Source organism: Ornithinibacillus scapharcae TW25, from assembly GCF_000190475.1.
Lineage (GTDB): Bacteria > Bacillota > Bacilli > Bacillales > Amphibacillaceae > Ornithinibacillus > Ornithinibacillus scapharcae.
This window is the reverse complement of sequence record NZ_AEWH01000003.1, coordinates 1-57,671: the sequence shown is the minus strand read 5'-3', so window position 1 is coordinate 57,671 and position 57,671 is coordinate 1. Positions and strand designations below refer to the sequence as shown.

At 36.1% G+C, this 57,671-nt stretch carries 59 protein-coding genes and 4 pseudogenes (1 of these 63 running past the window's edge); 53 read left to right on the top strand and 10 right to left on the bottom strand.

All coding sequences use genetic code 11. The features are described 5' to 3' along the window. Positions 1-126, bottom strand: partial view of a YesK family protein gene (locus G5W_RS20130; protein ID WP_010093230.1) — the start only. 537 nt of this gene lie to the left of the window's left edge; only the first 126 of its 663 coding nucleotides appear in the window; its start codon is at positions 124-126; its stop codon lies beyond the left edge, outside the window. Between the two features lie 397 nt (positions 127-523). On the opposite strand from G5W_RS20130, the gene G5W_RS0100360 reads away from it, so the two are divergent. The 4 genes from G5W_RS0100360 (at position 524) to G5W_RS0100345 (ending at position 2,923) form a co-directional block, all read left to right on the top strand. Continuing rightward, complete coding sequence (locus tag G5W_RS0100360) at positions 524-814, top strand: hypothetical protein (protein WP_010093228.1); 291 nt, start codon at positions 524-526, stop codon at positions 812-814. Positions 815-1,030: 216 nt separating this feature from the next. Continuing rightward, the gene (locus G5W_RS0100355) at positions 1,031-1,411 is read left to right on the top strand and encodes a DUF4257 domain-containing protein (RefSeq protein WP_010093227.1); all 381 of its coding nucleotides are present in this window, start codon (positions 1,031-1,033) and stop codon (positions 1,409-1,411) included. A 38-nt stretch (positions 1,412-1,449) separates the two neighbouring features. Further along, entirely contained in the window at positions 1,450-1,623 is a 174-nt protein-coding gene (locus tag G5W_RS23905; RefSeq protein ID WP_010093225.1) for a hypothetical protein, read from the top strand. A 715-nt stretch (positions 1,624-2,338) separates the two neighbouring features. Further along, complete coding sequence (locus tag G5W_RS0100345) at positions 2,339-2,923, top strand: class I SAM-dependent methyltransferase (protein WP_010093224.1); 585 nt, start codon at positions 2,339-2,341, stop codon at positions 2,921-2,923. Positions 2,924-3,033: 110 nt separating this feature from the next. Here the strand turns inward: G5W_RS0100345 and G5W_RS0100340 are convergent, their stop codons facing one another. Continuing rightward, on the bottom strand, positions 3,034-3,342 hold the full coding sequence (locus tag G5W_RS0100340; protein WP_010093223.1) for a hypothetical protein: 309 nt from the start codon (positions 3,340-3,342) through the stop codon (positions 3,034-3,036). A gap of 1,162 nt (positions 3,343-4,504) precedes the next feature. Here G5W_RS0100340 and G5W_RS0100325 point away from each other — a divergent pair. Then, complete coding sequence (locus G5W_RS0100325) at positions 4,505-5,749, top strand: MDR family MFS transporter (RefSeq protein WP_010093220.1); 1,245 nt, start codon at positions 4,505-4,507, stop codon at positions 5,747-5,749. A 180-nt stretch (positions 5,750-5,929) separates the two neighbouring features. Here G5W_RS0100325 and G5W_RS0100320 read toward each other — a convergent pair whose 3' ends face one another. Next, positions 5,930-6,292 (bottom strand): SA1362 family protein, encoded by a 363-nt coding sequence (locus G5W_RS0100320; RefSeq protein WP_010093219.1) that lies wholly within the window; start codon positions 6,290-6,292, stop codon positions 5,930-5,932. Positions 6,293-6,491: 199 nt separating this feature from the next. Between G5W_RS0100320 and G5W_RS0100315 the strand changes: the two genes are divergently transcribed. The 27 genes and pseudogenes from G5W_RS0100315 (at position 6,492) to map (ending at position 30,571) form a co-directional block, all read left to right on the top strand. Then, positions 6,492-7,010 (top strand): YqhR family membrane protein, encoded by a 519-nt coding sequence (locus G5W_RS0100315; protein ID WP_010093217.1) that lies wholly within the window; start codon positions 6,492-6,494, stop codon positions 7,008-7,010. A gap of 128 nt (positions 7,011-7,138) precedes the next feature. Continuing rightward, positions 7,139-8,200: a M24 family metallopeptidase gene (locus tag G5W_RS0100310; RefSeq protein WP_010093216.1), complete on the top strand. Its 1,062-nt coding sequence runs from the start codon at positions 7,139-7,141 to the stop codon at positions 8,198-8,200. 29 nt (positions 8,201-8,229) lie between these two features. Further along, positions 8,230-8,787 (top strand): elongation factor P, encoded by a 558-nt coding sequence (efp, locus tag G5W_RS0100305; RefSeq protein ID WP_010093215.1) that lies wholly within the window; start codon positions 8,230-8,232, stop codon positions 8,785-8,787. Positions 8,788-8,886: 99 nt separating this feature from the next. Beyond that, entirely contained in the window at positions 8,887-9,819 is a 933-nt protein-coding gene (locus G5W_RS0100300; protein ID WP_010093214.1) for a prenyltransferase/squalene oxidase repeat-containing protein, read from the top strand. A gap of 220 nt (positions 9,820-10,039) precedes the next feature. Then, the gene (spoIIIAA, locus tag G5W_RS0100295) at positions 10,040-11,026 is read left to right on the top strand and encodes a stage III sporulation protein AA (RefSeq protein ID WP_010093213.1); all 987 of its coding nucleotides are present in this window, start codon (positions 10,040-10,042) and stop codon (positions 11,024-11,026) included. Next, complete coding sequence (gene spoIIIAB, locus G5W_RS0100290) at positions 10,962-11,474, top strand: stage III sporulation protein SpoIIIAB (RefSeq protein ID WP_010093211.1); 513 nt, start codon at positions 10,962-10,964, stop codon at positions 11,472-11,474. Before spoIIIAA ends, spoIIIAB begins: the two co-directional genes overlap by 65 nt. A gap of 18 nt (positions 11,475-11,492) precedes the next feature. Next, on the top strand, positions 11,493-11,699 hold the full coding sequence (gene spoIIIAC / locus G5W_RS0100285) for a stage III sporulation protein AC (RefSeq protein ID WP_010093209.1): 207 nt from the start codon (positions 11,493-11,495) through the stop codon (positions 11,697-11,699). A 6-nt stretch (positions 11,700-11,705) separates the two neighbouring features. Beyond that, complete coding sequence (gene spoIIIAD, locus G5W_RS0100280; RefSeq protein WP_010093207.1) at positions 11,706-12,098, top strand: stage III sporulation protein AD; 393 nt, start codon at positions 11,706-11,708, stop codon at positions 12,096-12,098. Between the two features lie 15 nt (positions 12,099-12,113). Then, positions 12,114-13,255 (top strand): annotated as a pseudogene (gene spoIIIAE, locus G5W_RS24780) (stage III sporulation protein AE). A gap of 60 nt (positions 13,256-13,315) precedes the next feature. Further along, positions 13,316-13,942 (top strand): stage III sporulation protein AF, encoded by a 627-nt coding sequence (gene spoIIIAF / locus G5W_RS0100270; protein WP_010093205.1) that lies wholly within the window; start codon positions 13,316-13,318, stop codon positions 13,940-13,942. Then, on the top strand, positions 13,939-14,562 hold the full coding sequence (gene spoIIIAG / locus G5W_RS0100265; protein ID WP_010093203.1) for a stage III sporulation protein AG: 624 nt from the start codon (positions 13,939-13,941) through the stop codon (positions 14,560-14,562). The genes spoIIIAF and spoIIIAG overlap by 4 nt, the downstream gene beginning before the upstream one ends. 13 nt (positions 14,563-14,575) lie before the next feature. Beyond that, complete coding sequence (locus G5W_RS0100260; protein WP_010093201.1) at positions 14,576-15,118, top strand: SpoIIIAH-like family protein; 543 nt, start codon at positions 14,576-14,578, stop codon at positions 15,116-15,118. Positions 15,119-15,395: 277 nt separating this feature from the next. Next, positions 15,396-15,893 carry an acetyl-CoA carboxylase biotin carboxyl carrier protein gene (gene accB / locus G5W_RS0100255; RefSeq protein WP_010093199.1) on the top strand — a complete coding sequence of 166 codons (498 nt, stop codon included), beginning with the start codon at positions 15,396-15,398 and terminating at the stop codon, positions 15,891-15,893. 14 nt (positions 15,894-15,907) lie between these two features. Then, a complete protein-coding gene (accC, locus tag G5W_RS0100250) occupies positions 15,908-17,272 on the top strand; it encodes an acetyl-CoA carboxylase biotin carboxylase subunit (protein WP_010093197.1) in 1,365 nt (454 codons plus the stop codon). Between the two features lie 33 nt (positions 17,273-17,305). Beyond that, positions 17,306-17,701, top strand: a complete 396-nt coding sequence (locus G5W_RS0100245; protein ID WP_010093195.1) for an Asp23/Gls24 family envelope stress response protein — start codon at positions 17,306-17,308, stop codon at positions 17,699-17,701. A gap of 545 nt (positions 17,702-18,246) precedes the next feature. After that, a complete protein-coding gene (locus G5W_RS0100240) occupies positions 18,247-19,902 on the top strand; it encodes an alkaline phosphatase (protein WP_010093193.1) in 1,656 nt (551 codons plus the stop codon). 235 nt (positions 19,903-20,137) lie between these two features. After that, the gene (nusB, locus tag G5W_RS0100235; RefSeq protein ID WP_010093192.1) at positions 20,138-20,521 is read left to right on the top strand and encodes a transcription antitermination factor NusB; all 384 of its coding nucleotides are present in this window, start codon (positions 20,138-20,140) and stop codon (positions 20,519-20,521) included. A 15-nt stretch (positions 20,522-20,536) separates the two neighbouring features. Then, on the top strand, positions 20,537-21,388 hold the full coding sequence (folD, locus tag G5W_RS0100230; RefSeq protein ID WP_010093190.1) for a bifunctional methylenetetrahydrofolate dehydrogenase/methenyltetrahydrofolate cyclohydrolase FolD: 852 nt from the start codon (positions 20,537-20,539) through the stop codon (positions 21,386-21,388). After that, positions 21,385-22,733 (top strand): annotated as a pseudogene (gene xseA, locus G5W_RS21815) (exodeoxyribonuclease VII large subunit). The gene folD and the pseudogene xseA overlap by 4 nt, the downstream one beginning before the upstream one ends. Continuing rightward, positions 22,726-22,962: an exodeoxyribonuclease VII small subunit gene (locus tag G5W_RS0100220; RefSeq protein WP_010093186.1), complete on the top strand. Its 237-nt coding sequence runs from the start codon at positions 22,726-22,728 to the stop codon at positions 22,960-22,962. The pseudogene xseA and the gene G5W_RS0100220 overlap by 8 nt, the downstream one beginning before the upstream one ends. Beyond that, a pseudogene (locus G5W_RS24775) lies at positions 22,962-23,845 on the top strand (polyprenyl synthetase family protein). The gene G5W_RS0100220 and the pseudogene G5W_RS24775 overlap by 1 nt, the downstream one beginning before the upstream one ends. 27 nt (positions 23,846-23,872) lie before the next feature. Then, positions 23,873-24,700, top strand: coding sequence for a TlyA family RNA methyltransferase (locus tag G5W_RS0100210; protein WP_010093181.1), 828 nt, complete (start codon positions 23,873-23,875; stop codon positions 24,698-24,700). A gap of 83 nt (positions 24,701-24,783) precedes the next feature. Then, positions 24,784-25,233, top strand: a complete 450-nt coding sequence (ahrC, locus tag G5W_RS0100205) for a transcriptional regulator AhrC/ArgR (RefSeq protein WP_010093180.1) — start codon at positions 24,784-24,786, stop codon at positions 25,231-25,233. A gap of 21 nt (positions 25,234-25,254) precedes the next feature. After that, positions 25,255-27,012: a DNA repair protein RecN gene (recN, locus tag G5W_RS0100200; RefSeq protein WP_010093178.1), complete on the top strand. Its 1,758-nt coding sequence runs from the start codon at positions 25,255-25,257 to the stop codon at positions 27,010-27,012. A gap of 152 nt (positions 27,013-27,164) precedes the next feature. Next, positions 27,165-28,456: pseudogene (spoIVB, locus tag G5W_RS21805) on the top strand (SpoIVB peptidase). Between the two features lie 248 nt (positions 28,457-28,704). Continuing rightward, a complete protein-coding gene (spo0A, locus tag G5W_RS0100190; protein ID WP_010093176.1) occupies positions 28,705-29,487 on the top strand; it encodes a sporulation transcription factor Spo0A in 783 nt (260 codons plus the stop codon). 343 nt (positions 29,488-29,830) lie between these two features. Continuing rightward, positions 29,831-30,571: a type I methionyl aminopeptidase gene (map, locus tag G5W_RS0100185; RefSeq protein WP_010093175.1), complete on the top strand. Its 741-nt coding sequence runs from the start codon at positions 29,831-29,833 to the stop codon at positions 30,569-30,571. A 403-nt stretch (positions 30,572-30,974) separates the two neighbouring features. Here the strand turns inward: map and G5W_RS0100180 are convergent, their stop codons facing one another. Continuing rightward, a complete protein-coding gene (locus tag G5W_RS0100180; protein ID WP_010093174.1) occupies positions 30,975-31,205 on the bottom strand; it encodes a DUF2627 family protein in 231 nt (76 codons plus the stop codon). 378 nt (positions 31,206-31,583) lie between these two features. Here G5W_RS0100180 and bcd point away from each other — a divergent pair, with 378 nt between their 5' ends. The 6 genes from bcd to G5W_RS0100150 all read left to right on the top strand — a co-directional run bounded on the left by bcd (position 31,584) and on the right by G5W_RS0100150 (position 37,966). Next, positions 31,584-32,678, top strand: coding sequence for a branched-chain amino acid dehydrogenase (bcd, locus tag G5W_RS0100175; protein ID WP_010093173.1), 1,095 nt, complete (start codon positions 31,584-31,586; stop codon positions 32,676-32,678). Positions 32,679-32,692: 14 nt separating this feature from the next. Beyond that, entirely contained in the window at positions 32,693-34,114 is a 1,422-nt protein-coding gene (lpdA, locus tag G5W_RS0100170; protein ID WP_010093172.1) for a dihydrolipoyl dehydrogenase, read from the top strand. Between the two features lie 39 nt (positions 34,115-34,153). After that, positions 34,154-35,146, top strand: a complete 993-nt coding sequence (locus tag G5W_RS0100165) for a thiamine pyrophosphate-dependent dehydrogenase E1 component subunit alpha (protein WP_010093170.1) — start codon at positions 34,154-34,156, stop codon at positions 35,144-35,146. Positions 35,147-35,158: 12 nt separating this feature from the next. Continuing rightward, positions 35,159-36,142 (top strand): alpha-ketoacid dehydrogenase subunit beta, encoded by a 984-nt coding sequence (locus G5W_RS0100160; RefSeq protein WP_010093168.1) that lies wholly within the window; start codon positions 35,159-35,161, stop codon positions 36,140-36,142. A 19-nt stretch (positions 36,143-36,161) separates the two neighbouring features. Next, entirely contained in the window at positions 36,162-37,448 is a 1,287-nt protein-coding gene (locus tag G5W_RS0100155) for a dihydrolipoamide acetyltransferase family protein (protein ID WP_010093165.1), read from the top strand. Positions 37,449-37,534: 86 nt separating this feature from the next. Further along, complete coding sequence (locus tag G5W_RS0100150; protein ID WP_010093164.1) at positions 37,535-37,966, top strand: BrxA/BrxB family bacilliredoxin; 432 nt, start codon at positions 37,535-37,537, stop codon at positions 37,964-37,966. Between the two features lie 122 nt (positions 37,967-38,088). On the opposite strand, the gene G5W_RS23900 is transcribed toward G5W_RS0100150, so the two are convergent. Then, positions 38,089-38,232 carry a hypothetical protein gene (locus G5W_RS23900; RefSeq protein WP_010093163.1) on the bottom strand — a complete coding sequence of 48 codons (144 nt, stop codon included), beginning with the start codon at positions 38,230-38,232 and terminating at the stop codon, positions 38,089-38,091. Between the two features lie 165 nt (positions 38,233-38,397). On the opposite strand from G5W_RS23900, the gene G5W_RS0100140 reads away from it, so the two are divergent. The 6 genes from G5W_RS0100140 to G5W_RS0100115 all read left to right on the top strand — a co-directional run bounded on the left by G5W_RS0100140 (position 38,398) and on the right by G5W_RS0100115 (position 45,587). Further along, positions 38,398-40,044: an acyl-CoA mutase large subunit family protein gene (locus G5W_RS0100140; protein WP_010093162.1), complete on the top strand. Its 1,647-nt coding sequence runs from the start codon at positions 38,398-38,400 to the stop codon at positions 40,042-40,044. Between the two features lie 16 nt (positions 40,045-40,060). Beyond that, positions 40,061-40,879, top strand: coding sequence for a methylmalonyl-CoA epimerase (gene mce / locus G5W_RS0100135; protein WP_029190950.1), 819 nt, complete (start codon positions 40,061-40,063; stop codon positions 40,877-40,879). Continuing rightward, the gene (locus G5W_RS0100130) at positions 40,876-42,432 is read left to right on the top strand and encodes an acyl-CoA carboxylase subunit beta (protein WP_029190949.1); all 1,557 of its coding nucleotides are present in this window, start codon (positions 40,876-40,878) and stop codon (positions 42,430-42,432) included. Before mce ends, G5W_RS0100130 begins: the two co-directional genes overlap by 4 nt. A 16-nt stretch (positions 42,433-42,448) precedes the next feature. Next, positions 42,449-43,567 carry a M20/M25/M40 family metallo-hydrolase gene (locus G5W_RS0100125; protein ID WP_010093159.1) on the top strand — a complete coding sequence of 373 codons (1,119 nt, stop codon included), beginning with the start codon at positions 42,449-42,451 and terminating at the stop codon, positions 43,565-43,567. 150 nt (positions 43,568-43,717) lie between these two features. Further along, positions 43,718-44,224, top strand: a complete 507-nt coding sequence (locus tag G5W_RS0100120) for a DNA topology modulation protein (RefSeq protein WP_010093158.1) — start codon at positions 43,718-43,720, stop codon at positions 44,222-44,224. Positions 44,225-44,351: 127 nt separating this feature from the next. Beyond that, positions 44,352-45,587: a DNA polymerase IV gene (locus tag G5W_RS0100115; protein ID WP_010093157.1), complete on the top strand. Its 1,236-nt coding sequence runs from the start codon at positions 44,352-44,354 to the stop codon at positions 45,585-45,587. A gap of 33 nt (positions 45,588-45,620) precedes the next feature. Here the strand turns inward: G5W_RS0100115 and G5W_RS0100110 are convergent, their stop codons facing one another. The 4 genes from G5W_RS0100110 to G5W_RS0100095 are packed head-to-tail and all read right to left on the bottom strand — an operon-like array spanning position 45,621 to position 49,717. Then, a complete protein-coding gene (locus G5W_RS0100110) occupies positions 45,621-46,991 on the bottom strand; it encodes an aldehyde dehydrogenase (RefSeq protein ID WP_010093155.1) in 1,371 nt (456 codons plus the stop codon). A 14-nt stretch (positions 46,992-47,005) separates the two neighbouring features. Then, positions 47,006-47,929: a ribonuclease Z gene (gene rnz / locus G5W_RS0100105; protein WP_010093153.1), complete on the bottom strand. Its 924-nt coding sequence runs from the start codon at positions 47,927-47,929 to the stop codon at positions 47,006-47,008. 10 nt (positions 47,930-47,939) lie between these two features. Beyond that, positions 47,940-48,956, bottom strand: coding sequence for an NADPH dehydrogenase NamA (gene namA, locus G5W_RS0100100; RefSeq protein ID WP_010093151.1), 1,017 nt, complete (start codon positions 48,954-48,956; stop codon positions 47,940-47,942). A 14-nt stretch (positions 48,957-48,970) separates the two neighbouring features. Further along, on the bottom strand, positions 48,971-49,717 hold the full coding sequence (locus G5W_RS0100095; protein ID WP_010093148.1) for a glycerophosphodiester phosphodiesterase: 747 nt from the start codon (positions 49,715-49,717) through the stop codon (positions 48,971-48,973). 185 nt (positions 49,718-49,902) lie between these two features. Here G5W_RS0100095 and G5W_RS0100090 point away from each other — a divergent pair, with 185 nt between their 5' ends. The 5 genes from G5W_RS0100090 to G5W_RS0100070 all read left to right on the top strand — a co-directional run bounded on the left by G5W_RS0100090 (position 49,903) and on the right by G5W_RS0100070 (position 53,335). Continuing rightward, the gene (locus G5W_RS0100090) at positions 49,903-50,862 is read left to right on the top strand and encodes an MBL fold metallo-hydrolase (protein ID WP_010093146.1); all 960 of its coding nucleotides are present in this window, start codon (positions 49,903-49,905) and stop codon (positions 50,860-50,862) included. Continuing rightward, complete coding sequence (locus G5W_RS0100085; protein ID WP_010093144.1) at positions 50,852-51,646, top strand: SDR family NAD(P)-dependent oxidoreductase; 795 nt, start codon at positions 50,852-50,854, stop codon at positions 51,644-51,646. The genes G5W_RS0100090 and G5W_RS0100085 overlap by 11 nt, the downstream gene beginning before the upstream one ends. A 9-nt stretch (positions 51,647-51,655) precedes the next feature. After that, entirely contained in the window at positions 51,656-51,976 is a 321-nt protein-coding gene (locus tag G5W_RS0100080; protein ID WP_010093142.1) for an iron-sulfur cluster biosynthesis family protein, read from the top strand. Between the two features lie 113 nt (positions 51,977-52,089). Continuing rightward, a complete protein-coding gene (locus G5W_RS0100075) occupies positions 52,090-52,551 on the top strand; it encodes a GNAT family N-acetyltransferase (protein ID WP_010093141.1) in 462 nt (153 codons plus the stop codon). A 25-nt stretch (positions 52,552-52,576) separates the two neighbouring features. Further along, complete coding sequence (locus G5W_RS0100070; RefSeq protein WP_010093140.1) at positions 52,577-53,335, top strand: GNAT family N-acetyltransferase; 759 nt, start codon at positions 52,577-52,579, stop codon at positions 53,333-53,335. A 66-nt stretch (positions 53,336-53,401) separates the two neighbouring features. Here the strand turns inward: G5W_RS0100070 and G5W_RS0100065 are convergent, their stop codons facing one another. Then, positions 53,402-54,313, bottom strand: a complete 912-nt coding sequence (locus tag G5W_RS0100065; RefSeq protein WP_010093139.1) for an aldo/keto reductase — start codon at positions 54,311-54,313, stop codon at positions 53,402-53,404. 117 nt (positions 54,314-54,430) lie between these two features. Between G5W_RS0100065 and G5W_RS0100060 the strand changes: the two genes are divergently transcribed. From G5W_RS0100060 to fur, 4 genes are all read left to right on the top strand, one after another. Continuing rightward, positions 54,431-54,976 (top strand): NUDIX hydrolase, encoded by a 546-nt coding sequence (locus tag G5W_RS0100060; RefSeq protein ID WP_010093138.1) that lies wholly within the window; start codon positions 54,431-54,433, stop codon positions 54,974-54,976. Then, entirely contained in the window at positions 54,977-56,146 is a 1,170-nt protein-coding gene (locus tag G5W_RS0100055) for an endonuclease Q family protein (RefSeq protein ID WP_010093137.1), read from the top strand. Positions 56,147-56,239: 93 nt separating this feature from the next. Next, on the top strand, positions 56,240-56,887 hold the full coding sequence (gene spoIIM / locus G5W_RS0100050; RefSeq protein WP_010093136.1) for a stage II sporulation protein M: 648 nt from the start codon (positions 56,240-56,242) through the stop codon (positions 56,885-56,887). A 182-nt stretch (positions 56,888-57,069) separates the two neighbouring features. Further along, positions 57,070-57,528 carry a ferric iron uptake transcriptional regulator gene (gene fur, locus G5W_RS0100045; RefSeq protein WP_010093134.1) on the top strand — a complete coding sequence of 153 codons (459 nt, stop codon included), beginning with the start codon at positions 57,070-57,072 and terminating at the stop codon, positions 57,526-57,528. The last annotated feature ends 143 nt before the right edge of the window (positions 57,529-57,671 follow it).

The window sequence follows — 57,671 nt, the reverse complement described above, 5'->3', positions numbered from 1 at the left end:
TCCAACTGTAAATAAAAATATGGACCTCTTTTTTTCCTTCATCTCTTTTGAAAAAAGGTATGTAAGAGTATAAAATCCTATACCTATTAATAGTCCTAAAAGATACAAAACCATAAACAGATGCATTGAATAATCCTCCTTTTCATAAAAAAGCTTTTTGCGAGCACCTTTCTTCCTCTTAAAAAGTTCAACAAGAAAGGGCTGTTATCCATCTTTAATGATAGCTCCCTATATTATACTCCATAGAAGGGACCACTCATATAAGGAAAAAGTTGTAGTTTTTTTATGTATTTATAGGAAAGCTGCTTACTTACATAAATTCTTTTGTATTGAACTACTATTCCCATTTTACTAATAGATACATTTCTAATACAATACTTACTATTAACGAATCATTCATTAAATAAGTATTTAGCAGGAAGATATAAAATACTCTTTAAATAACTTTTAAATTAGATATAAAGTGAACGTGTTAATTGCATTAGATTATGTTAATATTATAGTAATAAAAGGAGGGATTTTGATGATTTCTTTTACTGAAGAACAAAGGAATGAATATAGTCTTATAAGGGATCTTTTGAATAATGCGAATTCATTAGAAGAGGCTCAATATTATTCAAATCGACTCAATACTTTAATCGATTTAGCGAGAACACAAAATCCTACGGCAACGAGTTCCTTTACTAAAGAACAACTCGATTTATTTCTAGATTATAAAGAGAAACTTAATAATGCAAAATATCCAAGGCGTGTACGTTTCTACAAAGACAAAATAAAGGCATTATTAGCTGAAGTCGAGAACACAGTAATTTGATGTTTTCTTTTGATTAACATTTATATATAATAGAATTATAATCTTTTCTTTTCTACTTAATTAGCAACCTTCTTCGGGGTTAGCTGCAGCATCTAATAAACTATAAACATAGAGTCCTTTGGGATGATTAATTATCATACAATAAGTATGGTTGTTAATCCCCCTGGGGCTCTTTTTGTTTTCCTAAATTTAAAAGATAGGGGGGATGATACTATTATGATCATTATTGGCAAACTGTTATTATCAGTTTTTCTTGGTGGACTAATCGGTTTCATAGTTAGTTTAATGAACAGCAGGAGAGAGTTGGATAAACCTTATAAAGTTGATGGAAAAATCTATTTTGGTTTTATCTATGATGTATTTGTAGGTGCTATTGCCGCATTGTTAGCCATAACTATTTTAGTGCCTGGTGCTCTAGATTTGGAATATCCGTCTATTATTGGTATTTCTACCATTGCTGGTTTAAGTGGAGAATCTATCCTGTTAAGTCAGCAGTTACATGCGAGTGAAGAAAAGCGAAAAATGTTGGAAGCAGCAGAGGAAAAACTAATTGCCGAAATTAAAAGGCAAATTGACAATGAAAAGAGTAAAGAGTGAATTTCAGAGGAGTAATAGATAAAATAGGAGGAATTAACATGTCAACATTAATACAAAATTTGACTAGGGATGAGAAAGAGAAGATTACAAAAATCAAAACTAAACTGGTTAGAGCGAAGTATCCGCGGCAAGTTCGATATTATGGCAAAATGCTACATAATACGATAGCAAAGGCGGAGAAACGTGTGCTGTCAAGTATTAATGAGAAGTAAGAAGAATTAAAAGGTGGACAGGATTTATCCTAGTCTGCCTTTATAACTTTTATATATTAAATATTAATATGACAGGTAGAAATTATATACTCCTATTAATTTGCAGCCTCCAAACTCCTCTTATATTTTTCCAAACGAAGGGGATGAATAATATATCTCTCTTATCAAAATACTCCTTAACTTTTAAAAGTTATCTTATTCCTTTAACCCATAAGTCCCCATGAGTACATAAATGCATTGCAATATAAAGAGTAAATTAAGGTTATAAATGAGTTGTATTTATACAAATCTGGTGTTATCATGAGCTTGAAAATCAATAATTTTGAATTTTTTTAATGAATGTCTATTTATTTTTTTGATTATCTAGAGTAAATACAATGAGGGGGCCGTTATTTTGAAATTAGCAGTAAATTATTCATCTGAAGCTTATTAATTAGTAAATGAAGGTAAAGTTCATGTCGATGTGTTTAAATGTCCAGACTTTGACAATGAATTGATTAATAAAGCTCAAACTAGTAGACCGGCTTATGTTCATTTTAATTTGAATGCTGGTTCAGGTGTAATTGATAAAACGAATTGGATATTGCTCGAGGACCTACTATCAAAAAACTGAAACTCCTTTTATTAATCTCCATTTGGTTGCATTTTCAAAAACTGTATCCATCATACGATATAAATACTACTAAAGATGAAGAAATAGAAACTATCATAAACAATGTTGTTAATGATATTATGCGGTTCAAATGGTCGAAAAGCTGTCCCCATTTCATTATTAGGTGCAGAAGTAACAGTTTTTGATTTATCAGAGGAAAATAAAAGATACGCATTAGAATTAGCTAATCATGCAAATACCTCAATTAGTTATATAGTAGGAGATGGTTACGATATTGATTTGGAAAGATATAAAAGATCCTTTGATATTCTTTATTTAGAAGGAGGAATATTACACTACTTTAGTGATATTGATAAATTTATGGCTATTCTTTTTTCAATGCTTAAAAATGGTGGGAGAATGGTCTTAAGTGACTACCATCCAATAAAAAGATGTATAGGCTCCGACTTCAAATATACCCCTACTTATTTTGATAATGAATTACATAAAGGAGAAGTAGCTTATAAAGAGTATTTTGAGGAATCGGAACAGCAAAAATTCCCTGATGTATATATAAGGCACTATACTTTAAGTGAAATAATCAATTCAGTTATCAAAAGTGGCTTTACATTAAATAGCTTTGAAGAACACCGTGGATGGAATAATGAAAATATACCCTGGGAATTTACAATTTTGGCAATGAAATAACATATAGACCTTTTAATCATAACCCTTTTTACTGTGCTAACGGGTACAAGAGTTTAGTATATTTTTTAAATCTTAAAGTGGCTTAAAAGAACATGTATATAATTACAGTTCTAAATTACTTTTTCTTTTTCCATATTTACTATTTCCCAACCTTTTTCCGTTTTTCCTAATACGACTTTCATGTTTGTTCCATCTGGTATTCTATAGAATAGATAACCACCAAGCTCATGTTTATCTTCTAGTTCCTTAGGTTGCATTTTGGGCGCTATATAAAGTCTCTTCTTACCTTGATAACTATGAATGGACCAAATATCGTGTAAAGAATTAATATCGTTTGTTTGTTTGCTTATCAATGTTGCTTTAAGCAAATCTTCATAATTGATTACAAATAGAGTAGTTTCTTTTTCAAGTTCTATCAATATAGGAAAGCTTAACTTAATATCTTCATGAATAAGTTTTTCTATTTCTTCTTGCTGTTTTTTCGCAGGAATATCTGCATTGGTATTTGATGGGTTATTAAAAGAGGTTAAGCCTAAGAAAAATATCAGAATAACTGCTTTTTTAACATCTAATCTAATCCTTCTTCATACAAATTTATTCTTAGTTTCCGTTTGTATAATTTTTATATTCCTATTAAAAAGATTCTTACTTCGACTAATGGGTACAAGAATTAAACAAGGTAATCCTAGTAGTGTAGCCTTTTTCTTATGGTTAAACTTTAGACTTAATTATCGGAATACTATGATAGTATTTAAAAAGTAGCTATTAAGCTAACGGGGCAGGTTACTTGTTGAATATAGACATTAGGAACAAAATAGTTTAGGTGATAAGCTAAAAAGCCTTTATAAATAAGATTGATGGTATTCATAGTAAGGAGGGTATCAAATTAGAAGTATAGCGGATTATAAAAAACTGGAATTAAGGGTTGCAATAATTTACGCCGTTACAGTATTAGGCATTAGTACCTTTTCATTTAACTTTTTTCCTGCTGTTTGGATGAAAATAGGAGTTGTAATGGTTTTAGCTGTTTGTTCTTGGTGGATTGGACACTTTTTAAGAAAAAAGAAAAAAGAAGCTGTATCCGTGGAATTAGGTGATAATAATAAATAACTGTTTATATTTCTTCTTTAACAAACGGGTGCATTAGGTAAGAAGGTGTTCAAAAATAAGAATGCTTTTTTAATTTAGTTAAAAATTTTCCAAATATATTCGGAATAAATTTTGGTATTACGTTCGAAATTGTTATGCTAACGGGGAAGATTTTAAATAAGAGATTCTGCATTATTGGCAAATGATGACAAACTGGGTATTAAATATAATTTAAGATAGATTCCTAAAATGTACATACTAAAACAAAAAGCTCCTCTACCATTAGTGTAGGGGAGCTTTTTGTTGTATAAATTAATTCCATTGAGATCATACGTTCTGTTTGTGTGACATTTAAATTAAAGGTGCCTCTTAGCTAACTTTTATAATAATAGTATAACTGAGTTTTAAATATAAGTCTATATTTTCCAAAAAATTTATTTTATTGTTAATTATACCTTGACAGGATTCCCAAGTAAGAGGAGTGAAATTAATTTGAAATGGTTTTCGTGGGATATAAATTTAAAAACTAGGCTTATTGGAGAAACGTTATTTAACATGTTATTTTGGATGTATTTCCCATTTCTTACTATTTATTTTAGTGAGGAATTGGGAGTGATTGAGGCAGGAATTATGATGACTGCACCATCTATAATAAGCATTTTTGGGGGCATGATTGGAGGGTATATAACTGACCAATTCGGAAGACGTAAAATCATGTTAATTGGTGCATTTATGCAAGCAACATTCTTTGCCCTATTTGCACTTTCTTTTTCACCTTGGTTTGATTATGCTGCTTTCATCGGAATTAGCCTTGGGAAATCATTCTATAGACCAGCTAGTTCTGCGATGGTAGCCGATCTTGTACCAGATGAAGAAAGGCGTAGTGTGTTTGCAACCTTTGCATCAGCTAATAATCTAGGGGCAGTAGTTGGTCCAATCATAGGTGCGGTTTTATTTTTCCAATATCGTAGTGAGCTTTTATGGGCTTGTACAGTAGTTACGTTATTTTATTCTCTTGCAATTTTGTTCATTATTAGGGAAACAATGCCGGAGCACGAGGAAGAGGTGGCAGATAGCAATAAGTTGTTATTGGTTGTAAAACAGCAATTGGTAAATTATTTCGTAATTTTTAAAGATAAAGTGTTCTTCTTTTTTATACTTGGTGGTACCTTCATAACAGTTTCGATTATGCAATTGGATTTATATTTAGCTGTATATGTTAGAAACTTTGTACCAGCTCAAGAGCTGTTTTCAATTGGAGAATGGTCAATCACGCTAAGTAGCGAGGAAGTCTTTGGGTGGATGATAGGGTTGAATGGGCTTTTGTTTGTTCTATTTGTAATTCCAGTAACTAAAATGCTGAATGGCTGGAAGGATCGAAATTCACTTATACTTGCAGCTTGTTTATCTGGATTTGGCATGTTTTTAGTTGGATTTACAACAAGTGCTTGGTTACTATTTGGAATTACAGTAATATTAACAATTGGGGAGATAATACATGGTCCAGTCGTGCAGAATTTTGTCAGTAAATATGCACCTGAAAATGCTAGAGGGCAGTATATGGCGGCGTCTGATCTTCAGTATTCCTTAGGGAGATTAATTGCCCCTATAACCGTTATTCTCTCTGTTTCTTTATCGCCCGTTTTTATATTTGGAATTATAATAGTATGTGCTTTGATTAGTGCTTTTATTTATGTTTTTATGTTTAAGAATTTGCCAGTGAACTATGAAAAATAAGGATTTTTAAATGAAGAACTGTACCTTATTAGAAGCTTAATGGATTAAAAAATAGAAAGATTTAAGTAACACTTGGAATTGTACTACCCCCCAATTGTTGTATTTCCAACAATTGGGATGTAGTGTAATTTTATAAAAGCCTATTTGTGTGGTTCTGGGTGAAAAATTGTTTACAGAATATCAAGCTCGATTTTTACTCTTCGTTTTATTTCCGTCAATCACTCGTAAATGATTAGGTCTTTTTTTCTTCTTAATCGGGCTAATCTTAGTTTGGCTTCTACTCTTAGTAGTGCTCTTATGAGTAGCGTATTTCGAATGGGACTGTTTCACAGCCTGCTTATATTTTTTATCGTCCGATGATTTATTCCTTCTACCTAATACAAAGTAATATAGTAGGCCGAAAATGACCAAACCAAAAAGTATAGAGGTTAATGTACTCAACAGAAAATTGGATGTATTATTAACTAATTGCATAATTAACCCCAAAGCGGCTAATCCTATAATTCCATATATGAAAAATCGAACGTATGAATTTTTCTTCATATGAATCTTCCTTTCCATAACGCTTATTATTAAGTCCAATACTAGAAAAACATCTTCTAAATAATCTTCTAATTACTAGTATAATTGTTTCCTTCCAAACTTAAAATATTCAACTCTTTTTAAAACGATTAATGATTATCACTGATTTTCTGTAATTCATTTTTATCAATGGGTAATACTAACATTGGAGGTGGACATTATGGAAGAAAAAAAGCTTGAACAAAATAAACAGGAAGACTCGTCTACTTTTCTGGGACGTTCTATGTTGACTGGGTTTATTGGTGGAATTCTAGCCAGTTTACTAGGCCTATTCATGTATTATTTTAATTTTATAGAGGTTTCTCCAAAGTCCTATGTGATTAGATCATGGACTACGGCACCCTGGACTGATACATGGTTAGGGAATGTTGTAACAATTTTATTCATTGGATTGTTATCTATTGGAGTAGCATTACTCTATTATGGAATCTTCAAGAAAATATACTCACTGTGGATGGGAGTGGCTTATGGAATATTACTATGGGCTATTGTCTTTTTTGTATTACAACCCATCTTTTCCAATGTACCAAGTGTTCCAGAAATGGAGATTAATTCCATTGTATCATCTATCTGCCTTTATATCTTATATGGTACATTTATCGGTTATTCAATTTCCTTTGATTATTATGACCGGAAACTTAGTTCATCGAATAAAGAGTCAAAAAGCCAGTCCAGTTAGGCACTACAAACCAACTAAATCAATATTCAAACTTCTCTATTTATGGTAAACTGAAAAAGGCATAAGGATTCAATTAGTCGTGAGATTTATAAATCCATTAGCAAGTTAAGTAGGGAAGGGATGACGAGATGGAAAAGTTAGCTAAAATTAGAAAGTCATTGCAAGAATTGAATTTGGACGCTTTATTGGTAGCTAGTCCGATAAATCGTAGATATGTTACTGGTTTTACTGGAACGGCAGGAATTGCTATTATTAGTGCTGATGAAGCAGTATTTATCACTGATTTCAGGTATACTGAACAAGCTGCTAACCAAGCAAAAGGTTTTACTGTTATCGAGCATAAGCAACTAATCGAAGAAGAAGTAAAAGCACAATTGGATCGCCTAAAGGTAAAAAGACTAGGCTTTGAAAAAAATCATATTACCTACGCTACATATGATAAATATAATGAATTATTTGATGCAGAACTAGTACCTACTAGTGAAATTGTAGAAAAAATTCGTTTAATCAAAACTCCGGATGAATTAGCCATCCTTAAAAAAGCTGCTCAAATCGCGGATGCTGCTTTTGAACATATATTGGGCTATATTAAACCAGGAATAAAAGAAATAGAAGTATCGAATGAACTAGAATTCTTCATGCGAAAGCAAGGCGCAACCCAGTCTAGCTTCGATACAATTGTTGCTTCGGGTTTTCGTTCTGCAATGCCTCATGGCGTCGCTTCAACGAAGGAAATTCAAGCAGGAGAATTAGTTACTCTTGATTATGGTGCATTGTATGAAGGGTATGTTTCTGATATTACTCGTACAGTAGCTGTTGGTGACATTAGCGATGAACTGAAGAAAATCTATGATACAGTACTAGAAGCACAGCTAAAAGGTGTAAATGGTATTAAACCAGGTATGACTGGTATTGAAGCTGATGCTCTAACTAGAGATTACATTACAGAACAAGGTTACGGAGAATATTTCGGTCATTCAACTGGACATGGAATTGGTCTAGAGGTACATGAAGGTCCTGGACTATCTTTCCGTAGTGATATAAAATTAGAACCTGGAATGGTTGTAACAGTAGAACCAGGTATCTACATTCCGAATGTCGGTGGTTGCCGTATTGAAGATGATATTGTAATTACTGAAACTGGAAATGAACGTTTAACAACATCCAGAAAAGAACTTATTCAGTTATAAGCTTGATTGCTTGAACAAGGAGGAAAACTATGATTTCGGTAAATGATTTTAAAACAGGTTTAACAATTGAGATGGATAATGACGTATGGCAAGTTGTCGACTTCCAACACGTAAAACCAGGTAAGGGTGCGGCTTTTGTTCGTTCGAAACTCCGTAACCTTAAAAATGGTAATATCCAAGAAAAAACTTTCCGTGCTGGTGAAAAAGTAGAAAAAGCCCATGTAGAACATAGAAAAATGCAATATTTATATGCTTCTGGTGATGCACATGCCTTTATGGATACTGCGTCTTATGAGCAAATTGAGCTTAGCTCAGCACAAATTGAACATGAGTTAAAATTCATCAAAGAAAATATGGAAGTTTCCATCATTACATATCAAGGTCAAATGTTAGGTATTGATTTACCAAACAGTGTAGAACTTGAAGTAGTGGAAACAGAACCAGGTATTAAAGGGGATACAGCAAGTGGTGGTTCAAAACCGGCTACTGTAGAAACTGGACTAGTTGTGCAAGTACCGTTCTTCGTGAATCCTGGTGATCGATTAATCATCAATACATCTGACGGAAAATATGTATCAAGAGCATAAAACTTTATCAGAACAACAAAGAGACCATCAAATAAATCAGTTGATGGTCTCTTTCATTTTGAATTGGATGCCATATTCAATAACAAGGGGGATTATGATATGAGTACAGTGAATCATTTGGAAAACGCAAGAGAGTACCTACACCAAAACTGTCGTGATTTAGAAATTGCTAGATTTGATTATTTTTTTGGCAATGGAACGAAACAACAAGTTCTGGAATGCCTTAAAGCTTATCAGAATGAAGATGGTGGCTTTGGGCATGGTATAGAACCCGACTTTTGGCTTCCCACATCCTCACCAATGGCTACATGGGCAGCAGCACAAAAATTAGTTGAATTGGATGCAAATAGACAGGAACCTATCGTTAAAAAAATGGTGAATTATCTAGTAAATCATTATCAATCAGATAAAGGAATGTGGGCTTCTGTATTACCAGAGAACAATGACTTTCCACATGCGCCATGGTGGCATTGGACGGAGGGAGCGGAGGAGAAATGGTCATATAATCCGACTGTTGAACTTGCTGCCTATTTGATTCATTGGTCAGATATGGAAAGTCTAGCCTCAGAGATTGGTTGGAATACGATAAATCGGGCTGTAAACTATTTGATGGATCAGGAAAATATGGATAGACATGAACTTAACAATTTTCAACAGATGATCAAGATAATAGAGACTTATCGCACTACATTTCAATACAAGATTAATGTCCCATTTGCTCGACTGCGTGAAAAAGTGGAACAATTAGCTTATGAATGCATCAATAAGGACGTTTCAACATGGAATAGTGGCTATGAACCACTACCTCTAGACTTTATTGATAATCCAAATGAAACACTTTGTAAAAGGTTAGGTGAATTAATAGAAACGAATTTACAATTCTATATCGATAATATGATAGAAAATGGTATATGGGATATTTCGTGGGAATGGGGATCCTATCCGGAAGAATTTGAAAAAGCAAGAACCTATTGGAAGGGTATTCTTGCTGTTAATCGGTATAAGCAACTAAGGGCTTTTGGACGGTTATAAAATTTGTAAGGTATAAAAAGGGAGTTTTATAAACCAAAATAATCCTATCTGTTTAACAGTTTGTATTTTACAGACTGTTTTTTTATTGCTCTTTTACAGATCTCTATCAATTACCTCAACTCTATTATTTATACTCTATCAGTCATAAAATCCTCATTCCATCATACATTTACTTATAGAAAATGAAATTAACTATTGAAAAACAAAGTGGGGATAGGCCATGGAGGAAATATTACGGTTATTTCCAGCGGAAATCCAACAACGACTAAATCATCAAGTAGCGAAAAGATGGGACATGCTTCAAGAAATTAGAGTTCGATTGCATCAACCGATTGAGCTGATTTTTGATCGTGGACTTGAATGGATAACAAACGCAATACCGGATAGACGCGATAATAGTTTTATAATTAATCAATTAAGTGAGTTTTCCCTCTATAGAATGGAAGATGAACTTAGGGAAGGGTATATCACAATTGAAGGTGGTCATCGGGTAGGTTTAGCGGGAAAAGTCAATACATTTAACGGCTCCGTTAAAGCGATACAATACATTACATTTCTAAATATTCGTATTGCAAAGGAAAAAATTGGAGTTGGGATGGAAGTGATTCCATATTTGTATGATAACAAATTTCTGAATACGTTGATAGTAGGCTCCCCGCAATCTGGTAAAACAACTCTTATTCGAGATATTATTCGCATTATTTCTTCTGGGTGGAAGACCATCCCGCCTAAGAAGGTTGGGGTTGTGGATGAACGATCTGAAATCGCCGCGTGCCTAAAAGGTATACCACAGCATAATTTAGGAAGGCGAACAGATGTATTAGATGCTTGTCCAAAGGCTGAGGGAATGATGATGATGATTCGTTCCATGTCTCCTGAAATACTCGTTGTAGATGAAATAGGTAGTGATAAAGATGTACAAGCATTAATGAATGCCATCAATGCTGGCGTTACGGTGATCTGTACAATCCATGGACAAACTCTGGATGAATTAAAGAAGAGACCATCCATTATACCATTACTGGATAAGAAAGTATTTCAACGGATCCTTATTCTTGAAGGACAAGCTTCACCAGGTTCTATCAGGTCTATTTACAATGATGAGGATAAAAATATCTATCAGAAATCGAGGTGCCTGCCAAATGAAGTGGATAGGAGCACTTCTCTTTATAGGAGCAACGACGTGGCTCGGATTCGAGTGGAGTAATAAGCTAGCAAAACGACCTAAACATATCAGGCAGTTAATAAATGGACTACAGGTATTAGAGGCTGAAATATTATACAGTCAGCTTCCTCTTCACGAAGCATTTACCTCTATAGCGAAACAAATACCAGATCCATGTGCAACATTTTTTCGAATGGTCTCCATGAAGATAGTTGAAAAGAACAGCTATTTTGAAGTCATCTGGGAGGAGCAGGTAAGAGATTATATTAATCAATCTAGTTTAGGGCTGAATGAGCAAGAGATACTTTTACAATTTGGTCGAACATTAGGGCAACATGATTTTACACAACAACAAAAACATATCCAACTAACCATTAAACATTTGGAAAGAGAATTAGAGGACGCAAGAGATGACCAGGATAAATACGGAAAGATGGCAAAGAATCTTGGTTTCTTAACTGGTCTATTCATTGTGTTATTGCTCATATAGGGAGGAAGGGGCGACGTTATGCTATCTGATGCATCTATATTATTTCAAATTGCTGGGATTGGAATTATTGTAGCGTTAATTCATACCATTTTAAAGCAAATGGGAAAGGAAGAAATCGCGCAATTTGTTACGTTGGTAGGCTTTATAATCGTACTCGTTGTGGTGATCAACGGACTGTCTGATTTATTCCAACAAATAAGGTCCGTATTTTTGTTTCAAGGGTAGAACTGTATGGATATCATACAAATTGTCACACTCGGGATCATAGCTAGTTTACTATACATTATTCTCAAAGATATGCGCGGCCCTTTTGCTTTCATCATTATATTAATTACTGGAATTGCCTTATTCTTAGCTGTCATCAGTCAGATAGGCTCCATTATACGTCTAATAGAATCTCTAGGACAGAAGGCATCAATCGACGGAATGTATATTGAAACGATATTGAAGATTATTGGTATCGCTTATATTACAGAACTAGGTGCTAGCATTACAAAAGATGCTGGTCTTGGTGCCGTAGCTTCCAAGATAGAATTAGCAGGGAAAATATTTATTTTATTACTCGCTATACCAATTATTTCTGCAGTAGTAGAGGCAATTTTAAATTTCCTACCTCAGGCTTAAGTCAGAAATTTAGGAATGAGGAAGCAGGTGATAGTGTTGAAGCAGATTTATCGTATTGGATGTATCCTAGTAATTTTTATAATAGTTGGACAAACAGTTGCTTTTGCGGAGGAACAGGTTGAAGCTCCTATGGAAGAAGTGCTGATGGAAGATATCTCATTCGACGGTATGCAGGAATATTGGAATCTAGTTGTAGATGAATATGGTGGATATATCCCAGAACTCGAGAAAACGAGCCTATATGACTTTATTAAGGGTACGGATGAGTTTTCCATCAAGAGTTTAGTAGGTGGTGGATTAGAATATCTGCTTCATGAAGTAATTTTAAATGGAAAACTCCTAGGATCATTACTTCTGTTAACACTATTTTCTGTACTACTACAAACGATGCATACAGCTTTTGAAAAAACATCTGTAAGTAAAATTGCTTACTTTGTAGTTTATATAGTCCTAATCTTCCTTGCGTTAAACAGTTTTTATTTGGCCGTTACCTACGCAAAGGATGCAATTGGAGTTATGAGTAGCTTCATGATTGCATTAATTCCATTAGTCTTAGGATTAATGGCATCATTCGGTAGTATGATCTCTGTTTCTTTTTTCACCCAATTATTATTTTCTTAATCAACCTAAGTGGAGTTCTAGTTTCAAATGTTATATTGCCACTCTTATTTCTATCAGCATTGTTAATTATAGTCAGTAGTTTAAGTGAAAATCATAAAGTAACGCATTTAGCCGACTTGTTTCGTTCCGTCGGTATGGGGATGTTAGGTGTTTTTCTAACGATATTTTTAGGGGTGCTATCTGTTCAAGGTGCTGCAAGTGCCATACAAGACGGGGTCGCGATGAAGACAGCAAAATTTGTGACTGGGAATTTCATACCGGTAGTTGGTAGAACTTTTACAGATGCTGCAGACACCGTTTTAAGTGCTTCATTACTTCTGAAGAATGCAGTGGGAATTGTAGGGGTGGCTATTATAATATTCATCGCCATTTTCCCAGCAATTAAAATTTTCGTGATTGCTCTAATTTATAAGGTTGTTGCCGCAGTCCTACAACCAATTGCTGATGGGCCTATTATCACCAGCTTAAATACAATTAGTAAGTATATCGTATACATTCTAGCTTGTTTATTAGCAGTAACATTAATGTTTTTTTAGCAATCGTAATTATTGTAACAGCAAGTAATATTACACTATTACTTCGTTAGGGTGATGGAAATGGATCTACTAATTAATTGGGTTTCCCAAATTATTATTTTTATTTTACTTGCGACGATAATTGATCTACTTGTTCCAGCTGGTGGTATGAAGAAATATATAAAATTTGTCATCGGTTTGATATTAATATTGATATTTTTACAACCTATCTTCCAACTTTTTAAAATAGATATAAAACAGGCTGTAAATAGCTCTATATTTGCTCTTATGGAGGATGAATCGAACAATAAAGAAGTAGAAAATTTAATCGATTTGCAAAAAAGTGAAATAGAATCGTCTGCAAGCGCATATATTTTAGAACAAATGGCTGTCCAATTAAAAGAAATAGCTCAAGCTCCTCTTTTGGATAACTATCAAGCAGAAATTAAAGATTTTCAGTTTAAGTTTCAGGAAGGACAAGCTTATTCGTATGAGGAGTTAGAAGAAGTCATTGTATATCTAGAAGAATCAGAAGCAGGGGAGGGAGCAGTAAATGCAGTAGAGGATGTTGTCATTGATGCTGGGAATCAAAAGAAGGAGACTAGTGAGAACGAAGTGGATCTTCAAGGAATTGAAACCTTGCTACGAGATACATGGGAATTAAACGATAAGAAACTAACTGTTATTTGGGAGGGAGGGGCATCTTGATAAATAAATTACAAGAATTTATTAAAGAAAAGTTAAATGGGTCAAAAAAAACAGGATATGTCATCATAGTCGGACTAGTTGCTTTAGTTGTAATTATAGTGGGTAACATATTTACTACCTCATCCCAGCAAGATACTGGACAAGAAATACCAAGAATGGATTTAGAATCCGAGTCCCAGACAGAGGAAGTCAGTTCCCATGAATCAAGTGTCACATCCGATGTGGGTGAATTGGAGGAAAATTATAAGAAGCAATTAGAAATCATGCTTGAAAAAATCGATGGCGTCTCTGAAGTAGAAGTGATGGTGAATCTAGACTCTACTAATGTGAAAGTGTATGAAAAAAATCTAATAAAAGGACAGCAGCATACTGAAGAAAATGATCAAAATGGAGGAACGAGGCAAATTGAAGAAACAACAGAAGAAACCCAAACTGTCTTAGTACGTCAGGGGGATCAAGAAACACCAATACTAATTGAAACAAAGAAACCTAGAGTAAGAGGTGTGTTTGTTGTAGCAAATGGTGTTGAAAAGGCAACTGTAAAACAGTGGGTAGTAGAAGCAATTTCAAGAGTACTTGATGTTCCAACACATAGAGTATCCGTTATGCCTAAAAATTAAGGAGGATGAAAAAATGTTGAAAAAACAAACAGTTTGGTTATTAACAATGCTTAGTTTAATGATAGTGTTGAGCGTATATTACATGACGGCTGATGAAGGTGATTTTGCTTACTTGAATAATGGTAAAGATTCTAAGACGGAAGAGACTTCTTCTGAAACAACAGGAAAAGATGCAGATGTTTCCGTATCACCTGGTGGAAATGAACTATTTGCTTCTTTACGACTAAAAGTAACAGATGAAAGAAGTATGAAAAGAGATAGATTGGAAGATATATTAGCCGATAGCAATGCATCAGTCGAAGAAAAGAAAAAGGCAACGGAAGAAATAGATGCTATTGACCAAGTAGATACAAAAGAAATGATCTTAGAAGATTCGATTGCAGCAAGTGCAGAATATCAAGATGTACTAGTTCGCTCAGATGATAATGTTGTTCACGTACATGTACAAGCAGATGAACTTACGAAAACCGAAGTAGTCAACATTATGCAAATGGTTCGTGATGAATTCGGTGAGATAACTGTAGATGTAATCCATGAACCATATACAGAAAGTTAAATTACACTATCATACATAAAAACATCAAGTCTAGCAGACTTGATGTTTTTATCCTTAAGAGATTGATAATGACATTAGATGGAACTCTCGAAAGCTTTTAGTTTGTAGGTATATCATGTTCGCTTAATAACTCCAAGCTTGTTATAATTAAGCAAATGTAAACGCTTTAAAATACTAAATGTATATTAATTCTTGATGTAGTACTATCTTTTATCGTAAAATATTAAGAGGAGTTATTAGTACCTAATTCTAAAAATGGTAAGGGAGTGCCTAATCTATGTTAAAAGTTCAAGAAATACGTGAAATAATTAAACTAGTAGATCAATCGTCTTTACAAGAATTCACTTATGAAACAAATGGAACAAAGGTATCCATGAAGAAATTATCAGATAATGTTATAGTCCAAACAGCTCCAAAGGTACAGTTAGAGAAAGAAGTAGCTTCCATTCCAGTACAACAAACAATTGCTACACCTAATAAACAAGAAGTAGTGGAAACGAAGGAAGCTGCAGCAAATGCAAGCGGTGTGGATTTCGATCATGAGATCACCTCCCCAATGGTGGGAACATTCTATAGTGCTCCAAATCCAGAAAGTGATTCGTTCGTAAAAGTTGGAAGTTCAGTCTCCCATGATACAGTTGTCTGTATTGTAGAAGCGATGAAATTATTTAATGAGATTGAGGCAGAAGTAAAGGGAGAAATCGTAGAAGTATTAGTTGAAAATGGAGAACTAGTTGAATACGGTCAACCATTATTTAGAGTGAAAACGAAATAAGGGGACGTGCTAATATGATAAAAAAATTGCTTGTTGCCAACCGTGGTGAAATAGCTGTCCGGATTATTCGTGCCTGTAAAGAAATGGGAATCCAAACAGTTGCAGTCTATTCGGAGGCAGATAAAGAGTCATTACATGTCCAATTAGCAGATGAGGCCTATTGTATTGGTCCTAAATCAAGCAAGGACAGTTATTTGAACATCACAAGTATACTTAGTGTAGCTACAATGACAAAGGTAGATGCAATACACCCTGGTTATGGCTTTCTAGCTGAGAATGCAGACTTTGCTGAAGTATGTAAGGCATGTAATATTATTTTTGTCGGTCCGACACCTGAGGCGATACAAAAAATGGGAATTAAAGATGTAGCACGTGAAACGATGCGTGAAGCGAATGTTCCAATTGTTCCAGGATCGGATGGAATCATCGAGAGTGAAGAGGAAGCAATTCAAGTAGCAGAGTCAATCGGCTATCCAGTTATTATCAAAGCAACCGCTGGTGGTGGTGGTAAAGGGATAAGAGTGGCTCGTACAGAAGAAGATCTAATTAAAGGAATCCGAATAACCCAAAAGGAAGCAGAAACTGCATTTGGAAATCCTGGTGTATATATTGAAAAATTTATTGAAGACTTCCGTCATGTGGAAATTCAAGTGCTTGCAGATACGCATGGGAATGTCGTTCACTTAGGAGAAAGAGATTGTAGTATTCAACGTAGATTGCAAAAATTAATAGAAGAAACACCTTCTCCCGCGCTAAATGAAGAAATTCGTGCTAAAATGGGGGGAGCAGCAGTAAAAGCTGCAAAAGCAGTTGATTATGTTGGAGCTGGAACAATCGAGTTCATCTTTGATCGTAAATCGAAGGAATTCTATTTTATGGAAATGAATACTAGAATTCAGGTTGAACATCCTGTTACCGAAATGGTCACTGGTATCGATTTAATTAAAGAGCAGATTAAAATCGCTAACGGTGAGGTTCTAAGTTTTAAACAGGAAGACGTAACCTTTAATGGTTGGTCAATTGAATGTCGTATTAATGCAGAGCATCCATTTAAGAATTTTATGCCATCTCCTGGGAAGATTAATATGTACCTACCACCAGGTGGGTTGGGGGTACGAGTAGACTCGGCTGCATATCCTAGTTACTCCATACCACCTTATTATGATTCCATGATCGCTAAACTTATCACCTATGGCTCGACAAGGGAAGAAGCTATCTCGCGCATGAAACGTGCACTTGATGAATTCCTGGTAGAAGGGGTACATACGACTATACCTTTCCATCGTTTAATTATGGATCATGAAGTATTCATAGATGGTGATTTTAATACGAACTTTTTAGAAGAAAACCCTATTTTGGAACCTAGCGAAGATAAATGATATGGTCAACTAATAGAATGAAGGAGTGAGAGTATGGCTGAGCAGTCTTTAGTCAACATGAGTGAGAATACAGGTCTTGGTAAGGTAGAAATTGCTCCAGAGGTTATCGAGGTAATTGCTGGAATCGCTGCATCCGAAGTAAAGGGTCTAGCAAATATGCGAGGCAACTTTGCTACCGGCGTTGTAGAGAAATTCGGTAAAAAGTCTCATAGTAAAGGTGTTAAAGTAGAGTTAACAGATAACGGAATTCTAATCGATTTATATGTTGTTTTGGAATATGGTGTTTCTATTCCAGGTGTGGCTCAGAAAATACAAGCTAACATTAGACAGACTCTTATGAACATGACTTCTCTTGAAATTTCTGAAGTTAATATTCATGTTGTTGGGGTTCAGATGGAAAAGGATCCTACTGAGGAAGCATCTGAATAACTTTGTAATCTACAATTAGGTTACTGATTCATGATTACAAAGTAATGAAAGAATTTCTTTGCTGATTTTCTTTACGGAAATATACAGGCTACCTATTATAAGAAACAAAAGTGTCGAAGGATATGTTTTATATCTTTCGACCTTTTTGAATTAGAAACAGTAGTTCTTTATAGCTATGCTTAGTAAGAGAGGGTACGTTCAACTGCTGTTTTATTATAAGCTTATTAAATAATCCATGAAGGCATCCTAAAGGATGCTTTTTCTTTTGCCCAAAGACAAATATATCATTAATATCAAAAAGATATGTAACATTCGGACGAGATGGTTGCATAGCTAATTACAATTGTTTTAGATGCTTTGAAGTGGAAAAACAATAGATCTTTTTACATGAATAGAAGTTATATCAACTAGGTATTCTTAATCATTATGAGTAATAAGTATTAAATAAATTTTCAAATAATTAACGTTGAAATCTGCTTATCTTAATATTTTCTCTCTATAATAAAGGTGAATTTAAAACTATCACTGGGAGAGGGGATTGAAATATGAAGCAATTCTGGAGTAAGAAGGTAGCAGTAATCACGATAGCGGCAGTTGTAGCCTTATCTTCTTTAAGTTTTGCAGGGTACAATGGTTTAACAGAAGCAAAGACCAAGAAGAAGGAACCAACTAATGTCATTATGATGGTAATGGATGGAACGAGTACAGGTGCTACATCTCTAGCAAGGTGGTATAAAGGAGAGAATCTTGCTATGGATGAAATCGTTACTGGGGCAGTTCGCACACATTCGGCAGAATCAGCGATTACTGATTCCGCACCAGCTGCAACTGCTTTGGCAACCGGTCATAAAAGTAATGATAAGGTTATTGGGCTTCTTCCTGAAGTAGTCAATACTCCAGGTGTTGAAGCTGTTGATCCTCAGGATGCTTATAAACCAGTTGCAAACGTGTTAGAAGGTGCAAAACTTCAAGGAAAGGCAACAGGAATCATTTCCACTTCCGAAATTCAACATGCAACACCAGCGGGCTTTTCCTCTCATGCAGTTCACCGCAGCAATTACCAAGATATTGCCGAGCAACAGGTGTATCAGGAAATTGATGTTGTTCTTGGTGGAGGAAAAGAATCCCTATTACCTGGCGAATCCAGAAATTCCAGGGTAGACGAGGAAAACCTAGTACAGGTTCTCGATGATAAAGGGTATGACTTTGTTGAAAATCGTGAAGATCTTTTAAATTCAAATTCAGATAAAATTTGGGGAGCATTTGCCTCTTCCTCATTAGCTTATGACTTTGACCGTCAAGCTACAAACAATCTTGAACCATCACTTGCTGAAATGACAAAAAAAAGTATTGATACGCTTTCTAAAAATGAAAAAGGCTTCTTCCTATTTGTAGAGGGTAGTAAGGTGGACTGGGCAGCACATACAAACGATACAATCGGTATCATTAGTGATGTACTCGCTTTTGATGATGCCGTACATGAAGCATTAGAGTTTGCCAAAAAAGATGGTAATACAATGGTAATTGTTGTTAGTGACCACGGAAACAGTGGGATTACAATGGGGAATCTAAATACGAACTCCAATTACTCTGAAATTCCAGTATCCGATTATATTGATCCATTAAAGAAAGCAACAATGACACTTGAGGGTGCTTTGAATCAATTGAATGACGACCGCTCTAATATGAAAGAAGTGGCAGAATTATACGGTTTAGACAATCTATCAAACGGAGAAATTAATGCATTAAAATCATCGGATTCTTTAGCGGCAGATATGGTTAACATGTTAGCAGAACGGGCGAACATTGGCTTTACTACTGGTGGTCATACCGGGGAGGATGTCTTCCTTTACGCTTATGGTCCATCCAAGCCGGTTGGGCTAGTAGACAACACCGAATTAGCGGAAGTGATGGCAAAATTCTTAGGTTTTAATTTAGATAAAACTACGGATAAGCTTTTTGTTAATGCAAGAGAGTCTTTTGAGCGAAAGGGGTACAAAACTCGTATCGATGTTACAGACGAGAATAATCCAGTATTTATTGCTGAAAAGAAAAAAATCCGAATCGAACTTCCTGTTAATAAGAACATTGCGAATGTTACACGAAATAATAAAACGTTTACGAAGACACTTGATGGTGTAACGGTATATAACTCGAAGGATTTTTATGTGTCGAAAGAAGCATTGAATCTATCTAAATAGATTGGTGAGCTAAATAGTTAACTCTATCGAATGAATAATAAAATATCAAATTTATTAAAAAAGAAGATGAATAACGACTGCTATAAGCGGATTATTCATCTTTTTTCTTTTGGAGACTTCTTTATCATGTAAATGTCTATCACTAGATATTTTTTTGTCCAAAGAACCAGTGTTTGTGGCGTCTACTTGATAATCATGGTATGATTTGTAAGAGATTATTAAAGGAGTAATGCAGATGAAACGTCACATAGCAAGAGAAAAAGCATTTCAAATATTATTTCAGTTAGACATGATAGATGAGGATATGGAACAAACGATACAAGAGCAGTTAGAGGAAGTAGAGGAGGATGAATTTCTTCATAACCTTGTCAAAGGTGTAGCAAGAGAAAGAAGTACAATTGATGAGAAAATCTCATCTAACCTGGAGAAATGGTCTTTTAATCGTATACCATCAGTTGAAAAGACCGTATTGCGAATCGCTACATATGAAATCAACTATCTATCGGACATCCCAGAGAATGTTTCTATTAATGAAGCGGTGGAATTAGCTAAACGATATGGTGATGAAAAATCAGGAAAGTTTGTGAACGGCGTTCTATCAAAAATTATTAAGAAATAAAAGGGGAAGGTATTTATGGTTGCTGAGGTAATAAGCGGTAGAGACTTGTCCATGAAATTAAAGGCTGAGATGAAACAGGAAATAGACACCTTAAAAGAACGAGGTATTATACCTCATTTAACAGTAGTATTAGTAGGCGATGATCCTGCATCAAGGTCTTATGTAAGTGGCAAGAAAAAAGCTTCTAATGAAATAGGGATGAGTTCTGAAATTATTGAACTTCCTGAATCGGTGTCTGAAGTAGAATTGCTTAAAGTGATCAATCGTTTAAATCAAGATTCTACGGTACATGGTATTCTCGTTCAACTTCCACTTCCTGTACAGATAAACGTACAGCACATTATTGAGTCGATTGATCCCAAGAAAGATGTTGATGGATTCCATCCAATTAATATTGGAAAAATGATGACAGGGGAAGATACCTTTTTACCTTGTACACCATATGGAATCATGACTATGCTCCATTCCAAGAATATCAGTATAGAGGGAAAACATGCTGTGGTGATAGGAAGGAGTAATATAGTTGGGAAACCAGTCGGACAGCTATTACTGAATGAAAATGCTACCGTAACCTACTGTCATTCTAAAACGAAGGACCTTAAAGCTTTTACGAAACTTGCGGATATACTCGTTGTTGCAATTGGTAAACCCAATGTAATTACGAAGGATTATTTAAAAGAAGGTGCAGTAGTAATTGATGTGGGAATTAATCGTTTATCCGATGGTACATTGACAGGTGATGTTGACTTTAAAAGTGCAAGTGAGGTAGCTTCCTATATAACACCTGTACCGAGGGGTGTAGGCCCAATGACGATCACGATGTTATTACATAATACAATTAAGGCAGCAAAAGGTTTGGTAAAATGACGAATAAGTATTTAACCGTAACAGCATTAAATCGTTATATTAAACGTAAAATGGATACAGACCCTCATTTGAGAACGGTATGGCTAAAGGGTGAGATATCTAATTTTAAACTACACTCGAGGGGTCACATGTATCTGACGATTAAGGACGATCAGTCAAAGATTAATGCAGTCATGTTTGCAGGTAGTAATCGGTACTTAAAATTTAAACCAGAAAATGGCATGAAGGTACTTGTTCAAGGAGAAATCAGTGTTTTCGAAGCAACTGGACAGTACCAGATTTACATACAGCAAATGGAACCGGATGGTATTGGCTCCTTACATCTAGCTTTTGAACAATTAAAAGAAAAACTACATCGTCAAGGTTATTTTGACCAGAAATATAAAAAAAGATACCCGAATTTCCTGAGCATATAGCAATAATTACCTCCCCAACAGGTGCCGCAGTTAGGGATATTATAACTACTATAAAAAGACGTTATCCCGTTGTACAAACAACGATATTGCCTGTTCTCGTTCAAGGGGTTAATGCTACCCAATCCATAACAAACGCAATAAATAAAGCAAATGAAATGAACATCTTCGACTTGATTATTGTCGGAAGAGGTGGCGGTTCAATCGAGGAGCTATGGAGTTTTAACGAAGAAGCTGTTGCTGATGCGATATTTAATTCCAAAACGCCGGTCATATCTGCTGTGGGTCATGAAACAGATATCACAATAAGTGACTACGTTTCAGATTTAAGGGCCCCTACACCTACTGGTGCAGCTGAACTTGCTGTACCTTCACAATATGAATTATTGGATAGAATCTCGAAACTGAAACAGTCCTTAAATTCTTTGGTAGCAATGATGGTGAAGCATCAACAAGCTAATTTAGAGCGTATGAAACAGTCTTATGCATTTCGATACCCTGAACAATTAGTAAGGCAAAAGGAATTAGCTTTGGATAAGGATAGAGAACAATTGGACAGAGCTTTTCAACGAATTGTAACTAACAAATCCAACCGGTACATGAGCTTACGGACTAGGCTGTTTACTCAGCATCCGAAAAAACAACTGGATCAAGCGAACAAGGAATTAGTACTATTAGTCAAGAAGAATAACCAAGTGATGAATCAATATATTGAAAAGCATTCGAATCAATTGAACCGTTCATTAGATAAATTAACATTGCTAAATCCGCTTGAAATTATGAAAAGAGGGTTTGCTGTACCATATTCTACAAGTGGGGAAATCATTCGTTCGAGAGATCAAGTAAAACCGAGTGACAGAATCACTGTCAATTTAAATGACGGTATTCTTGATTGTGTAGTGTTGGATATAAAGGAGAATACAAATGGATAAATATAACGATTTAACATTTGAGGAAGCAATGGAGAAATTAGAAGTAATCATTGAGAAGTTAGAGGAAGGGGATGTTCCCCTTGAGAAAGCAATCTCATATTATCAAGATGGGATGGTTCTTTCAAAAATTTGTAGTGATAAATTAAATCATATACAAGAAAAAATGGTGCAAATTATGAATGAACAGGGAGAACTCGTTCCTTTTGATTTACAGGAGGATGAAAAGTAGTGGAGGCCATATTAAAATCATATGTTGAAACGAACCAAAAAGTATTTCAAAAAGCGGTGAAAAAGTACTTTGAGAATGTTGATATTCCTGAGAACTTAAAGAAGTCAATGCTTTACTCATTAGAAGCAGGTGGTAAAAAACTTCGTCCCATTTTATTATTTGCAAGCATAGAAGCTTATTCGGCTAATATAGAAAAAGCTATGAGTTCTGCTGTAGCATTAGAAATGATTCATACGTATTCTTTAATACATGATGATCTACCAGCCATGGATGATGATGACTACCGTCGTGGTTTATTAACAAATCACAAAGTGTACGGCGAAGCGACTGCTATTCTTGCTGGTGATGCATTGCTAACCTATAGTTTTGAGATTATAGCCAACGATCCCCTACTTTCCGAAAAAGAAAAATAAAAATCATTCAATTATTATCTCGTGCAAGCGGACCAAGAGGTATGGTTGCCGGACAAATCTTAGACATGGAATCAGAAAACCATAAGGTCAATATAGAAACTTTAGAAAGAATTCATGCTCTAAAAACAGGGGAATTATTAAAGTTTGCCGTTACTGCAGGTGCATATCTAGGAGATGCAACAGAAGAACAAATTTCGTACCTTCAAGATTTTGCATATTATCTAGGATTAATATTCCAAGTGCAGGATGATATTTTAGATGTGATTGGTGATGAGGAGAAGTTAGGAAAGGCAGTAGGCAGTGATGTATCTAATAATAAGAGTACCTATCCAAGCTTACTGGGAATAGATGGTGCAATGGAAATGAAAAAACGTTACACCGATAGAGCGAAAGAATTATTAATGAAAGCAAACGCGGATACGTCTCGATTAATTGAATTAACAGACTACTTCAGTGAACGTGACCACTAATATAAGATGTAAAGGATCTATGCTACTATGAGTAAAAAACGGTTAGATATTCTCCTTGTCGAGCGTAATTTGATTGAAACAAGGGAAAAAGCAAAACGAGCAGTAATGGCTGGTTTGGTATACTCTGAACAAGAGCGCTTAGATAAACCAGGAATGAAAGTTGACGATGATATACCTTTAACCATTAAAGGTAAATTAATTCCTTATGTTGGTAGGGGAGGGCTCAAACTAGAGAAAGCTTTGAAAGTCTTTTCGGTTGATGTCCGAGATAAAATTATGATGGATATAGGTTCCTCTACTGGTGGCTTTACTGATTGTGCACTGCAATCTGGTGCGAAGCTATGCTACGCCATTGACGTAGGCTATAACCAATTAGACTGGAAGTTACGAAACGATTCACGTGTTGAAGTAATGGAAAGAACGAACTTCCGTTATGTAACCGAAGGTATGTTAAAACATGGTTTGCCAAACTTTGCAACAATAGATGTTTCATTTATATCACTAAAGATAATATTACCTGTACTTAAAAAGCTACTATTAGAAAACAGTGATGTTATCACACTAATTAAACCTCAATTTGAAGCGGGACGTGAACAGGTCGGTAAAAAAGGAATTGTACGCGATAAAAAAGTTCATATGGATGTATTAGAGAAGATACTTTCATTCGCCCAGAATGAAGGCTTTGAATTGTACGGATTAACATATTCTCCAATAACTGGAGGAGATGGTAATGTCGAATTTCTAGCTCATCTAGGGTGGAAAAAAGATGTAGCAGGAGTATCTATCGAAGAACTTAATCCTGAACTAGTTGCCAGTAATGCTCATACAGAATTAAAAACATCTCAGAATACATGAGACAGTGGACTACTTTATGTAGTCCTTTTTGCACGGATAATATATAATATTCTACATATGTACGTACTTTGGGGGGGTGCAATATGAGTAAGGTTCAAAGACATATTAAAATACGAGAATTAATTACCGAATATGATATTGATACACAAGATGAACTGGTTGACCGCCTAAAAAATCTAGGATATAACGTTACACAAGCAACCGTTTCTAGAGATATTAAGGAATTACACCTTGTCAAAGTACCGACAAAAGGTGGTAAGTATAAATACAGTTTGCCAGCAGATCAACGTTTCAATCCACATGATAAATTAAAGCGATTAATCATGGATGCGTTCGTTAAAATTGATCATACTAGTCACTTTATTGTACTAAAAACATTACCAGGAAATGCACATGCAGTAGGTGTACTAATTGATAATCTGGACTGGGATGAGATTATGGGGACAATATGTGGAGATGATACTTGTCTAATTATTTGTCGGACAGAAGAAGATACCGAGACAATCAAAGACCGATTTATTAGTATGCTGTAACAAAAGTGGGGTGAAGACTTTATGCTAACCGAGTTATCCATACGGAATTTTGCTATTATTGACCAAATCAGAATTACTTTGAAGGAAGGACTTACTGTCTTATCTGGGGAAACTGGTGCCGGAAAATCCATTATTATTGATGCCATTCAACTACTTGCAGGTGGACGAGCATCAGTAGATTTTGTAAGGCATGGTGAAAGCAAAGCTGAAATTGAAGGATTGTTTTTTCTAGATTCGAAAGAACATCCTATATTTGAAATTGGTAAACACTATGGCGTAGAGATACAAGATAATGAAGTTGTCCTACAACGGGTTATCACAACTTCGGGTAAGAGTATATGTAGGGTAAATGGTAAATTAGTTACATTAGCAATTTTAAAGGAATTTGGTAGAACGTTAATCGATATACATAGCCAACATGAAACACAGTCTTTAATGATTCCTGAGAACCATATAGAATTATTAGACTTGTATCATCGTGAGGAGATGGAGAATGCGAAAGCTGAGTATTTAACTCATTTTCATAAACTGCAATCCCTTAAGCACCGTTTTACAGAATTAAATGAGAATGAGAAGGAAATGGCACAACGGCTTGATTTACTGGAATTTCAATTGAATGAACTGGAAAAAGCAAATTTAGTACCAAATGAAGATATAGAATTAGAACAAGAGCGTAATCAATTAGTGAACTTTGAAAAAATCTACAAGGGTGTTCTAGACGCTTATAATGCTTTATATGGTGAGCAGAAAGGTCTAGAATGGTTAAGCATTGCACAAAAATCTCTAGAAGATATTAGCAATTATGATAAACAAATTTCGGAAAAATCTGAGTCACTGTCGAACCACTTCTATATGGTAGAAGATTTAACATTCGAATTGAGTAATTTTCTAGAGAGTCTGGAATATGATCCCAACCGCCTAAATGAAGTAGAAGCACGTCTATCGGAGCTTTCTAGGTTGAAGAAGAAATATGGCTCAACTGTCAGTGAAATGATTGATTATATGGGAGCTATTGAGGAAGAAATAGAACAAATTCGAAATAAGGATTCTCATTTGCAAAAATTAGCATTTGAAATCGAAGAAGTAAGTGAAGATGCATTCTTGGAAGCCAAGCAACTACACGATTTGCGAAAAAAAGCTGCAAAAGAATTGATAAAAGAGGTTCAAGAAGAGCTAAAAGATTTATATCTGGAGAAAGCTTCATTTTCCATTGATTTTTCACCAGAACATCCAGATCAAACTACGCTACTTCATAAAAATGGATTTGACCAAATTCGTTTTCTTATTTCCACTAATAAGGGTGAGCCTTTAAAAGAAATAAGTAAAGTCGCTTCTGGAGGCGAACTTTCCAGAATTATGTTAGTTTTAAAGAAATTATTTGCAAAGCATCAAGGAGTAACTAGTGTTATCTTTGATGAGGTCGATACTGGTGTAAGTGGTCGAGTAGCGCAAGCTATTGCTGAAAAGATATTCGAAATATCTAACCAATCCCAAGTGCTATGTATTACCCATTTACCGCAAGTTGCTGCAATGGCTGACACCCATCTACTTATTGAAAAACATGAAATGAAAAATCGTACACGTACACAGGTTATTGATTTAGATGAAGAGGAACAGATAAATGAATTAACAAGAATGATAACGGGTACTAAAGTAACCGATACAGCAAGAGAGCATGCCAAAGAATTACATGATTTAGCCCAAACTTTCAAAAAAATATTCTTGTCCATCAGATATAAAAGTAAAAGCTGCTCTGTTAGGTTATCATACCTTATCTAGAGCAGTTTTAAGGGTTATTCACAATTAGTAATAGGAAATGTTACACAGCTTTTCTTAACTTTTCCCAGTTTAAAAAGTACCATTAAAGGTCAAATTAGAAGTACAGATATAAAAACATGGTATGGGTTTAGGAACAAGGAGAGTGGACATTCGTGAAACATTTAAACAACATTCGTATTATAACAGGAGTAATTCTGTTAACAGCATTGCTAATTGTTCCTTTTACAACCCCTATACAAAAATATTTTACCATTCCCAATAAAATTATTACGTTTCAAAACCAAATCCCCGTTAATGTTCCTAACCTAGGAGAAGCCGTTCAAGTCCATGCCTCAGTGAATGAGAGTGACAATACTGAAGTTATCAATGCTTCGAACTTCCAATTTGACGAACCGGGTGACAGTGAGTTGTTTTATTCGGTAGCTGGTCTTCCGATTAAAAAGGTTGATGTATCTGTATTAAAGGATGTCAAAGTAATCCCCGGTGGGCAATCCATAGGAGTACAACTACAAACACTGGGTGTCTTAGTAGTTGGGCATCACCTTGTCAATGGAAAGGCTGGTCAAATGTCACCAGGGGAGGATGCTGACATAAAAGTCGGTGATGTCATTATGGAGATGAATGGAAAAGAGATTCAGGAAATGAAGGATGTTAAACCGATTGTAGAAGAAGCAGGAAAAAAATCAGAATCATTGTCTGTAAAAGTGAAAAGAGGAAAAGAAACTTTCACAACAGAATTAATGCCAGTTCTGGATAAAAAGAAAATGAGTTTCGAATTGGGTTGTATATTCGTGACTCAGCAGCTGGAATTGGTACCATGACATTTTTTGAACCTGAATCTAAGAGATACGGAGCCTTAGGACATGTTATCTCGGATATGGATACGAAAAAGCCAATCGAGATTAACAACGGAACAATAGTAAGATCCACTGTTACCGCTATACAAAAAGGTAATAATGGTACCCCAGGAGAAAAACAAGCTAAATTTTCAATTAAGGAAAACAAAATTGGATCGATAACTAAAAATAGTCCGTTTGGGATTTTTGGGAAGTTGGATAAATCCATTGAAAATGGACAATACGATAAACCAATGCCTATAGCGCTTTCGCATGAAGTGAAAGAAGGACCTGCTAAAATCTTAACGGTTATTGATGGTGAAAAGGTTGAGGAATTCGATGTAGAGATTGTTAGTAGTGTACCTCAAAAATCTCCTGCAACTAAAGGAATGGTAATTCAAATTACAGATCCAAGATTATTAGAAGCAACAGGTGGAATCGTGCAAGGGATGAGTGGAAGTCCAATAATTCAAAATGGGAAGGTTATTGGAGCTGTTACTCATGTATTTGTCAATGACCCAACAAGTGGTTATGGAGTTCATATTGAGTGGATGCTTCAGGATGCTGGTGTAGATATTTATAAAAAGGAAAAACAAAAAGCAAGCTAATTCAAAATGATGTTCCAAATAAGGACGTCCTTACTTGGAACATCATTTTTACGTTCTAAATATTTTTCGACAAATAACCATTTTGAATGTCGTTATCAATCGAATAATAACGAAAACTAAAGCAAAATAAAGATATTGAAAGAAAATATATAAAAAACAAAGTTTTTTTAAAAAATAGAAGGATATCTTTAACTTTTGTCGAATACCTATAGTGGACATTACCCCGAATACTTAAAGGAGGAACATTTGTGGATAAGATATCAGTATGCTTGGTTGACGATAACCGAGATTTAGTTAATTTAATGGAGGATTTTTTTGAAGATCAATCCGATATTGAGATAGTTGGTACAGCATATAATGGAAAAGATTGTTTAACTTTAGTAGAGGAAAAGAAGCCGGACGTTTTAGTTTTGGATATCATCATGCCTCATGTAGATGGTCTAGCGGTACTTAACATGTTACGTGAAAAAGGCCGCGCGAATAATGACCCACATGTTATTATGTTGACTGCCTTCGGTCAAGAAGAAGTGATGAAAAAGGCGGTTGACTTAGGGGCATCCTATTTCATATTAAAACCTTTTGATTTAGAAAATCTGGCTGATCAAATCCGCCAAGTGCATGGTAGAACTGTACTATCTAACCGAACAAATGCGGGAATGAAAAAGGAAAGAAAGAAAAAGGATTTAGAAGCAAGCATTACAAACATTATTCACGAGATTGGTGTGCCTGCACATATAAAAGGGTACATGTATTTAAGGGAAGCTATCACAATGGTGTATAATGATATCGAATTATTAGGATCGATTACAAAGGTGTTATATCCAGATATTGCGAAGAAATTCAATACTACTTCTTCACGAGTAGAACGTGCTATCCGCCATGCAATTGAGGTTGCTTGGAGCCGAGGGAATATTGATTCGATTTCTGCACTATTTGGATATACCGTTAGTATTTCGAAAGCAAAACCAACCAATTCAGAATTTATTGCAATGGTTGCAGATCGTTTGCGTTTAGAGCATAAAGCTAGTTAAATGTAATCGTTTTATTTTACATATGTAATTAGCGAAAAAACATTTATGGTTAATAAAATAAAAGAAAGGTCTTTAGCGTTCTTCCATTTCGGAGTATTATAATCTGCTACGGAGGAGCGCTTTTCTTGTTGTAAAAATTCTCAAATACTCTAGATTTATCCATGGACAAAAAGCTTCTATGAAGATATTTCCATCCCACAGATATTGTATTTAACGGACTAAAGTTTGGTTGGATTGTTACAAAATTGCCGCTAAGTGGTTCCAACTTGTTGAAAGATAAAGCTTTTCCCATTATGATAGAACTTTAGTAGAACTACATACAATGAAAAAGTGAGGAAATAAGATGATTGCAAAGACTGTAGATGATTTTAATGGATTAAAAGAGATTGGTCGAATCTGTGCTTCCATTCGAAATGAGTTAGTCCAATGCACGAAACCTGGAATTACTACGAAAGAACTCGATGATATAGCAAAGGAAATGTTTCAAAAAGAAGGAGCTCAATCTGCACCAAAGGGTGAATATGATTTTCCTGGATATACGTGTATTAGCATAAATGAAGAAGTAGCACATGGTATCCCAAGTGAACGTATCATTCAAGAAGGGGACCTTGTTAACATTGATGTTTCAGGATCTAAAAACGGGTATTTTGCAGATACTGGAATTTCATTTGTAGTCGGCAAAGGAGAGAATATATTACAGAAAATATGTGACGTTGCTAAAGAAGCATTCTATGCGGGCCTTAAGGAGGTAAAGCCCGGTGTGAAAACGAATGCTCTTGGTAAAGCTGCACACAATGTCGCCAAAAAAAACGGCTTAACTGTAATAAAGAACCTAACAGGACACGGAGTTGGACGTTCGATTCATGAAGCACCAGATCATATTTTAAACTACTTCTCTATCTGGGATGCCGAAATGTTGACGGATGGTATGGTAATTGCCTTTGAGCCTTTTATCTCCACATTGGAAGAGGAAGTTTTCCAATCTGAAGATGGATGGACGTATCTAACTGATGAAAGCTATGTAGCTCAGTACGAGCACACCATTATTGTGACAAAGGAAGGACCAATTATTACGACATTGTAGGAGCATTACTAGTTAGTTTTCATTTATTTCTTAATCGGGAGTAAGAGTACGGAAAGATCATCTAAGTGGGTGGTCTTTATTTTTTTAGCAAAACGATGTTGTATTATTCTTTTTTTAGGGAAGTACTAGTTTGTAACCAAACTTCAGCGTTTAATTTTTATGGCTATATAATTAATTAGCACCTCTTTACCTAGAATTTCGGTGTTTATTGTCATAGGTAATCGGAAAAAAAGCTCTATCCCAATCTAACGGAATTATAGGTTTAAATAGTTACTTGCAATGAAGAAATTGGAACCGATGATTCGCTTGGTGAGATTGGGAAAAAGCCTTTTTAAGAACAGTAGAATATCCATCTATATTTTCTACTATAAATTCATCCACGCAACATGCTAGTACAAGTAATTTATTTATTGCTTTGTTTATCCTGTTGTTTTTTACGATCTCGATAAATAATAAAGCCACCTAAAAATCCTAACCCTCCGAGAAATAATAATAATCCAATGGCGAACTGTACACCTGTATGAAAGAAGATGGGATGGAATTCATCAAATAAAGTGTCTCTCATTAATTTTATGCCTAATGCCGCGATAACTCCCGGAATAAAAATTAAAATGACTGCAACTAATCTAATCATGTTTTCTCCTTCTTATTGATTATGTTTAATGCCACTATATAGGTCATAAGTATATCAAAATATGGAGTTTAGATAAAATTTTTAATTTGCCATAATTCCTATGATAACGTATGATAGAAAAGTAGAATAAATTATAGAAATTAATAGCAAGAAAAGCGCAATATTTTTTAATATTAAAAATATTTTTATTTCGAGTAAATTAAAGCGCTTACATTTCTTATTACGAGTGTTTGTTATTATAATAGGGAGGTAGGCTTAATAGCAGATATTAATATGTGGTTATTAAACGTCATGTAAATCTGTTAAAATAAGTATGTTGTTTGATTGTTTTAGTGTAAGAGTTCATTTATAGATTATACTTTTGAGGAGGATATAAAGATGGAAATATTCAATATGATGGAATTAGATGATTATGAGCAATTAGTATTTTGTCAGGATAAAAATTCTGGCCTTAAGGCAATTATCGCCATCCATGACACGACTTTAGGACCAGCATTAGGTGGTACTAGAATGTGGACATATGATTCTGAAGAAGAAGCTATCATTGATGCAATGCGATTAGCTAAAGGAATGACCTATAAGAACGCAGCTGCAGGATTAAATCTTGGTGGAGGGAAAACCGTAATTATTGGTGATCCTAGAAAAGATAAAAATCCTGAAATGTTTCGTGCATTTGGAAGATATATTCAGGGGTTAAATGGAAGATACATAACCGCTGAAGATGTTGGTACTACTGTCGAAGATATGGACTTGATCCATATGGAAACGGATTTTGTAACTGGTATTTCTCCAGAATTTGGTTCATCTGGTGATCCATCTCCTGTAACAGCTTATGGAATTTATAAAGGAATGAAGGCTGCTGCGTTAGAGGCATTTGGAGATGATTCTTTAGATGGAAAGACGGTTGCAGTGCAAGGTGTTGGAAGTGTTGCATATACATTATGTCAGCATTTGCATGAAGAAGGAGCAAACTTGATCGTTACAGATATCAACAAAGCTGCTGCAAATCGTGCGGTTGAGGATTTCGGTGCCAGAGCAGTTGATCCTAATGATATTTATGACGTTGATTGTGATATCTATGCTCCTTGTGCTTTAGGTGCTACAATTAATGATGATACTTTACCTCGTATCAAAGCTAAAGTTATCGCAGGTTCAGCGAATAACCAACTTAAGACATCTGAACATGGAGATATCCTTTTTGAAAAAGGAATTGTCTATGCACCAGACTATGTTATCAATGCAGGTGGTGTAATTAATGTAGCAGATGAACTTAATGGATATAACCAATCCAGAGCAATGAAAAAAGTAGAAGGAATATACGATAGTCTGTTAAAGATCTTTGAAATTTCAAAAAGAGATAATATTCCAACCTATTTAGCTGCTGATAGAATGGCGGAAGAACGCATTGAATCAGTTAGAAAATCAAGAGGCCAGTTTCTATTAAATGGTCATCACACATTAAGTAGAAGATAGGGGGAGTCAATAAAGTGGCTGTAGAATATGATTTAGTTGTACTTGGTGGGGGTACTGGGGGCTATGTGGCTGCCATTCGAGCCTCTCAGCTTGGGATGAAGGTTGCTGTAGTAGAGAAAGCGGAACTAGGAGGAACATGTCTACATAAAGGATGTATTCCTTCCAAATCTTTATTAAGAAGTGCTGAAGTGTATCGCCAAACTAAGAATGCAAAAGAATATGGAATTACGACTAGTAATGTTGAAATAGATTTTACCCGAGTTCAACAGCGTAAATCGGATATTATTGGTACACTTCATCAAGGTGTTACTGCTTTAATGAAGAAAGGCAAAATTGACGTTTACCAAGGATTTGGAAGAATTCTTGGCCCAAGCATTTTTTCACCACTTCCTGGCACGATTTCTGTAGAGTATGAGAATGGGGAAGAAAACACGATGCTTGTACCAAAGAATGTCCTACTTGCCACAGGATCCTCACCTAGAACCTTACCTGGGCTTAATATTGATGGAACATTTGTAATGAGCTCAGATGAGGCGTTACAGATGGAAAGTCTTCCGGAGTCCATCATTATAATTGGTGGTGGTGTAATTGGTATCGAATGGGCTTCAATGTTGGCTGATTTTGGTGTGAATGTTACGGTTATCGAATATTTGAACCAAATCTTACCAACGGAGGATACCGATATTGCTAGAGAAGTAGAAAAACAGTTAAAACGTAAGGGTGTTACCTTTGTAAAAGGTGCTAAAGTATTAGCAGAATCACTTCAAAAAAACAATGGGGTTACCATAGAAGCTGAATTGGGTGAGGAGAAACAGTCTTTCTCAGCAGATAAGATACTTGTATCTGTTGGTAGACAAGCAAATACATCCAATATAGGGATAGAAAATACCGATATTGAAATAGAAAAGGGATATATTAAAACTTCTAAATTCTATCAAACAAAGGAATCGCATATTTATGCTATCGGAGACGTAATTGGTGGAATGCAATTAGCCCATGTGGCTTCCCATGAAGGGATTGTAGCGGTGGAGCATATGTTTGGGATGGACGTAGAACCTATAAACTATAACCAAATCCCAGCATGTATTTATTCGAATCCGGAAGCAGCTAGTGTAGGCTTGACTGAGAAACAAGCAAAAGAACAGGGTTATGACATTAAAATAGGTAAGTTTCCATTCAAGGCTATTGGAAAAGCGCTTGTACATGGTGAGACAGATGGATTTGTTAAAATCATTATGAACAAACAGAATGAAGACCTTTTAGGTGTACATATGGTTGGGCCACACGTTACGGATATGATATCCGAAGCCGGTCTAGCAATGGTGTTAGATGCAACACCATGGGAAATTTCCCAAATTGTACACCCACATCCTACTCTTTCCGAAATTATGGGAGAGGCTGCTCTAGCAGTGGAAGGATTGCAAATACATGGTTAAGATAAGAATTTCTAAATATTGTTAAGGGAGGGACCGAATATGGCAAAAAATCGTCATGAGGAATTAGGACTATCGAATGAAGAAGTTTTAGAAATGTATAAAACAATGCTCCTTGCTCGAAAGCTTGATGAAAGAATGTGGTTGTTAAACCGCGCGGGGAAAATTCCATTCGTAATTTCTTGTCAAGGTCAAGAAGCAGCACAGGTTGGAGCTGCCTTTGCGTTAAATCGTAGCGAGGATTATATTGCACCATATTATCGTGATATGGGAGTTGTGCTTGCATTTGGCATGACTGCCAAAGAGCTAATGTTATCAGCATTTGCGAAAGCGGAAGATCCGAACTCTGGTGGTCGTCAGATGCCAAGTCATTTTGGTCAAAAGAAAAACCGTATCTTGACTGGTTCATCACCAGTAACAACTCAAGTACCACATGCTGTTGGAGTTGCATTGGCTGCAAAAATGGAGAAGAAGGATTTCGTATCCTTTGTTACATTAGGTGAAGGTTCATCTAACCAAGGGGATTTTCACGAAGGTTTGAACTTTGCAGGGGTTCATAAGCTACCTGTGATTACAATGGTCGAAAATAATAAGTATGCTATCTCAGTGCCGATTGAAAAACAATTAGGTAATCCTAAAGTTTCTGATCGTGCGTTAGGTTATGGTATGCCTGGATTTACAGTTGATGGAAATGATCCGTTAGAAGTGTATAAAGTTGTAAAAGAAGCTCGTGATCGTGCGGTAAGTGGCGAAGGTCCAACATTAATAGAGGCAGTTTCCTACCGATTGACTGCTCACTCGAGTGATGATGATGACAGAGCCTATCGAAATAAAGAAGAGGTAGAGGAAGCGCGAAAGTTGGACTCTATTTTTACATTCGCCGTATACCTAAAAGATCTAGGTATCCTAACGGATGAAATAGAGAATGAATTTACGAATGAAATTACCAGTATTGTAAATGAAGCAACAGATTATGCTGAGGCGGCACCATATGCAGAGCCAGAAGAAGCATTAAAATACGTATACGAAGAGTAGGGAGGGAATACCATGCCAGTAATGTCTTATATACAGGCTGTAACAACCGCATTGCGTGAAGAAATGCAGCGTGATGAAAAAGTATTTATCCTTGGGGAAGATGTTGGTAAAAAAGGTGGCGTATTTAAAGCAACTGAAGGCTTATACGACGAGTTTGGTGAATACCGAGTTCTAGATACACCACTTGCAGAATCTGCAATAGCAGGTGTTGGAATTGGTGCTGCTATGTATGGAATGAGACCAGTAGCGGAAATGCAGTTTGCTGATTTTATTATGCCCGCAGTAAACCAAATTATTTCGGAAGCAGCTAGAATTCGCTATCGCTCCAATAATGATTGGGATTGCCCAATAGTTATTCGTGCACCATATGGTGGTGGTGTTCATGGTGCCCTGTATCATTCCCAGTCAGTTGAAGCAATATTTGCTAACCAACCTGGATTAAAAATCGTAATGCCTTCTACACCGTATGATGCAAAAGGATTACTTAAAGCGGCAATTCGAGATAATGATCCAGTGCTGTTCTTTGAACATAAACGAGCATATCGTTTGTTAAAAGGTGAAGTACCTACGGAGGATTATGTTCTTCCAATTGGAAAAGCGGATGTCAAACGTGAAGGATCCGATATTACAATTATTACTTATGGATTATGTGTTCATTTCGCCCTACAAGCTGCAGAAAAATTAGCGGAAGATGGAATTGAAGCACATATTCTTGATTTACGTACGGTATATCCATTAGATAAAGAAGCCATTATAGAGGCGGCTAAAAAGACTGGTAAGGTGTTATTAGTCACAGAGGATAATAAAGAAGGTAGCATCCTTAGTGAAGTGGCAGCAATAATTTCTGAGAACTGCTTATTTGACCTTGACGCACCGATTCAACGATTAGCAGGTCCAGACATTCCTGCGATGCCGTATGCTCCAACCATGGAGAAGTTCTTTATGATGAATCCGGATAAAATTGAAAAAGCAATGAGAGAGTTAGCGGAATTCTAATTGGATAGGAGGGATTATGATGGCAACGGAAAAAATTACGATGCCTCAACTAGGAGAAAGTGTAACAGAAGGTACGATTAGTTCGTGGCTAGTAAAAGCTGGCGACCATGTAAATAAATACGATCCAATCGCTGAGGTAATGACTGACAAAGTAAATGCCGAAGTACCGTCTTCCTTTACGGGGACTATCAAGGAAATTGTTGCAGCAGAGGGAGAAACACTAGCAGTAGGCGAACTTATATGTTATATTGAGACATCTTCAGCTGGTGATATGAAAGCTACTTCTGATACAGCAAATATTGAAACAGATTCCAATGAGTCGAATGAGGGAGTCCAATTAAGTGACCAGTCTATGAAAAAGCGGTATTCTCCGGCAGTGTTAAGACTAGCACAAGAAAATAATATTAATCTAGAACAGGTAGTAGGTACCGGTCGTGGTGGTAGAATTACTCGGAAAGACCTTGAAAAAATTATATCTACAGGACAAATACCTACCACTAGTGCACCAAGTGCTGAGTCCAATTCAACTTCTGAACAAGAAGTAGTTCAATCTAATACATCGAAACCATCGCAAGTCTCATCTGCTCCCCAACCAACATCACAAGTTGGAGATCTAGAGATACCAGTTACAGGTGTACGTAAAATTATTGCACAAAATATGGTTCGTTCTAAAACAGAAATACCTCATGCATGGATGACGGTTGAGGTAGATGTAACAGACCTAGTAAAATATCGAAATAAAATTAAAACTGAATTTAAACAAACGGAAGGTTATAATCTAACTTACTTTGCCTTTTTCGTGAAAGCAGTTGCTCAAGGGCTGAAGAAATTCCCACAATTAAATAGTACATGGGCAGGGGATAAGATTATTCAACGTAAAGATATTAACTTATCTATCGCAGTTGCGAAGGATCAAGAGTTATTTGTTCCTGTTATCAAGCATGCCGATGAGAAAAGTATTAAAGGAATCGCTCGTGAGATTAATGAATTGGCTCAGAAGGCTCGCACGAATAAGCTGACTGCGGATGACATGCAAGGAGGAACTTTTACCGTAAATAATACTGGTTCCTTTGGATCTGTACAATCTATGGGTGTTATCAATCATCCACAAGCTGCAATTTTACAGGTAGAGTCGATTGTTAAACGTCCAGTAATTATTAACGATATGTTTGCAGCTCGTGATATGGTAAACCTTTGTCTATCGCTTGATCACCGAATCTTAGATGGTTTAATTTGCGGTCAATTCTTAGCTTATGTAAAAGAATCATTAGAAAACATGAATGAAACTACTGTTCAAGTGTATTAGAACAAGCTTTAGGTTTGAATTTTGCGACTAAAATTGATAACCTAATTGTTAGGTAACAACAAAACTTAACATAAGGGGTGGCTTATATGGATTTTAATTTATTTATGAATGATATCGTTGATGCTGCACGTAAAGATATAACAGAAGCAGGATTTGTAGAATTAAAATCACCAGAAGAAGTGGATGCTGCATTAACTCGTCAAGGTACAACACTTGTGATGGTTAATTCTACTTGTGGTTGTGCTGGTGGTGTCGCTCGTCCGGCTGCTGCAAATGCAATTCACTATGACAAACGCCCAGATCATTTAGTGACGGTCTTTGCTGGGCAAGATCGTGAAGCTACGGAAAAGGCACGTACATATTTTGAGGGGTATCCACCATCTTCGCCTTCCTTTGCTTTCTTAAAAGATGGCAAGATTGTAACGATGCTTGAGCGTCATGAAATCGAAGGACATAGTGCAATGGAAGTTATGACAAAGCTTCAAGACATATTTGAGAAGCATTGTGAAGAAGTTTAATACATGAACCAAATAAGGCTGTCTCTCTAATCGGGTCAGCCTTATTTCTTGTAAGAAGTTATAATAATTATAATAAAAAAGACTGAAATTACGAAATGTAATCCAGTCCCTATCATTCTTATTTAAAAATTAACAATAAATGCTAAACCGTATGTTATAGTGGAAATAACCATACCAATGATCATGATGTAGATGACCATTTTCATACGTCGCTCACGCTTGGAGCTTCTCTTTGGAGCAGGTTTTGAAGTTTGCTTAGCAGACATTGACAAGTCCTCCTTAAATCGCATTGCTACTTGTATTTTAACGTTAAATGATAAATAGGACAAGTAAAAGTTTGGCATCCTATATTTTTTGGATTAAATTTTCTTAATATTTACCTTATTAGGAGATGTTACAAGATTCATCTTTGAAGGAATGGGGGAATAAGTATGAACATTGATCAAAAAGATGTCGAAAAGAAATGGAAGGATTCTATTGAAAAAAGTTTAAAGCGCTTTCCAGAACGGAAAGAGACTTTTAAAACTAGCTCTGATATTGAAGTGGAGAGACTATACTACCCCGAAAATGACAGCGTTTACGAGGAAAAATTAGGGTTTCCTGGTGAATACCCGTTTACGCGAGGTATACAACCAACGATGTATCGCAGTAAAAATTGGACGATGCGTCAATATGCCGGATTCGGTTCTGCGAAAGAAACGAATAAACGGTTCCGATATTTATTGGAGCAAGGGCAAACAGGATTATCGGTTGCTTTTGATTTACCTACTCAGATTGGCTATGACTCTGACGATCCAATGGCTGAAGGTGAAGTTGGAAAGGTAGGTGTAGCGATAGATACATTGCAGGATATGGAAGCACTTTTGGATAAAATCCCGCTTGATCAAGTTAGTACCTCTATGACCATAAATGCACCAGCATCCGTACTACTTTGCATGTATATCGCTGTTGGAGAAAAACAAGGAGTTCCGATAGAAAAATTAACTGGGACGATTCAGAATGATATTTTAAAAGAATATATTGCTAGGGGTACGTATATTTTTCCACCAAAGCCATCCATGCGACTGATAACGAATATATTTGAATATTGTCAAGCAAATGTACCGAAGTTTAATACCATTAGTATATCGGGTTACCATATTCGAGAAGCGGGATCAACTGCCGTACAAGAAGCTGCATTTACAATTGCGAATGGTATGGCGTACGTAGATGCAGCAATTGAATCTGGATTAGATGTGGATGCTTTCGCTCCTAGATTAGCGTTCTTCTTTAACGCACATAACAATTTCTTTGAAGAGATTGCTAAATTTAGAGCGGCAAGAAGAGTATGGGCAAGAATAATGAAGGAACAATATGATGCGAAGGACCCAAAAAGCTGGAAGTTACGTTTTCATACGCAAACAGGTGGTTCTACATTAACAGCTCAACAGCCTGACAATAATATCGTTCGAGTGACCATGCAAGCATTAGCGGCAGTGTTAGGTGGGACTCAGAGCCTACACACAAACTCGCGAGATGAAGCATTAGCGTTACCTACGGAGGAATCTGCACGTATTGCATTGCGTACACAACAAATTATTGCTCATGAAAGTGGTGTTACGGATACCATTGATCCTTTAGGAGGCTCCTATTTTGTAGAAGCATTAACAGATAAAATTGAATTAGAAATAGAAAAATACTTAGAACAAATTAATGAACTTGGCGGCGCTGTAGCAGCTATTGAGGAAGGTTTCATGCAACGCGAAATTCACCGAACAGCATATGAAACCCAGAAAGAAATAGAAAATGGTGAGGAAATAATTGTTGGATTAAATAAATTTACTATCGAAGAAAATGTTAATCCTGAATTACTAAAGGTGGATGAAGAATTAGAGCGCGAACAGAAGCAAAATCTTCAACGAATCCGAGAGACTCGTGATAATGAATTAGTTGATTCTACATTAAAACAAATAGCATGGGCTGCTAAAAATCCTACTGAGAATTTAATGCCTTTTATCTTACATGCGGTAAAAGCTTATGCTTCGGTTGGAGAAATCTGTAATGTTCTCCGGGCAGAATTTGGAGAATACGGAAGCTAGGGGAGGAGAACATGATATGGCAAAGATACGTGTATTAATAGCAAAACCAGGATTAGATGGTCATGACAGAGGAGCATTAGTTATTTCACAAGGCTTACGAGATCACGGAATGGAAGTCATTTACACAGGGCTACGACAATCTCCTGCCCAAATAGCAAAGGCTGCTATCCAAGAAGATGTAGATGTAATCGGTTTATCATCTTTATCCGGTGCACACCGTACACTTTTCCCGAAAGTAATTGAAGAATTGAATGCCTTAAATGCTGGTGATATTCCGGTTGTTGGTGGAGGGGTAATTCCTGCGGAGGACATTTCGTATCTAATGGAAAAAGGAATAAAAAGAATATTTACTAGTGGTTCTTCCATTGAAGAATTAGCAACGTATATACAACATTTAGTAGGTGAACCGAGCGGTGAGGTAACGAAGAAGATTTCTCATATTGGAATAGCTGTGAAATCAATTGATGATGTTCTTCCGTTTTATACAAATACACTTGGGTTGGAGTTTGAAGGGTTCGAGGAAATTGAATCAGAAGGGGTTAAAGTAGCATTTGTAAAAATTGGGGAGAGTCGTTTCGAATTATTAGAAGCGATACGTGAATCATCTCCTATTCACAAATTTATCGAAAAAAAAGGCGAAGGAATCCATCATATTGCAGTTCAAGTAGATGATATTGAGGCTAGAATTAAACAGATCAAGAGAAATGGAATTCAATTTGTTCAGGAAGAGCCAAAGGTTGGTGCACATGATTCTCGGATTGCTTTTCTTCATCCAAAGTCTACACATGGAGTTTTATTCGAACTCTGTGAGGAGTCGGGGGGAGAGGAATCATGATGGATATGTTCGATAAAATCAATGAGTTGTATGATAAGAGACGAATGGCAGAACTTGGTGGTGGAGATGAAAGAATTGCAAAGCAACATGCTAAAGGAAAATTAACTGCTAGGGAGCGCATCGATTATTTATTAGATGAAGGAACGTTTGTAGAATTAAATACGTTTATTGAAAATAGGGGAACTGATTTTGATATGAATGGTACCAGTGCAGCAGGTGATGGTGTTGTAACTGGTTTTGGGAAAATAAATGGGCGACCAGTCTATCTATTCGCCCAAGATTTTACACTTTATGGTGGTGCACTTGGGGAAATGCATGGCAAAAAAATTGCTGCGGTGATGGATTTAGCAGCAAAAAATGGTGTCCCATTCATTGGTTTGAATGATTCAGGTGGAGCGAGAATTCAAGAGGGGGTTTCCTCTCTGGACGGTTATGGACAAGTTTTCTATCGAAACTCGATTTATTCTGGCTATATCCCACAGATTTCCGTTATTATGGGTCCGAGTGCAGGAGGTGCTGTCTATTCTCCTGCCATAACAGATTTTGTTATCATGGTAGAAAAAACCTCTCAAATGTTTATTACTGGTCCTAAGGTTATTGAAACAGTAACAGGAGAAAAGATTTCATCTGAAGATTTAGGGGGAGCACACATCCACAATAGTAAAAGTGGTAATGCTCACTTTAAGGCTAAAACGGAAGAAGAGGCACTGGATCATGTAAAAAAACTACTCTCGTATTTACCAAATAATAATACGGAGAAACCATTAGTCACATCGTGTGTAGAGGATGAATTTGGTGAGTATCGTCCAGAACTAGTTGACATCGTTCCTTATAATTCTGCAAGGCCATATGATATCAAGAATGTTATTGAACAAATTGTGGATGAGGATAGTTTTTATGAAATTCAACAAGATTTTGCCAAAAATATCGTAGTAGGATTTGCTAGAATAAAAGGACAATCAGTAGGGCTGGTATGCAATCAACCGAAACATCTGGCAGGTGGACTTGATATAGATTCTAGTGATAAGGCTGCTCGATTTATTCGATTTTGCGATTGCTTTAATATTCCTATTATTACGTTTGAGGATGTTACAGGCTTCTTTCCTGGCATAAAACAAGAACATGGTGGTATCATACGACATGGAGCAAAAATCTTATATGCTTACTCCGAGGCGACTGTGCCAAAGCTAACCGTTATTGTTCGTAAGGCATATGGCGGTGCCTATGTCGCATTAAACAGTAAATCAATTGGTGCTGACCTGGTGTTTGCTTGGCCAAATGCTGAGATTGCGGTAATGGGGCCAGAAGGAGCAGCAAATATAATTTTTGCAAAAGAAATTGCTGCGAGTGACGATCCGGAAGTTACTCGTCAGGAAAAAATTAATACATACCGGGAAAAATTTGCAAATCCATATATAGCTGCAAAGCTAGGTATGGTGGATGACGTTATCGATCCGAGAGAAACTAGAATAAAGTTAATTCAAGGGTTGGAAATGTTAAAATCTAAAAAAGAGGAACGTCCTTATAAGAAACATGGGAATATTCCTCTGTAATAGGAGGTTGTACAGCATGGTCAATCAAGACAGACTAGTGAGTGAATTTATGGAATTAGTACAAGTGGATTCCGAGACTGGATTTGAAACAGAAATTGCTAAAGTATTAAAGCAAAAGTTCACAGATCTAGGTGTGGAAGTAGTAGAAGATAATGCAAAAGAGGTTACCGGACATGGAGCAAATAATCTTATATGTACATTGAAGGGAACAAAACAAGGTGTAGATGCAATCTATTTTACCTCTCATATGGATACAGTCGTACCAGGAAAAGGAATTAAACCATCCATTAAAGATGGTTATATTGTCTCAGATGGGACAACCATTCTTGGTTCAGATGATAAAGCGGGACTAGCAGCGATGTTGGAAGCAATTCGTACTATTCAAGAGAATAATATCGAACATGGTGATGTTCAATTTGTTATTACCGTTGGAGAGGAATCCGGACTTGTAGGTGCAAAGGCACTAGACTCGTCTCAAATCAATGCAAAATTCGGTTACGCTTTAGATAGTAATGGAGATGTTGGTGATATTATTGTTGCGGCTCCAACACAAGCGAAAATCCATACCATTATTAAAGGGAAAACAGCTCATGCTGGTGTAGCACCTGAAAAAGGTGTATCAGCTATTACTATAGCAGCAAAAGCAATTTCTAAAATGCCTCTAGGTCGAATTGACGAAGAAACGACAGCGAATATTGGCCGATTTGAAGGTGGAAAACAAACCAATATCGTCGTTGACCACGTGGAGATTCTAGCAGAGGCTCGTTCACTCGTCCCGGAAAAGATGGAATCTCAAGTGGCTAAAATGAAAGAAGCATTTGAATCCACTGCAAAGGATATGGGTGGCGAAGCGATCGTTGATATTAAAGTGATGTATCCTGGATTCAAACAACAAGCAGGTGATGAAGTAGTAGAAGTCGCAAGGAGAGCTGCTGCATCAATCGGAAGAGAAAGTAAGCTATTAAAAAGTGGCGGAGGTAGTGATGCCAATGTGATAGCAGGATTTGGTATTCCAACCGTTAACTTAGCAGTTGGTTATGAAGAAATTCATACAACGAACGAACGTATTCCTGTTGACGAATTAGTAAAAGTTACAGAATTAGTAACAGCTATTATTGAAGAAGTAGCGAAATAAGAAGCTTACTAACGATGATTCGCATCAATAAATAAAAGACTGCATCCTAATTGTTATAGGACAATTAGAGGTGCGGTTTTTTTGGTGTTTTTGAGATAGAATATTCTGTACAAAACTGGTATAAGGGGGAGCTCTATGAGAGGAGAGAGCATGAATAAAATAATGTTAATCGGCTCAGGTGGAGCAGGAAAATCGACTCTAGCAAAGGAAATAGGTCAAAAGCTAAACATTCCTGTATATCATCTTGATTCTTTTCTGTGGAAAGCTAATTGGGAAGCTGTAACAAGGGAGAATCAAATAAAAATACAAAACGATTTAATTCAAGAGAAAGAGTGGATTATCGATGGTAACTACGGCGGAACGATGGATATTAGGCTAAAGGCAGCTGATACTATTATATATTTAGATGTAAACCGTATAATCTGTGTCTACCGTGCGTTTAAGCGAATGTTAAAATACCGAAATAAACAAAGGCCAGACATGGCAGTAGGCTGTGAAGAGAAGATTGATTTTGGTTTCTTGAAATGGATATGGAATTATCCTAAGACAAAGAGACCGGAAACCATTAATAAACTAAATCAATTGAAGAATGATAAAACTATCATCATTTTACATTCCCCTAAAGAAATCAAACAGTTTATAGGAAAAATGAGCTAGTGGGCTAGGTGTAGGTAGACAAACTTTTGTTTGGGGCTTTCATTAGAACCTGTAACAAGTAAAGCTTATTTTCTATGTGCTATAATAGTTGGTAGAAACAACTGTTCGGAAAGGTGCCTGTTCAAACATGAAAGCAAATAATGCTCGGATAATATTTCACTTAGATATGAATAGCTTCTATGCTTCAGTAGAGACGGCATACCATACAGCTTGGAAAGGAAAACCATTAGCAGTAGCAGGTAATCCAGAGGAGCGTAGAGGGATCATCATAACGAGTAATTATGAGGCGAGAGCAAAAGGAGTAAAGACAACGATGCCCGTCTGGCAAGCGAAAAAGCTCTGTCCGGAGCTTATTGTCGTTCGTCCGAATTTTGAGAGATATCGTCTTGCTTCTAGAGAAATCTTCAAATTGATGTACGCCATTACCCCATTTGTAGAGCCAGTATCTATTGATGAAGGTTATATGGATGTTACAGATGCTTGTCAACCCAATGAAACGATGAAACTTGCTGAAAACCTTCAACAAAAGATTAAACGAGAGCTTGATTTACCGTGTAGTATAGGGATTGCGCCTAATAAATTTCTAGCAAAGATGGCTTCAGATATGAAAAAACCGATGGGGATAACGATTCTTCGCAAACGTGATATCCCTGAAAAACTTTGGCCATTACCAGTTGGAGAAATGTATGGAGTAGGAAAGAAAACAGCAGAAAAGTTACAAACGATTGATATACAAACGATAGGGGATTTAGCTGCGGGTGATGTGTATCGTTTAAAACAACTACTCGGGATTAATGGAGAACGTTTAAAAAACAGGGCAAATGGTATTGATTTAAGGCCGGTTGACCCTGATGCTGTGAATGAATTTAAAAGTATTGGTAGTTCTGAGACGTTACCGATGGATACAACTGATGAGTTAGAAATTAAAGCTTTATTTCAAGCATTAGCGGAAAATGTTGAAATAAGAATGAAACGGAAGAATGCTGCTGCACGTACCGTTCAAATCACCGTACGCTATTATGATCGGAAAACCATTACTCGTAGCAAAAAACTGCCTAACTTTATCGAGAGGAAAGTAGACATCCTTAAGGTAGCAATGGAACTTTTTGATTCACATTGGAATAGGGAACCAGTCCGTTTACTTGGTATCGCTGTACAAGATGTGGAAGAGAAACATAATATCATTCATCAGCTAGATTTATTTACCTATGAGAAAGATGCGGAAAAAGAAAAACTCTACACAGCGATAGATAAATTAACACAAAAGTATGGAAAAAATCCTTTCATTGAAGTTAAAGAGGATATAGAGAATCAGCCTAGAACGAGCTTCCAAAAGGACTTTTTAGATGATTATAAGAAATAGGTTCAAGTTCAAAAGTAGAACTTGAACCTATTATTATTTCATAACCTTTTTTATGAAGGAAAGTGCGAGTTTACCACCAGGGTAACGAAAGGGTAGGTCAAATTTAGTTGTTTGCTTTAGGATGCTTTTCTGATGGGAAAACGTATCGAAACTACTCTTGCCGTGGTAGCCACCCATCCCACTATTTCCAACACCACCGAATGGCATATTGGGATTAGCAAGATGATACAGTGTATCATTGATACAACCGCCCCCAAAAGAAAGACTTGTCAATACTTTTTCTTGTTGCTTTTCTTTCTCACCAAAGTAGTATAAAGCCAAAGGTTTTTCTCGATGTTTTAATTCCATTATAACGTCATTTAATTCTTGGAAGGTTAGGGTCGGTAATATCGGACCAAAAATCTCTTCTTGCATGACGGGATCGTCCCATGTAATGTCATCTAAAATGGTCGGCTCTATTTTAAGCCTATTACTATCGGTATTACCACCATATACAATTTTTCCATTGGAAAGGAAAGAAGTTAATCGATCAAAGTGACCCTTGTGGATAATACGAACCATGTCTCTGTTATTTAAAGGATTTTTACTATACAAGCTTTTGATTTGCTTGATCATCTCTTTTAACAATTTATCTTTCACTTTCTGATGGACATACAGATAATCAGGTGCAACACATGTCTGTCCAGAATTGGTATATTTCCCCCAAATAATACGTTTAGCCGCTAAAGAGAGGTTTGCATCCTTATCAATAATGGCTGGACTCTTACCGCCTAATTCCAGGGTGACAGGGGTAAGGTGTTTACTTGCTTCGCGCATGATTATTTTACCGACTTCTGTACTTCCGGTGAAGAATATATAATCAAAGCGCTCTTGTAATAAGGCTTCACTTACTTCTCTTTCTCCTTCTACTACAGCAAAATAATTCGGGTCAAAGGTATCCTTAATCATTTTATTTAATAGGGAAGAAGTTGCTGGGCTGTGTTCGGATGGTTTGATAATAACAGTATTTCCAGCAGCTATTGCCCCTATTGCTGGTGCTATTGCAAGATTTAAAGGATAGTTCCATGGTGAAATAACTAATGTTACCCCATATGGTTCTTTCCGGATAAAGTTTTTGGTTCCCTTATGGGTAATTGGGGCATCGACTGGTTCATCCTTCATCCAAGCTTTTAGATGGCTCTCTGTATGTTTTAATTCGTTATAAAGAAAACCTAGCTCTGTCGTAAACGTTTCAAATTGTGATTTATTTAGATCTTTCTCAAGTGCTTGATAAATTTCTTTTTCGTATTTTTCGAGCATATCACGTAGAGCGTGGAGCTGCTCCATACGAAATTGGTAACTTCGTGTGCGTTCACTTAAAAAGAACTCTCGTTGGCTAGCTACTAGACTGTGAACTTGGATCATCCTAACACTCCTTTTTATTTGGATGGTATTTGAAATTGATAAAAGTCGCTCGCGATGTACGAATCCGGGAAGATCTCTTGTGCTTCCTGTAAAAGTACATCAATTTCTTCGGACTGGTATCTGGAAGAAATGTGTGTCATCACTAGTCGCTTTACATTTGCTTTTTTTGCAAGTGCTGCTGCTTGTTCTGTAGTAGAATGGTAGTAGTCTTCAGCTAGAGCAACCTTTTCTTTATCAAAAGTTGCTTCATGTACGAGTACATCTACACCATTTACGAATTCATGATTACGATGTGTAGATCTGGTGTCACCCAAGATTGCGATATGTCGACCAATCTTGTCTGGACCTATGAAATCCTTACGATTTAATTTGCGTCCATCTTCTAATGTAACTACCTCATTCTCTTTAATTTGTCGATAGATTGGTCCTGGAGGTATCCCAAATGCTTTAAGCTGATCAACCTGTAACTCTCCAGGTTTATTTTTTTCTTCTATACGAAATCCGTAACTTGGAACTCCATGCTCTAATTTCTTGCAATAGACCGAAAACTGTTCATCCTCAAAGATTTTTCCTTCTTCAATCTCGACAAAGGTGAGGGGATAGGTAATATGAGTACCACTTAAGGTAAGGCTTGTATCCACGAATTCCTTTATTCCCTTGGGGCCAAAGATGGTTAATTCATCTTCGCCACCTTGAAATGATCGAGAGCTTAATAACCCTGGTAATCCAAAAATATGATCACCATGCATATGTGTAATGAAAATTTTATTGATTTTTCTAGGTTTTATGGATGTGTTTAAGATTTGATGTTGGGTGGCCTCGCCACAGTCAAATAACCACACGCTATTCGCTTCTTGCAAGAGCATGAGAGCAACAGCGGAAACATTCCTTTCCTTTGATGGTACACCAGATCCCGTGCCTAAAAAATATAGTTCCATGATGTCCCTCCTAGTTCCAACCTCTTATGTATTGTTTAGGAGGTTCAATTGTATACCCTAATTCATCAGCAGCTGCTTTTGCCCAGTAAGGATTTTTAAGTAAAGACCTTCCAATAAAAATAAGATCCGCGCGGTTATTTTGTAGAATTTCTTCTGCTTGAATCCCGGTAGTAATCAGTCCAACTGCACCTGTAGGGATATTGACTTCTTGTTTTATCGTTTCACATTGCTTAATTTGGTATCCGGGATATACGTTGATTTTTGTAGGGACAACTCCACCAGAACTACAATCTATTAAGTCGACTCCGAGGTCTTTTAATTGTTGACTATAAAATAGGAAGTCACCTAATGTATTTCCATCTGGATGGTATTCATCTGCTGATATACGGACGAATATCGCTCCGGAGAAATTTTGTTTGACCACTTCAACAACTTCTCTTAAAAGGCGAAATCGGTTGTTACGGTCTCCGCCATATTCATCTGTCCGTCTATTCGAAAGTGGTGATAGAAACTGATTAATTAGGTACCCATGTGCTGCGTGAATTTCCACCATATCAAATCCAGCTTGTTCAGAACGTTTTGCAGCACTGCCAAATGCCTCGACTACCTTTTGAATGGATGGAGTATCTAAGGCGGTTGGTTCTTTCGATTTTTCATTAAAAGAGAGAGCAGAAGGTGCGTAAATAACCTCTTCATCTTGTGCTTTACGACCTGCATGTGCAAGTTGTATTCCAGCCTTTGTACCAAATTCATGTAGTTGGTTTACAAGGTCCTTTAAACCATCAATATGTTCATCATTCCAAATTCCTAGATCTCCGGAAGTGATTCTCCCAGCGGGTTCGACAGCAGTTGCTTCAATAATGATTAATCCAACTTGGCCTACAGCACGTGAAATATAATGTGTCATATGGAAAGGGGTTACTTTACCATCTTTATTATCAGAAGAGTACATACACATGGGAGACATAACAATTCTGTTTTTTAGTGTCATACTTTTAAACGTAATAGGTGAAAAAAGTTTTGCCATAGTAAAACCTCCATTTATATATTTCTTTTAAACTGAAATACTTTCCGAAATGTTATTGCTTTATAGGGAACATCGGTAAATATTCCATTACAATTCAATTGATAACAATTCATCATTTGCTTATATTTGTTTACTGTATAGATTCGAACAGGCATTTTCTGAGCTATAGCTTGTTGCATGAGTTCAGAATTAAGTAGTCGATACTTAATATGTAATGCATTAGCACCTAAGTCTTTCGCATATTCAACTAGATTTGGTTTCTTTTTTGAAGTGAGATAGGCGATTTCTAGGTCATTTTTGTATTTCGATAATCGCTTAATACTTTTAGAACTGAAGGTAGATATTGTTGTCCGATCTATAAGACGATGGCTCTTTAGACTTTCATATACAATCGATTCTAAATCTTGATAGTCAATTTTGTTGTTTTTTAATTCTATATTCAAATATAAATCCTTAGGCTTAATCCAGACGAGAAATTCTTCAAGCGAAATAATTCTAGCATCTGAAAACTCCGAAGCAAACCAGGAGCCAGCATCTAATTGCTTTAGTTCTTCATAAGTGAATTCTTTTACATAACCAGTGCCATTCGTGGTACGTTTTAAAGTCTCATCATGGATTAAAACCGGTACATTATCCTTTGTAAGTTGGACATCGGTTTCTATACCTTCTGCTCCTAGTTGATAGGCAAGCTCGAAGGCATACATCGTATTTTCTGGTGCTAGTTTGCTTGCACCTCTATGGCCAATAATTTTCGTAGTCAAGTGGCTTCACCTCTCTAATTAGATTTTGTTGGAAAGAATAGGGAAAGTCAATTAATAAATAAGGTTTTCATCGTAAAGTAAGTTTTGTCGAGTGACTTCTTTAAATTTTAACGTTAAAATAAGAAGAAGGGAATGAATGGTTATTCATTTTAGGGAGTTTCTAAGGGAATGAGGGGTAGTTTATTATGATAGTGGTCAAAAATAAAATTCATCAAATTACAGTTCCGACTCCGTTTGCAGTAGGAGATACACATGTTTATTTGCTGAAGGGTGACACGTTATCTCTTGTAGATGCTGGCGTGAAAACAGAAGAGGCATGGGAGGCAATCCTGTCACAACTAAAAGAAATTGGCTATAAATCAAGTGACATAGAACAAATTATTCTAACACATCATCATCCTGACCATACTGGTTTGATAGAGAGATTTGATAGAGCTGAGCAAACAGTAGGGCATCAATATGTTACTCCATGGATTACGAGAGACGAAGCATATTTTAGTCGTTTTGAGGCCTTTTATCATGAATACTTTAATGAAAATGGAGTTCCCAAGCGCTTTCTAGCTCAATTGGAAAAGTTACGTGGTCAGCTTAAATGGGCTGGTAAGGGGAATTTGACCACAGTGATTACAGAAGGAGATACGTTACCAGGTCATCCTGAATTTACTGTGATTGATACAAAAGGGCATGCCCAGAGCCATCTATCCTTTTTAGGGAAGGATGGTACATTTATAGGTGGCGATCATTTGCTTCAGCACATTAGTCCTAACCCGATTATGGAGCCCCCACGGGAAGGAGAGGTAGTACGTCCAAAGCCATTATTACAGTATCGTGAGAATTTGGAAAAGTGTCGTAAACTAGGAATCAATATGGTTCTACCGGGACATGGTGATATATTTACGAATGTCGAGGAAGTCATAACGCAAAGATTTACGAAACAAGAAAATCGAGCCAAAAAAGTACTTAACTTGATAAAGGAGTACCCAAAAACGGCGTTTCAAATTTGTGAGGAATTGTTTTCCCTACATTTTGAGAAACAGATAGATTTAACGATGTCTGAGACAATTGGACAATTAGACTATTTAGAACATATAGGCTTAGTTTCAAAAAAGATGGAGGACGGAGTATACTTTTATCATGCAAACTAATTATGTAGGAAAGAAGATTGTAGTTACTGGGGCGTCAAGTGGCATAGGAGAAATGATAGTAAAAAAAATTGCTGCTGGCGGTGGCATACCTATCATGCTTGCCCGCTCATTAGATAAGTTACGACAACTTCAAGAACAAATAAAAGAAGAATATAAGATTCATGCATTTTATTATCAAGTAGACCTAACTGATGAAGAACAAATGGTAGGAGTTGTCTCTACTATAATTCAAGAACATGAGGATATTACTGTATTGATAAATAATGCTGGAATAGGTGTGTTCCAATACGTGTCGGATACGAAATGGGAAGATGTACAGGTAATGTTTCGCTTGAATGTACTGGCGGTTATTCGTATGACTCAGTTATTCCTACCATATTTAATGCAACAGAAACAAGGGCATATAATAAATATTGCTTCCCAAGCGGGTAAAATCTCAACGCCTAAATCAGCTGTGTATGCTTCAACAAAGCATGCAATTATTGGCTTTTCCAATGCATTAAGACAAGAAATGGCTAATAATAATATATATGTTACAACAGTAAACTTAGGTCCAGTAAAAACAAATTTCTTTTCTCATGCAGATCCAGAGGGAAATTACCAAAAGAGTGTGGATCGGTATATGCTGGATCCCGAGAAAGTAGCAGCTAGAATCACAGAAGTGCTTCTTACTAGAAAACGGGAGATTAATATGCCATTATGGATGGACATCGGTAGTAGATTTTATCAGCTTTTTCCTGGTATGATGGAGAAAGCATTAAAATCACAATTCAACAAGAAATAGGGGATTATGATGAAACTAACCATTACTGAGCTTGCACAGGAAAAAATTAATGAATTAGGTCAAGAATATAAATATATAATGCTCCGTTATGACACAGCAGGATTAGGATGTGGCGTAAATGGGATGCCGACCTTTTCTTTAGTAAATGAATTACCTGAGGACTATATGAAAGTAGAAAATGATACGATTCCAACTGTTGTTCACAAGATGAAGTCCGTATTCTTCGCGGAAGATATGAAGTTAGATTTCATTAATAGCACATTCCGCTTATCTAGTCCAGACGGAATTCTAAATGCTTTTATAGCTCCAGGTAGTGTAATAAGTAAGTAACCATAATAATAGTACAAAGGGTCGCAATGTATTAAAACTTTGCGATCTTTTTTTGTTAAATTTTTTCGATTTTTATGTTAATATTAAAAAATAAAGAAAGGCTGTGTGGGTGTATGTGGATTACTAGAAGTAAAACAGATGAGGCGGAACGATTATTAGCAATTCAACAAGAAGCGTTTGCTTGTGACCTTCGCAAGTACGAAGATTACGATACTAGTCCTGTTAACGAACCAATTGATAGATTAAGAACCAAGATTAACACTTTTTATCACTATACCATTTGGCAAGACAGTAATATTATTGGCGGGATTGATATTAGGGATCTTGGAAATGGGAAATACCGTTTAAATAGAATCTTCCTATTACAGGAATATCAAAACAAAGGTTTAGGTACTCAAATAATCAACCGTGTTGAATCTGAGTTTCCGCAGGCTGTGGAATGGTATTTAGATACTCCTCACTTAAATAATAGGAATAGACACTTTTATGAAAAGCTTGGTTATCAGCAAATAGGTGAACATCGACTCTCGGATAAATTAATTTTGATAGATTATAAAAAGACGATAAATAAATAAAAATAGTATTATTGGGGGAATATAGTTGGAAACGGCAGAATTAGTTGTACTAACTGAGGAGAATCTAGAGCGGGAAGGCTGCTACTGCTTACGTAGCAAACCTAAATCTTCGGGATATCAAGGGAAAAACGATTGGTTAACAGCTAAATTTATAGAGAATCTAAAATACATAAAACTGATGGAAGATGATAAGGCAGCTGGATTCATTGAATATATCCCAATCGAATATTCTTCAAGAGTGGTATTTGGCGAAAATTACCATGTTATTCATTGTTTATGGGTGAATAATACTGGGAAGGGATATGCATCCAGATTAATACAAACTTGTATACAAGATGCGCAAGAACATAAAAAAGATGGGATAGTTGTCGTGACGAATCCAGATACATCATGGACCCCGAGTAAGGAAGTTTTTATTAAAAATGGTTTCGAAGAAGTAGACCGTGCACCTTATGGATTTGAATTGTTGGTTTATAAAACCGGGGAAGCGGCTATTCCTTATTTTCCAACGAATTGGAGTGATAGATTGAGAGTTTTTGATGACTTGACAATCCTTCGTACACAACAATGTCCTTTTCTGGATATAGCAACTGATAATCTAGCCACCGCGGCAACGAAATTAGGAATTAAGGCAAATATAATACACTTGCAGAGTAGAGAACAGTTACTAAACCTCTCCCCAACCCCTTATGGAGTATACGGTGTGATTTACAAACAACAATTAATTACCTACCACAGACTAACATCGCACTCTGCGATGAAGCGGTTAAAAGAGTTAATGTGAGAAGAAGGAGGTTGGGACGTAAATAATTAATTGTTTATTATATCCCAATCTCTTCTTTTAGTTCATTCATCGATGCTGTTTATATCGATTTGCTTTTGTAATCTCTTTTAGTGCGAGATAATCCTTATCGGTAAGCGGTATCTCGGTATCTACTTTTGAGTTCTCTGCTACTTGTTCAATTGAACTTGCTCCAAATACAGCTGTTGCTACTACTGGATGTTGAAGCACATATTGTAGTGCAAGATTTGTAACCTCGGTTGATTGTTCAGTTAGTTTATTGACTATTCTTGTTAGTTCAGAACCTGTATAATCTATGTATCCCTCTTTTCCTTTTGTCGCAACAATCTTTTGGGCTTGGTTACTCAACAACCCTTTAGCAAGCGGTCCTCGTGCTAGAACACTGATATTGTTCTGATGTAATAAATCTAATGTTTCTTCTTCAGGTCTACGATCAAGAAGACTATACTGGGTCATGACACCATCAATAGAGGACTTCTTTACATACTCTCTAATTACGTTCGGTCGAATAGAAGAAATCCCGTATGAGCGAATTATCCCTTCTTGCTTCAACTCCTCGAATGCTTCAATCGTTTCGTCAATAGGATCATCCATTGTTCCTCCGTGAAGCATATAGAAATCAATATAATCAGTCTGTAATCTTTTTAAACTTTCTTTCACTTCAGCTTTTATGTAGGATTTAGAAGGGTCCCAATACCAATCGTTCGATTCTTTGTTAAAGTGGTTTCCGACTTTAGTGGTAATGATCAATTGATTTCTTTTATCCTTAATGGCTTCTCCAACGATTTCCTCATTTAAACCAAAGTCATATAAATCAGCTGTGTCCAAATGGTTTATACCCATGTCTAGTGCAAAATCAATGATGTTTTTGGCATTGTTCTTATCGGTTCCAAGTGACATACACCCTAAAGTTAATGCTGAAATGTTGATGTCTGACTTTCCTAATCTATTCATTTTCATTTCCACTACCTCCTATACTTATCATATTGTAAATAATAGTGAATTGCCAATCTGGAAGAATTAACTTAACGAATACCTTATGCTAAAATGAATCATTATAGATAAAGGATGAAATCAATGAAAAAATTTGAAGAAAAGTCCATACACTCAGAGGAGATTTTTAACGGAAAGGTGATAAGCCTACAAATCGATGACGTGCTACTACCCAATGGTAATAAGGCAAAAAGAGAACTCGTTAAGCACCCAGGAGCAGTTGGAATTATCCCGATTACACAAGATAACAAGATTGTACTAGTGGAACAATATCGTAAGCCATTAGAAAAGCCTATTATAGAAATACCTGCAGGGAAAATGGAACCGGGCGAGGCTCCAGAGCTAACTGCTTTAAGGGAGTTAGAAGAGGAAACAGGCTATACGACAAAGAGCTTGGATAAAATCTGTTCGTTCTATACTTCTCCGGGATTTGCTGATGAAATTATGCATATTTATTTGGCAAGGGATATTGAAAAACTAGAAAATCCTCCATCCTTAGATGAGGATGAATTCGTTGAAATATTAGAAATGACACTTGAGGAAGCTAAGAAATACGTGCTAGAGGAACGTATTCATGATGCTAAAACAAATTATGCTATTTTATACTTAGAAATGCAGGAGCTGTTATAGATGTTAAACACGTATTTTGCCGATATGCACATTCACATCGGAAGAGATATTTACGATAAGCCGGTCAAGATTACTGCTTCCAAAACACTCACCATCACGAACATTTTAAAAGAATCTAGTCGTAACAAGGGTATTAGTCTAATAGGAGTTATTGACTGCCAATCTCCGAATGTTCAGATTGAGTTAAAACAATTATTGGAAAAAGGCGAAGCATATGAACTAGAAGATGGTGGGATACGCTTTGAAGAAGTAACACTACTATTGGGTTCTGAGATCGAAGTATATGATGAGAACTGTAAAGGACCTATCCATGTGCTCTGTTTTCTACCAGGACTACGGGAGATGGAACAATTCTCAGAATGGTTAGTAGACCGTATGAAGAACATTACATTAAGCTCACAACGGTATTATGGATCTGCTAAAGAGCTCCAATATAAAGTGAAGGAACTTTCTGGAATTTTTATACCTGCTCATGTTTTTACACCATACAAAAGTTTATACGGAAAAGGTGTCGAGCAATCATTAACAGAAGTTCTTGATCCTGATTTAATTGATGCGGTTGAATTAGGATTAAGCTCTGATACGTATATGGCTGATAAGATATCAGAACTTCATACTTATACATTCCTTACAAATTCTGACGCCCATTCATTAGCGAAAATCGGCCGAGAGTATCAAGAGATTCAGATGAAAGAACCTTCATTTAAGGAATTTCATTTTGCCCTACATAATATTGAAGATCGAAAAATTGTTCGTAACTTTGGTATGAATCCACAACTTGGAAAATACCATAAAACGGTTTGTGATAAATGCCTGCATTATATGGATTCCAATTCTATCATCTGTGAGAAATGTGGTTCGAAAAAGGTGGTTAAAGGAGTAGCCGATAGAATAGATGAATTAGCTGACTATGAAGGAAAACTTGAAGACAGACCGCCGTATTTGTACCAGGTTCCTTTAGAATATCTGCCAAAGCTAGGTCCGAAAACCTATGATAAGCTATTAGAGAGATTTCACACTGAAATGAATATTATTCATCATGCACCATACAATGAAATAGTAGCAGTTGTACCAGAGCATATTGCACAATCTATTGTTCACATGAGGGAAGGTAAGCTTTCTATTGTGGCAGGTGGTGGCGGTAAATATGGTAGTGTTACACAAGACTAACAATTTTACATGATAAAGATAGATTTGATAGGAATGTTTATTAGGTATTCTTCATAGCTTTTAATATAGACAAGAGTGAATGGAGGATTCCACGTGAATAAACGGAAAGTTTTACTGAATCATTTACAAACGCATGCGACGATATATGTTTTTATGGTTATATTATTTCTAACTGGGATTGTTTTTGGAGCTATTGTTGTCAATAGTATGGGGTTTGTTCAAAAGCAAGATCTATTCTTTTACTTGGAACGTTTTTTTGGACATCTAACTAATGATAACTCCATTGATAAAAATGCAGTACTAAAAGAAAGCTTTTTCTATCATATCAAATACTTGTCTCTATTATTTATATTAGGTTTATCTGTAATTGGTTTACCAGTAGTGTGGATTCTAATCTTTCTAAAAGGGTTGGTAGTTGGTTTTTCTGTTGGTTTTATCGTAAATCAACTTGGTATGAAAGGATTTTTACTAGCAACCTTGTCTATAGCACCTCAGAATATTATGGTGATACCTATCTATATTATTGCCGGTAGCTTATCCATGATATTTACCCTAGGTTTGTTAAGTAAACTATTTGCTAGGAAAGTATCGTTTTCTCAACCGGTGTTACAACCATTTGTGAAATATGTGGTAGTATTTACATTTTTATTAATTGCTTCTATTGTACCGGCAATTATAGAAGCATATGTCGCAAACGAAGCAATGGTTTCTTATATAACCTCCATGTATAATGCTGATTAGAATATCTTAAATTTATGTGTTATATGGAGAGATGCTGCTATTTCATACACATGATACGTTACATTTTAGTAAGATGAATATGTCCCTATCGAAATAGGAATAGACTTATTTTGTATTTATGCTTTGACACTCCCTTTAGCTGTGCATATAATAAAGATGGGATATGAGGGGAGGAGATCGCCATGGAACATCGTATTGACCGCATTAAGAAAGAACTTCATGCACAGAGCTACAAGCTAACTCCACAACGTGAAGCAACAGTACGAGTGCTACTCGAACGAGAAGCGGACCATTTAAGTGCTGAGGACATTTTTCTATTGGTAAAAGAAAAAGCTCCAGAGATTGGTTTGGCAACTGTATATCGTACATTGGAATTATTATCCGAACTTAAAATTGTAGACAAAATTAATTTTGGCGATGGCGTCTCCAGATACGATCTTCGAAAAGAAGGTGCTAAGCACTTCCACCATCATCTAGTTTGTATTGAATGTGGCTCAGTTGAGGAAATTATGGATGATTTATTAGGAGATGTAGAAAAAATAGTAGAGAGTGAATGGGGTTTTAAAGTACAGGACCACCGTTTAACTTTCCATGGATTATGTAGAGTTTGTCAAAAAGCTACAGTTGAATCTACTACTTAAAAAATGCCTTTTCTGAACGAGAGGGCATTATTTGTTTTTCAATGTTTCTTTTTTAGTGTAAGATAGAAGAGTAGTATTTTATTTTTACAGATAGGACTAGTTTTATAGTTATTATGTATAAAGTGAATTCTTTTTGGCATATC

Bases quoted from the DNA above. Each gene is read 5' to 3' on its own strand.
- G5W_RS0100065 (WP_010093139.1), bottom strand. From the start codon at position 54,313: ATGAAAATGAATAGATTAGGAAAGTCAGACATCAACATTTCAGCATTA.
- G5W_RS0100120 (WP_010093158.1), top strand. From the start codon at position 43,718: ATGAATAAAATAATGTTAATCGGCTCAGGTGGAGCAGGAAAATCGACT.
- mce (WP_029190950.1), top strand. From the start codon at position 40,061: ATGGCAAAGATACGTGTATTAATAGCAAAACCAGGATTAGATGGTCAT.
- rnz (WP_010093153.1), bottom strand. From the start codon at position 47,929: ATGGAACTATATTTTTTAGGCACGGGATCTGGTGTACCATCAAAGGAA.
- G5W_RS0100310 (WP_010093216.1), top strand. From the start codon at position 7,139: ATGGAAAAGTTAGCTAAAATTAGAAAGTCATTGCAAGAATTGAATTTG.
- G5W_RS0100155 (WP_010093165.1), top strand. From the start codon at position 36,162: ATGGCAACGGAAAAAATTACGATGCCTCAACTAGGAGAAAGTGTAACA.
- spoIIIAB (WP_010093211.1), top strand. From the start codon at position 10,962: ATGAAGTGGATAGGAGCACTTCTCTTTATAGGAGCAACGACGTGGCTC.
- G5W_RS0100140 (WP_010093162.1), top strand. From the start codon at position 38,398: ATGAACATTGATCAAAAAGATGTCGAAAAGAAATGGAAGGATTCTATT.
- G5W_RS0100125 (WP_010093159.1), top strand. From the start codon at position 42,449: ATGGTCAATCAAGACAGACTAGTGAGTGAATTTATGGAATTAGTACAA.
- G5W_RS0100115 (WP_010093157.1), top strand. From the start codon at position 44,352: ATGAAAGCAAATAATGCTCGGATAATATTTCACTTAGATATGAATAGC.
- G5W_RS23905 (WP_010093225.1), top strand. From the start codon at position 1,450: ATGTCAACATTAATACAAAATTTGACTAGGGATGAGAAAGAGAAGATT.
- namA (WP_010093151.1), bottom strand. From the start codon at position 48,956: ATGGCAAAACTTTTTTCACCTATTACGTTTAAAAGTATGACACTAAAA.
- G5W_RS0100245 (WP_010093195.1), top strand. From the start codon at position 17,306: ATGGCTGAGCAGTCTTTAGTCAACATGAGTGAGAATACAGGTCTTGGT.
- G5W_RS0100260 (WP_010093201.1), top strand. From the start codon at position 14,576: ATGTTGAAAAAACAAACAGTTTGGTTATTAACAATGCTTAGTTTAATG.
- nusB (WP_010093192.1), top strand. From the start codon at position 20,138: ATGAAACGTCACATAGCAAGAGAAAAAGCATTTCAAATATTATTTCAG.
- ahrC (WP_010093180.1), top strand. From the start codon at position 24,784: ATGAGTAAGGTTCAAAGACATATTAAAATACGAGAATTAATTACCGAA.
- G5W_RS0100090 (WP_010093146.1), top strand. From the start codon at position 49,903: ATGATAGTGGTCAAAAATAAAATTCATCAAATTACAGTTCCGACTCCG.
- G5W_RS0100220 (WP_010093186.1), top strand. From the start codon at position 22,726: ATGGATAAATATAACGATTTAACATTTGAGGAAGCAATGGAGAAATTA.
- G5W_RS0100130 (WP_029190949.1), top strand. From the start codon at position 40,876: ATGATGGATATGTTCGATAAAATCAATGAGTTGTATGATAAGAGACGA.
- G5W_RS0100180 (WP_010093174.1), bottom strand. From the start codon at position 31,205: ATGATTAGATTAGTTGCAGTCATTTTAATTTTTATTCCGGGAGTTATC.
- spoIIIAF (WP_010093205.1), top strand. From the start codon at position 13,316: ATGGATCTACTAATTAATTGGGTTTCCCAAATTATTATTTTTATTTTA.
- G5W_RS0100075 (WP_010093141.1), top strand. From the start codon at position 52,090: ATGTGGATTACTAGAAGTAAAACAGATGAGGCGGAACGATTATTAGCA.
- G5W_RS0100060 (WP_010093138.1), top strand. From the start codon at position 54,431: ATGAAAAAATTTGAAGAAAAGTCCATACACTCAGAGGAGATTTTTAAC.
- recN (WP_010093178.1), top strand. From the start codon at position 25,255: ATGCTAACCGAGTTATCCATACGGAATTTTGCTATTATTGACCAAATC.
- accB (WP_010093199.1), top strand. From the start codon at position 15,396: ATGTTAAAAGTTCAAGAAATACGTGAAATAATTAAACTAGTAGATCAA.
- G5W_RS0100210 (WP_010093181.1), top strand. From the start codon at position 23,873: ATGAGTAAAAAACGGTTAGATATTCTCCTTGTCGAGCGTAATTTGATT.
- G5W_RS0100345 (WP_010093224.1), top strand. From the start codon at position 2,339: ATGTTGTTAATGATATTATGCGGTTCAAATGGTCGAAAAGCTGTCCCC.
- G5W_RS0100160 (WP_010093168.1), top strand. From the start codon at position 35,159: ATGCCAGTAATGTCTTATATACAGGCTGTAACAACCGCATTGCGTGAA.
- fur (WP_010093134.1), top strand. From the start codon at position 57,070: ATGGAACATCGTATTGACCGCATTAAGAAAGAACTTCATGCACAGAGC.
- G5W_RS0100055 (WP_010093137.1), top strand. From the start codon at position 54,977: ATGTTAAACACGTATTTTGCCGATATGCACATTCACATCGGAAGAGAT.
- G5W_RS0100150 (WP_010093164.1), top strand. From the start codon at position 37,535: ATGGATTTTAATTTATTTATGAATGATATCGTTGATGCTGCACGTAAA.
- spoIIIAC (WP_010093209.1), top strand. From the start codon at position 11,493: ATGCTATCTGATGCATCTATATTATTTCAAATTGCTGGGATTGGAATT.
- G5W_RS0100165 (WP_010093170.1), top strand. From the start codon at position 34,154: ATGGCAAAAAATCGTCATGAGGAATTAGGACTATCGAATGAAGAAGTT.
- folD (WP_010093190.1), top strand. From the start codon at position 20,537: ATGGTTGCTGAGGTAATAAGCGGTAGAGACTTGTCCATGAAATTAAAG.
- bcd (WP_010093173.1), top strand. From the start codon at position 31,584: ATGGAAATATTCAATATGATGGAATTAGATGATTATGAGCAATTAGTA.
- G5W_RS0100355 (WP_010093227.1), top strand. From the start codon at position 1,031: ATGATCATTATTGGCAAACTGTTATTATCAGTTTTTCTTGGTGGACTA.
- map (WP_010093175.1), top strand. From the start codon at position 29,831: ATGATTGCAAAGACTGTAGATGATTTTAATGGATTAAAAGAGATTGGT.
- G5W_RS0100085 (WP_010093144.1), top strand. From the start codon at position 50,852: ATGCAAACTAATTATGTAGGAAAGAAGATTGTAGTTACTGGGGCGTCA.
- G5W_RS0100320 (WP_010093219.1), bottom strand. From the start codon at position 6,292: ATGAAGAAAAATTCATACGTTCGATTTTTCATATATGGAATTATAGGA.
- G5W_RS0100080 (WP_010093142.1), top strand. From the start codon at position 51,656: ATGAAACTAACCATTACTGAGCTTGCACAGGAAAAAATTAATGAATTA.
- G5W_RS0100315 (WP_010093217.1), top strand. From the start codon at position 6,492: ATGGAAGAAAAAAAGCTTGAACAAAATAAACAGGAAGACTCGTCTACT.
- spoIIIAA (WP_010093213.1), top strand. From the start codon at position 10,040: ATGGAGGAAATATTACGGTTATTTCCAGCGGAAATCCAACAACGACTA.
- G5W_RS0100300 (WP_010093214.1), top strand. From the start codon at position 8,887: ATGAGTACAGTGAATCATTTGGAAAACGCAAGAGAGTACCTACACCAA.
- G5W_RS0100240 (WP_010093193.1), top strand. From the start codon at position 18,247: ATGAAGCAATTCTGGAGTAAGAAGGTAGCAGTAATCACGATAGCGGCA.
- efp (WP_010093215.1), top strand. From the start codon at position 8,230: ATGATTTCGGTAAATGATTTTAAAACAGGTTTAACAATTGAGATGGAT.
- spoIIIAD (WP_010093207.1), top strand. From the start codon at position 11,706: ATGGATATCATACAAATTGTCACACTCGGGATCATAGCTAGTTTACTA.
- G5W_RS23900 (WP_010093163.1), bottom strand. From the start codon at position 38,232: ATGTCTGCTAAGCAAACTTCAAAACCTGCTCCAAAGAGAAGCTCCAAG.
- G5W_RS0100110 (WP_010093155.1), bottom strand. From the start codon at position 46,991: ATGATCCAAGTTCACAGTCTAGTAGCTAGCCAACGAGAGTTCTTTTTA.
- G5W_RS0100360 (WP_010093228.1), top strand. From the start codon at position 524: ATGATTTCTTTTACTGAAGAACAAAGGAATGAATATAGTCTTATAAGG.
- accC (WP_010093197.1), top strand. From the start codon at position 15,908: ATGATAAAAAAATTGCTTGTTGCCAACCGTGGTGAAATAGCTGTCCGG.